The organism is Priestia sp. USM5, assembly GCF_058323215.1.
The window spans coordinates 4,159,064-4,216,734 of record NZ_JBSGKN010000001.1; the positions used below are offsets into that span (position 1 = coordinate 4,159,064).

48 protein-coding genes, 1 tRNA gene, 3 rRNA genes, 1 pseudogene and 2 riboswitches (2 of these 55 running past the window's edge) are annotated in these 57,671 nt (G+C 38.7%); of the genes and pseudogenes, 7 read left to right on the top strand and 46 right to left on the bottom strand.

Annotated features, from left to right (window positions below; translation table 11 throughout):
* The 7 genes from ACWATA_RS21890 to iolG all read right to left on the bottom strand — a co-directional run.
* A protein-coding gene (locus ACWATA_RS21890) for a 5-deoxy-glucuronate isomerase (protein WP_028414345.1) crosses the window boundary here: on the bottom strand, nt 1-561 show its 5' portion. The gene continues 228 nt to the left of window position 1, outside the view; only the first 561 of its 789 coding nucleotides appear in the window; its start codon is at nt 559-561; its stop codon lies beyond the left edge, outside the window.
* A gap of 134 nt (nt 562-695) precedes the next feature.
* Nucleotides 696-1,721 (bottom strand): LacI family DNA-binding transcriptional regulator, encoded by a 1,026-nt coding sequence (locus ACWATA_RS21895; RefSeq protein ID WP_033580685.1) that lies wholly within the window; start codon nt 1,719-1,721, stop codon nt 696-698.
* A gap of 60 nt (nt 1,722-1,781) precedes the next feature.
* On the bottom strand, nt 1,782-2,678 hold the full coding sequence (gene iolE, locus ACWATA_RS21900; protein WP_028414347.1) for a myo-inosose-2 dehydratase: 897 nt from the start codon (nt 2,676-2,678) through the stop codon (nt 1,782-1,784).
* An 84-nt stretch (nt 2,679-2,762) separates the two neighbouring features.
* Nucleotides 2,763-4,697, bottom strand: coding sequence for a 3D-(3,5/4)-trihydroxycyclohexane-1,2-dione acylhydrolase (decyclizing) (gene iolD, locus ACWATA_RS21905; protein ID WP_473050173.1), 1,935 nt, complete (start codon nt 4,695-4,697; stop codon nt 2,763-2,765).
* Nucleotides 4,698-4,809: 112 nt separating this feature from the next.
* Nucleotides 4,810-6,267 (bottom strand): CoA-acylating methylmalonate-semialdehyde dehydrogenase, encoded by a 1,458-nt coding sequence (locus tag ACWATA_RS21910; RefSeq protein ID WP_328172487.1) that lies wholly within the window; start codon nt 6,265-6,267, stop codon nt 4,810-4,812.
* A 73-nt stretch (nt 6,268-6,340) separates the two neighbouring features.
* Complete coding sequence (gene iolC / locus ACWATA_RS21915; protein ID WP_328172486.1) at nt 6,341-7,348, bottom strand: 5-dehydro-2-deoxygluconokinase; 1,008 nt, start codon at nt 7,346-7,348, stop codon at nt 6,341-6,343.
* Between the two features lie 79 nt (nt 7,349-7,427).
* Nucleotides 7,428-8,450 (bottom strand): inositol 2-dehydrogenase, encoded by a 1,023-nt coding sequence (iolG, locus tag ACWATA_RS21920; RefSeq protein WP_028414351.1) that lies wholly within the window; start codon nt 8,448-8,450, stop codon nt 7,428-7,430.
* A 424-nt stretch (nt 8,451-8,874) separates the two neighbouring features.
* Between iolG and ACWATA_RS21925 the strand changes: the two genes are divergently transcribed.
* Nucleotides 8,875-10,155, top strand: coding sequence for an MFS transporter (locus ACWATA_RS21925; protein ID WP_033580688.1), 1,281 nt, complete (start codon nt 8,875-8,877; stop codon nt 10,153-10,155).
* A gap of 61 nt (nt 10,156-10,216) precedes the next feature.
* Here the strand turns inward: ACWATA_RS21925 and ACWATA_RS21930 are convergent, their stop codons facing one another.
* Both ACWATA_RS21930 and ACWATA_RS21935 read right to left on the bottom strand, forming a co-directional pair.
* Complete coding sequence (locus ACWATA_RS21930) at nt 10,217-11,215, bottom strand: LacI family DNA-binding transcriptional regulator (protein ID WP_028414353.1); 999 nt, start codon at nt 11,213-11,215, stop codon at nt 10,217-10,219.
* A 137-nt stretch (nt 11,216-11,352) separates the two neighbouring features.
* Nucleotides 11,353-12,687 carry a prolyl oligopeptidase family serine peptidase gene (locus tag ACWATA_RS21935; RefSeq protein ID WP_473050174.1) on the bottom strand — a complete coding sequence of 445 codons (1,335 nt, stop codon included), beginning with the start codon at nt 12,685-12,687 and terminating at the stop codon, nt 11,353-11,355.
* 270 nt (nt 12,688-12,957) lie between these two features.
* Here ACWATA_RS21935 and ACWATA_RS21940 point away from each other — a divergent pair, with 270 nt between their 5' ends.
* Nucleotides 12,958-13,167, top strand: coding sequence for an alpha/beta-type small acid-soluble spore protein (locus ACWATA_RS21940; protein WP_016762907.1), 210 nt, complete (start codon nt 12,958-12,960; stop codon nt 13,165-13,167).
* 232 nt (nt 13,168-13,399) lie between these two features.
* On the opposite strand, the gene ACWATA_RS21945 is transcribed toward ACWATA_RS21940, so the two are convergent.
* The 4 genes from ACWATA_RS21945 to ACWATA_RS21960 form a co-directional block, all read right to left on the bottom strand.
* Nucleotides 13,400-13,627 carry a hypothetical protein gene (locus ACWATA_RS21945; RefSeq protein WP_028414355.1) on the bottom strand — a complete coding sequence of 76 codons (228 nt, stop codon included), beginning with the start codon at nt 13,625-13,627 and terminating at the stop codon, nt 13,400-13,402.
* 75 nt (nt 13,628-13,702) lie between these two features.
* Nucleotides 13,703-14,194, bottom strand: a complete 492-nt coding sequence (locus ACWATA_RS21950; RefSeq protein WP_047751706.1) for a YflT domain-containing protein — start codon at nt 14,192-14,194, stop codon at nt 13,703-13,705.
* Between the two features lie 174 nt (nt 14,195-14,368).
* A complete protein-coding gene (gene cls / locus ACWATA_RS21955; RefSeq protein ID WP_028414357.1) occupies nt 14,369-15,820 on the bottom strand; it encodes a cardiolipin synthase in 1,452 nt (483 codons plus the stop codon).
* A gap of 477 nt (nt 15,821-16,297) precedes the next feature.
* On the bottom strand, nt 16,298-17,128 hold the full coding sequence (locus ACWATA_RS21960) for a GNAT family N-acetyltransferase (RefSeq protein WP_367078752.1): 831 nt from the start codon (nt 17,126-17,128) through the stop codon (nt 16,298-16,300).
* Nucleotides 17,129-17,275: 147 nt separating this feature from the next.
* Between ACWATA_RS21960 and ACWATA_RS21965 the strand changes: the two genes are divergently transcribed.
* Both ACWATA_RS21965 and ACWATA_RS21970 read left to right on the top strand, forming a co-directional pair.
* Nucleotides 17,276-17,449 carry a hypothetical protein gene (locus ACWATA_RS21965; protein WP_196299074.1) on the top strand — a complete coding sequence of 58 codons (174 nt, stop codon included), beginning with the start codon at nt 17,276-17,278 and terminating at the stop codon, nt 17,447-17,449.
* 161 nt (nt 17,450-17,610) lie between these two features.
* Entirely contained in the window at nt 17,611-18,147 is a 537-nt protein-coding gene (locus tag ACWATA_RS21970) for an SH3 domain-containing protein (RefSeq protein ID WP_033580693.1), read from the top strand.
* Between the two features lie 53 nt (nt 18,148-18,200).
* On the opposite strand, the gene ACWATA_RS21975 is transcribed toward ACWATA_RS21970, so the two are convergent.
* From ACWATA_RS21975 to ACWATA_RS22085, 23 genes are all read right to left on the bottom strand, one after another.
* Nucleotides 18,201-18,323, bottom strand: coding sequence for a YjcZ family sporulation protein (locus ACWATA_RS21975; RefSeq protein WP_074682883.1), 123 nt, complete (start codon nt 18,321-18,323; stop codon nt 18,201-18,203).
* A gap of 229 nt (nt 18,324-18,552) precedes the next feature.
* Nucleotides 18,553-19,314, bottom strand: a complete 762-nt coding sequence (locus tag ACWATA_RS21980; protein WP_165635931.1) for a M15 family metallopeptidase — start codon at nt 19,312-19,314, stop codon at nt 18,553-18,555.
* Nucleotides 19,315-19,522: 208 nt separating this feature from the next.
* Complete coding sequence (locus ACWATA_RS21985; protein WP_473050175.1) at nt 19,523-20,803, bottom strand: 3D domain-containing protein; 1,281 nt, start codon at nt 20,801-20,803, stop codon at nt 19,523-19,525.
* A gap of 279 nt (nt 20,804-21,082) precedes the next feature.
* The gene (locus ACWATA_RS21990; RefSeq protein WP_473050176.1) at nt 21,083-22,855 is read right to left on the bottom strand and encodes an extracellular catalytic domain type 1 short-chain-length polyhydroxyalkanoate depolymerase; all 1,773 of its coding nucleotides are present in this window, start codon (nt 22,853-22,855) and stop codon (nt 21,083-21,085) included.
* Nucleotides 22,856-23,103: 248 nt separating this feature from the next.
* Nucleotides 23,104-23,601 (bottom strand): GNAT family N-acetyltransferase, encoded by a 498-nt coding sequence (locus tag ACWATA_RS21995; protein ID WP_013055206.1) that lies wholly within the window; start codon nt 23,599-23,601, stop codon nt 23,104-23,106.
* 585 nt (nt 23,602-24,186) lie between these two features.
* Nucleotides 24,187-24,792 carry a hypothetical protein gene (locus ACWATA_RS22000; RefSeq protein WP_033580913.1) on the bottom strand — a complete coding sequence of 202 codons (606 nt, stop codon included), beginning with the start codon at nt 24,790-24,792 and terminating at the stop codon, nt 24,187-24,189.
* Between the two features lie 138 nt (nt 24,793-24,930).
* Nucleotides 24,931-25,007, bottom strand: a tRNA-Met gene (locus ACWATA_RS22005).
* A gap of 11 nt (nt 25,008-25,018) precedes the next feature.
* Nucleotides 25,019-25,134, bottom strand: a 5S ribosomal RNA gene (gene rrf, locus ACWATA_RS22010).
* 62 nt (nt 25,135-25,196) lie between these two features.
* Nucleotides 25,197-28,132: ribosomal RNA gene (locus ACWATA_RS22015) — 23S ribosomal RNA — on the bottom strand.
* A gap of 225 nt (nt 28,133-28,357) precedes the next feature.
* Nucleotides 28,358-29,909: ribosomal RNA gene (locus ACWATA_RS22020) — 16S ribosomal RNA — on the bottom strand.
* Together the 16S, 23S and 5S rRNA genes with 1 tRNA gene alongside form the textbook arrangement of a ribosomal RNA operon.
* 374 nt (nt 29,910-30,283) lie before the next feature.
* Complete coding sequence (locus ACWATA_RS22025; protein ID WP_033580858.1) at nt 30,284-31,297, bottom strand: C40 family peptidase; 1,014 nt, start codon at nt 31,295-31,297, stop codon at nt 30,284-30,286.
* 32 nt (nt 31,298-31,329) lie between these two features.
* Nucleotides 31,330-32,403, bottom strand: a complete 1,074-nt coding sequence (locus ACWATA_RS22030; RefSeq protein WP_165636562.1) for a dipeptide epimerase — start codon at nt 32,401-32,403, stop codon at nt 31,330-31,332.
* 59 nt (nt 32,404-32,462) lie between these two features.
* Nucleotides 32,463-33,629: a DUF819 family protein gene (locus tag ACWATA_RS22035; RefSeq protein WP_367078855.1), complete on the bottom strand. Its 1,167-nt coding sequence runs from the start codon at nt 33,627-33,629 to the stop codon at nt 32,463-32,465.
* A 93-nt stretch (nt 33,630-33,722) separates the two neighbouring features.
* Nucleotides 33,723-34,046 (bottom strand): DUF3870 domain-containing protein, encoded by a 324-nt coding sequence (locus ACWATA_RS22040; RefSeq protein WP_098112428.1) that lies wholly within the window; start codon nt 34,044-34,046, stop codon nt 33,723-33,725.
* A 223-nt stretch (nt 34,047-34,269) separates the two neighbouring features.
* Nucleotides 34,270-35,007 carry a glycerophosphodiester phosphodiesterase gene (locus tag ACWATA_RS22045; protein WP_028412671.1) on the bottom strand — a complete coding sequence of 246 codons (738 nt, stop codon included), beginning with the start codon at nt 35,005-35,007 and terminating at the stop codon, nt 34,270-34,272.
* Nucleotides 35,008-35,093: 86 nt separating this feature from the next.
* Nucleotides 35,094-36,434, bottom strand: coding sequence for an ABC transporter substrate-binding protein (locus ACWATA_RS22050; protein ID WP_028412672.1), 1,341 nt, complete (start codon nt 36,432-36,434; stop codon nt 35,094-35,096).
* Between the two features lie 13 nt (nt 36,435-36,447).
* Nucleotides 36,448-37,260 (bottom strand): carbohydrate ABC transporter permease, encoded by an 813-nt coding sequence (locus ACWATA_RS22055; RefSeq protein WP_165636560.1) that lies wholly within the window; start codon nt 37,258-37,260, stop codon nt 36,448-36,450.
* Entirely contained in the window at nt 37,257-38,192 is a 936-nt protein-coding gene (locus tag ACWATA_RS22060) for a carbohydrate ABC transporter permease (protein ID WP_028412674.1), read from the bottom strand. The genes ACWATA_RS22055 and ACWATA_RS22060 overlap by 4 nt, the downstream gene beginning before the upstream one ends.
* Nucleotides 38,189-39,304, bottom strand: coding sequence for an ABC transporter ATP-binding protein (locus ACWATA_RS22065; protein ID WP_028412675.1), 1,116 nt, complete (start codon nt 39,302-39,304; stop codon nt 38,189-38,191). The genes ACWATA_RS22060 and ACWATA_RS22065 overlap by 4 nt, the downstream gene beginning before the upstream one ends.
* 20 nt (nt 39,305-39,324) lie before the next feature.
* Entirely contained in the window at nt 39,325-39,903 is a 579-nt protein-coding gene (locus tag ACWATA_RS22070; RefSeq protein ID WP_028412676.1) for a glycerol-3-phosphate responsive antiterminator, read from the bottom strand.
* Nucleotides 39,904-40,147: 244 nt separating this feature from the next.
* Nucleotides 40,148-41,143 (bottom strand): biotin synthase BioB, encoded by a 996-nt coding sequence (bioB, locus tag ACWATA_RS22075; protein ID WP_165636558.1) that lies wholly within the window; start codon nt 41,141-41,143, stop codon nt 40,148-40,150.
* A 413-nt stretch (nt 41,144-41,556) separates the two neighbouring features.
* A complete protein-coding gene (locus ACWATA_RS22080; RefSeq protein WP_473050178.1) occupies nt 41,557-43,782 on the bottom strand; it encodes an alpha-galactosidase in 2,226 nt (741 codons plus the stop codon).
* Nucleotides 43,783-43,801: 19 nt separating this feature from the next.
* Nucleotides 43,802-44,347, bottom strand: a complete 546-nt coding sequence (locus ACWATA_RS22085; RefSeq protein WP_223546639.1) for a hypothetical protein — start codon at nt 44,345-44,347, stop codon at nt 43,802-43,804.
* Between the two features lie 321 nt (nt 44,348-44,668).
* Here ACWATA_RS22085 and ACWATA_RS22090 point away from each other — a divergent pair.
* Nucleotides 44,669-45,982, top strand: a pseudogene (locus ACWATA_RS22090) (APC family permease).
* A 129-nt stretch (nt 45,983-46,111) separates the two neighbouring features.
* Here the strand turns inward: ACWATA_RS22090 and ACWATA_RS22095 are convergent.
* The 6 genes from ACWATA_RS22095 to ACWATA_RS22120 all read right to left on the bottom strand — a co-directional run bounded on the left by ACWATA_RS22095 (nt 46,112) and on the right by ACWATA_RS22120 (nt 51,814).
* Nucleotides 46,112-46,246: a hypothetical protein gene (locus tag ACWATA_RS22095; protein WP_255256646.1), complete on the bottom strand. Its 135-nt coding sequence runs from the start codon at nt 46,244-46,246 to the stop codon at nt 46,112-46,114.
* A gap of 136 nt (nt 46,247-46,382) precedes the next feature.
* Nucleotides 46,383-47,174, bottom strand: a complete 792-nt coding sequence (locus tag ACWATA_RS22100; RefSeq protein WP_155008806.1) for an EcsC family protein — start codon at nt 47,172-47,174, stop codon at nt 46,383-46,385.
* Between the two features lie 24 nt (nt 47,175-47,198).
* Nucleotides 47,199-47,804 carry a DedA family protein gene (locus tag ACWATA_RS22105; protein ID WP_013055189.1) on the bottom strand — a complete coding sequence of 202 codons (606 nt, stop codon included), beginning with the start codon at nt 47,802-47,804 and terminating at the stop codon, nt 47,199-47,201.
* Nucleotides 47,805-47,965: 161 nt separating this feature from the next.
* On the bottom strand, nt 47,966-48,997 hold the full coding sequence (ytvI, locus tag ACWATA_RS22110; protein WP_013055188.1) for a sporulation integral membrane protein YtvI: 1,032 nt from the start codon (nt 48,995-48,997) through the stop codon (nt 47,966-47,968).
* A 213-nt stretch (nt 48,998-49,210) separates the two neighbouring features.
* A complete protein-coding gene (gene gltT, locus ACWATA_RS22115) occupies nt 49,211-50,470 on the bottom strand; it encodes a glutamate/proton symporter GltT (RefSeq protein ID WP_028412682.1) in 1,260 nt (419 codons plus the stop codon).
* Between the two features lie 106 nt (nt 50,471-50,576).
* A riboswitch (cyclic di-AMP (ydaO/yuaA leader) is annotated at nt 50,577-50,716 on the bottom strand.
* A 273-nt stretch (nt 50,717-50,989) separates the two neighbouring features.
* Nucleotides 50,990-51,814, bottom strand: a complete 825-nt coding sequence (locus tag ACWATA_RS22120; RefSeq protein ID WP_028412683.1) for an undecaprenyl-diphosphate phosphatase — start codon at nt 51,812-51,814, stop codon at nt 50,990-50,992.
* A gap of 458 nt (nt 51,815-52,272) precedes the next feature.
* On the opposite strand from ACWATA_RS22120, the gene ACWATA_RS22125 reads away from it, so the two are divergent.
* On the top strand, nt 52,273-52,563 hold the full coding sequence (locus ACWATA_RS22125; RefSeq protein WP_014461804.1) for a hypothetical protein: 291 nt from the start codon (nt 52,273-52,275) through the stop codon (nt 52,561-52,563).
* A gap of 81 nt (nt 52,564-52,644) precedes the next feature.
* A riboswitch (TPP riboswitch) is annotated at nt 52,645-52,759 on the top strand.
* A 114-nt stretch (nt 52,760-52,873) separates the two neighbouring features.
* Nucleotides 52,874-54,643: a phosphomethylpyrimidine synthase ThiC gene (gene thiC / locus ACWATA_RS22130; protein ID WP_325076364.1), complete on the top strand. Its 1,770-nt coding sequence runs from the start codon at nt 52,874-52,876 to the stop codon at nt 54,641-54,643.
* Between the two features lie 167 nt (nt 54,644-54,810).
* On the opposite strand, the gene ACWATA_RS22135 is transcribed toward thiC, so the two are convergent.
* The 4 genes from ACWATA_RS22135 to ACWATA_RS22150 form a co-directional block, all read right to left on the bottom strand.
* Nucleotides 54,811-55,266, bottom strand: a complete 456-nt coding sequence (locus ACWATA_RS22135) for a VanZ family protein (RefSeq protein ID WP_223269067.1) — start codon at nt 55,264-55,266, stop codon at nt 54,811-54,813.
* A gap of 198 nt (nt 55,267-55,464) precedes the next feature.
* Nucleotides 55,465-56,574 (bottom strand): Ger(x)C family spore germination protein, encoded by a 1,110-nt coding sequence (locus ACWATA_RS22140; protein ID WP_473050179.1) that lies wholly within the window; start codon nt 56,572-56,574, stop codon nt 55,465-55,467.
* The gene (locus ACWATA_RS22145) at nt 56,564-57,655 is read right to left on the bottom strand and encodes a GerAB/ArcD/ProY family transporter (RefSeq protein ID WP_165636554.1); all 1,092 of its coding nucleotides are present in this window, start codon (nt 57,653-57,655) and stop codon (nt 56,564-56,566) included. Before ACWATA_RS22145 ends, ACWATA_RS22140 begins: the two co-directional genes overlap by 11 nt.
* On the bottom strand, nt 57,648-57,671 hold the 3' end of the coding sequence (locus tag ACWATA_RS22150) for a spore germination protein (RefSeq protein WP_473050180.1). Its footprint extends 1,503 nt past the window's final position; the window shows 24 of its 1,527 coding nt (coding positions 1,504-1,527); its start codon lies beyond the right edge, outside the window; its stop codon occupies nt 57,648-57,650. The genes ACWATA_RS22145 and ACWATA_RS22150 overlap by 8 nt, the downstream gene beginning before the upstream one ends.

A 57,671-nucleotide genomic window follows, 5' to 3' on the forward strand; every position in this document is an offset into this window, starting at 1 on the left:
TTGCGGCTTGTCAAAACGATAGTAATATACTTCAGGCTGATCATGATGATGAGGCGGATAGCTCGACCATCTTCCTGGATAAGAAATAACTTCTCCAATAACAAGGTTAGAATAAGGAGCGTTATTATAATCAAAGATTGTCCGAATGACACGCTGAGCGGTACCTTCCCATACTCCTTCACCAGCTACTGTATTTTGACAGTCTTCAGGCGTATATAATTTTGATGAAAATTCTTTTTCATTATCCGTTTTTTGAACTAGTACTTCACTATTGGCAAGCGCGGTAATTTTAACCTCCACATTTTTCGAAACGTGCAAACACCAAGGCTCTTCTTCAAAAAGAGACTCACGCTGAATTTCTTTCGAATGTCCTTCCCACTCTAGCTTTACCTTTCCTTCTAGTAAAAGAATAGCCGTTTCATTGTTGCTGTCTAGCAAGGTTTCCTCTTTTCCTTGAGACATATTATAAATCCCAATATCCATCAGCATATCTTTGTGCTGACCGGCCATTTCTGTAAGTACGTTGTATCCTTTATTTAATTCACCTAATTTACCTAGCATGTTTAACTTCCTCCTTTATGTAGTAGCACAATCAGAATTTACTAATCACTCATTTTTTCTTCATAGACTTTATACATTCTTTTGAATATGTGACTGTGAAGAGTTTTTATTAACAGCAATACTCTTGATTGTATTCAATTATTTGCAGATGCTGTGGCGTTTCTTCGTAACGGAGCCGTCGATTTCCGGACAATCAATTTCGGCTCAAGAAGTAAATGTTCTTTATGCATCGTTGAGTATTCCATTTCTCTAACCAGCAAATCCACTACGTTTACAGCCATTTCTTTTGTCGGTTGTGCTACCGTCGTCAACATGGGCGTGATGGTAGTAGAAAGGACGGTATTATCAAAGCCAATCACTGATAAGTCATTCGGCACATCAATGTTGAATTCTTTTGCCGCTTGTATGACGCCAATAGCCAGTAAATCGTTACAAGCAAAAATAGCCGTCACTTTCTCCTTCATTAAAAAAATTTGCTTAGCACTTTCATATCCTTTTTGAATACTTGCTTCGGTCGTAATAACGTGCTGAGGTAACACAGTGATTCCATTTTCTTGCATGGCATCTCGAAAAGCATCTAAACGGGCGTGATTACTTTTTGCATTTTCTGTAATAATCGCAATTTTTTTATGATGCAAAGATAGCAAATAATCAGTCGCCAAATAGCTTCCCTTATAGTCATCCACTGTCACTGTATTAACAGATATGTGAGGGATTTCTGAAGCAATAACGCTAATGGGTATATCTTGCTTCAGCATATTTTTTAAAAGATTAGCATTGCGAAAAGCAGATGCTACAATTAAACCGTCGATTCTCTGACGAATTAACAGCGATAGATATTTTTTCTCTTTTTCCGCATCGTTATCGGTATTACACATTACAACATGGAAACCTCGCTCATGACTTCGGTCTTCTATGCTTCTTGCCAAATCGGCAAAAAAAGGGTTGGAGATGTCGGGTACGAGAAGCCCAATCGTTTTAGTAGGCTTTCCTGTTAAAGCAGATGCTACGACGCTTGGATGGTAATTCAACTGCCCCATAACCTCAATTACTTTTTGTCTTGTTCTTTCACTAATGTGACCGGTTTGATTGATAACTTTTGATACGGTGGAAATTGATACACCTGCTTCTTCAGCCACACTATAGATGGTTGGCTTCATTTCATCTCCTCCTTTCCTTTCATAAACATATAAAAGGCGTAAAACCTTTTACAATAGAAATTAAAGACCGCTTTTTTCTTTAATAAAGTTTCTTGCTTTTAACGCATATTCAAAAGGATTAGCAAGCGCTGGATCCTGTTCTGCTTCTACGACAAACCAGCCGTTATAATCAGAAGCGGCAAGCGTAGTAAATACTTCATCAAATTCAATAACTCCGTCGCCTGGAACAGTAAAGGCTCCTTCTTTTACCGCTTGCAAGAAGCTCAGGTCTTGTTGTTTGACTCGATCAACTACTTCTTGGCGAATATCTTTTAAATGAACATGTTTAATACGATGAAGATATTTTTTTAAGATATAAAGAGGTTCTTCGCCTGAAAAAACAAGATGACCGGTATCAAATAGGAGCGAAACAAGCTCTGGATTGGTAAGCTCCATTAGCTGCTCAATTTCTTCTGTTGTTTGGACGCCTGTTCCCATGTGATGATGATAGACAATATGCATATCTTTCTCTCTTGCTAGTTTCCCAAGATAGTGCAGGCCTTCTATAAGGCTGCTCCACTCTGTTGGCGTGAACACGGGCTTTTCTTTGAATAAAGGTACATCCATCATCCCTTGAATGCTGTGTCCTTGTTCAGATACAACAATTACTTTTGCTCCCATTTCGTATAAAAAATCGCGATGTTCAATAAATGGCGTCACCGTTTCTTCCAGCGGCTTTGTCGTTAAAAATGTACTAAACCATGCGCTTGCAATTTCTAAATTCCGAAGTGATAATGCCTTCCTTAAGATCGAAACATTTCGCGGATATTTGTTTCCTACCTCACTTCCTTTAAAACCGGTTAAAGCCATCTCACTGATACACTGTTCAAATGTATTTTCAGCTCCTAGTTCAGGCATGTCATCATTTGTCCAAGCGATTGGAGCAATCCCCAGTTTGACCGTGTTTTCCTTGAACATGTCTTCCTCTCCCCTATATCAAATTGAAAACGCTATTATATTCACCGAATGTTTCCCCTCAACATCGGCCATTTCTCTTGCTTGTTAATAACCTCTGGCCATTTCAAGATTTTTCACTTTATCCTTATAGGCTTCTTGTACATGGTGATTTTCAGATACCTCTGCTACTCCTACATGCCACCACGATTCATAACCGTTTGTCATAGTTTTGGGTAGCACTTTAATATCAATTAATGTAGAAGTCTCTTGTTTTTGTGCATCTTCCATTGCCGTTTTTAGTTCTTCAAGAGAGCTTACACGATATGTTTTTACACCGTAGCCTGCGGCGCTGGCTGCAAAATCAATTTTCATCACGTTTCCGTTTAATTTTCCTGTTTCATCGTTTCGATAGCGAAACTCTGTTCCAAAACTCCCCATTCCATTTGACATTTGAAGATTATTAATACATCCAAATCCGGAGTTATCAAACAGTAAAATATTTATCTTTTTTCTTTCTTGAAGGCTTGTAATGAGCTCTGAATGCAGCATTTGATAGCTTCCATCTCCAACCATCGCATACACTTCTTTAGCTGGTTCAGCCAGCTTAACTCCAAGTGCACCTGATACTTCATATCCCATACATGAATATCCATATTCCATATGATAGGTATTGGGTTTATTAGACTTCCACATTCTCTGTAAGTCACCTGGAAGACTTCCAGCTGCACCAACAATGACGGAGTTGTCATCAAGGAGCTTATTAACCTCTCCAATTACTTCTGTTTGCGTTAATTGAGTACCAAGTGATTCTGCATATTCAGCTAAGCTTTCATCTAAATGACCTTTTATTTCTGGAATAAAATCTGCCCCTGTAAAACGTATGCTATGTAGACGCTCTAATTCTGCTTCCCATGCGTCTTTTGCACTTGCAATTTCTGTCGTGTAACCAGACTGATAGCCAATTGACATGAGCTCTTTCCTAAGAGCAAACAACCCTTCTTTTGCATCAGCTACAAGCTTCACGGCATCCAGTTTATTTGCATGAAATTCAGACGTGTTAATAGTAAGAAATTGCACGTCGGGATGTTGAAAAAGCTGTTTAGATGCTGTTGTAAAATCAGTAAATCGAGTGCCTACTCCAATTACTAAATCCGCATCTTTAGCGATTGTATTAGCAGCTGAGTTTCCTGTTACACCTATTCCGCCAAGATTATAACGATAGTCGCTTTCAACGGCACTTTTCCCAGCTTGAGTTTCTCCAAATGGAATATGGAACTCACTAGCAAATTGTTTTAACTCTTTTGCAGCTTCTGAATACCGAACGCCTCCTCCGCAAATGATGATTGGCTTTTTCTTTGTTTTTATTGCTTGAATTGCATCTGCTAGACTGTCTCTAGTCGGAAGGCGACGCTCAATGCGGTGAACGCGCTTTTGGAAGAAATAAGCTGGAAAGTCCCATGCTTCTCCCTGCACATCTTGAGGCAAACAAATAGTTACAGCTCCCGTATCTGCAGGATTCGTTAACACACGTATCGCATTAATCATAGCTGTCATCAATTGTTCAGGGCGGCTTACGCGATCCCAGTACTTACTCACTGGACGGAAAGCATCGTTTGTAGAAATAGATAAATCATATGACTGTTCAATTTGCTGCAAAACGGGATCAGGCTGTCTAGTTGCAAATACATCGCCGGGAAGCAACAAAACTGGAATGTTATTAGCTGAAGCTGTTGCTGCCGTTGTAACCATATTTGCCGAACCTGGTCCTACTGAAGATGTGCAAGCCATAATCTGCTTTCGATGTTTTTGTTTTGCAAAAGCCATCGCTGCATTGGCCATTCCTTGTTCATTACGTCCTTGATATACATCTAGATTTCCTGGGTCTTCTTCCAAAGCTTGCCCAAGACCTACTACATTTCCGTGCCCGAAAATTGTAAAAATCCCTTTAATAAACTGATGCTGCTTTCCATCAAATTCAACATACTGCTGATTTAAAAACTTCACTAATGCTTGTGCCGTCGTCATTCTAACTTTTTCCATGCTTCTTTCTCCCTTCTAATACTAGATTGCGATTTTAAAAAAGGAAGCATAAGGAATATCTTTAATTCCTGATACCTCCTTTTAAAATGGAATGCGATTTTTAATGAATCACTTACCAGCGCGTTGTTACCATTTTCTTTCTTGTATAAAACTCCACGCCGTCCGTACCATTTGCATGAAGATCACCGTAAAAAGAATCTTTCCAGCCAGAGAATGGGAAGAATGCCATAGGTGCCGGTACCCCTACATTTACTCCTAACATACCAGATTCAATATTTTCACGGAACTCACGTACGCTGGCGCCGCTATCTGTATAAATACAAGCACCGTTTGCAAATCGAGAGTTATTAGCTACTTCAATAGCTTCTTCTAATGTTTTCACACGTACAATAGACAGCACAGGTGCAAAAATTTCATCTTGCCAAATTTTCATTTCTTGCGTAACATGATCAAAAATCGTTGGTCCGACAAAGTAGCCCTTGCCATTTACTGCTGCATCTGTGCGACCGTCACGAATAAGCTCCGCTCCTTCTTGCACGCCTGATTCAATATAGCTGAGCGTACGCTCTTTATGATTTTCACGAATGACTGGTCCTAAGAAGACGTTTTCTTCTAAGCCGTCGCCAATTACAATATCATTTGCTTCCTCTACTAATCTTTCAATTAGCTGATCCGCAATTTCTTCTTGTACAGTAACAACAGATGCTGCCATACAGCGTTCACCTGCTGAACCAAAAGCGGCTCCGATAATTTGTTTTGTTGCTACGTTCAAATCTGCATCATTTAATACAATTGAATGGTTTTTAGCACCGGCTAAAGCTTGAACACGCTTTAAGTTTTCCGTACCTTTTTTGTACACGTACTCAGCTACAGGCTGGGAACCTACAAACGAAATAGCTTTCACTAATTTATGTTCAAGAAGACCGTTTACCACATCATGCGCGCCGTTTACAATATTTAATACACCTTTTGGCAAACCAGCTTCTTCAAACAGCTCAGCTAATCTTGCAGCTAACAGCGGCGTACGCTCAGAAGGCTTTAACACAAATGTATTGCCGCAAGCGATCGCAAGCGGGAACATCCAGCAAGGAACCATCATTGGAAAATTGAACGGTGTAATTCCTCCAATGACGCCAATTGGATAGCGGTACATGCCAGACTCAATATCTGTTGCAATATCAGGAAGCTGTTTCCCCATCATTAACGTAGGAGCTCCTGCCGCGAATTCTACGCATTCAATTCCACGCTGTACTTCACCTCGCGCTTCGTTAAAGCTTTTTCCGTTTTCAACTGTCACTAACTTTGCTAATTCATCCCAGTTATCTACTAATAGCTGCTGATACTTGAATAAAATTCGTGCACGTTTAGGCACAGCTGTTTTTGCCCACCCTTTGAACGCTTCATTTGCTGCTTGCACCGCTTGATCTACGTCTTCTTTTGTAGAAAGAGGTACCTGTGCGATTAATTCACCTGTTGCTGGGTTATACACAGGTTCCGTTTTTGATACAACTGATTCAATCCATTGTCCACCAATATAGTTTTTTACTGTTTTTACTGCTGTTTGCGTCATAGAATATCTCTCCCTTTATCTGATTTTAATAAGCTTCTATTCCTTTAATCTCTCAAGATTTTCCCTTTGTTTATTAGGCTTTCTGCAAAACTTCAGTTGCTGTCTCCATAAAGTTGAAGAGCTCAACGCTTGTCGGCATAGCATCTGAACAGCTGTGTCTTGAAATGACAATCGAAGCGGAGGCACCCCCCAATCGCATTGCCTGTGGAATTTCCAGTCCTTGCATCAATCCATAAATAAAGGCTGAAGCATAGGAATCACCAGCACCAAACGTTTTCAGAACTTTTGTTTTAAATATTCCTCCACGGTGAGACTTACCATCTCTTGTATAGGCAATAGAGCCTTCTCCACCATGCTTAATCACGACGATTTGAGCATGGTGAGAAAACCAGCGCTCTGCTGTTACTTGATCATTAGATTCTTCATAATTTAAAAGTTTTTCCATCATGTCAAACTCTTCTCGCGTACCAATAATCACATCTGATTTTTCAGCAGCTAAATTAAAATAGACTGCCGTTTCAGCTTCCGATTCCCATGTATATGGACGATAGTCAATATCAAAAAACACTACAACTTCATGCTTGCGTGCGTATTCTAATGCTAGAAATACAGCTTCACGAGAAGGACTTTGTGCAAGAGCGGTTCCAGATATTAAAAGAGCCTTTGACTTCTTAATATATTCTTCTGATACTTCTGTAGGATCTAGTTTTAAATCCGCTACGTTATCTCGATACATTAAGATGCTGCAATCTGTAGGGCTCTTGATTTCCGTAAAAGCAAGCCCCGTTACAGCCCCTGTTTTATCGACAGCAATACTATCTGTATTAATCTTATTTTTTTGAAGATACCCAGTAATGAAGCGGCCCATTTGATCATCTGATACTTTTCCGATAAAACCGGTTTTTAAGCCTAGCCTTGCTGCTCCAATCGCAATATTAGCTGGAGAGCCTCCTACATATTTAGTGAATGTTTTAGTCTCTTCCATTGGACGCTGTGTTTCATTTGCATTTAAATCAATACATAAGCGACCGATAGCGATAAAATCTAACTCACGATTTTCTTTAAAAACAAGCGGATTCATCTTTACTCCTCCTTAGTTAAGCGCTTTCCTAAAAAGGCGAAAAGAGCAAGATATTCTCTTTCAGCCCACATTTCTATCATTAATTCACTGCGTATTTTTTATGTTCAATCTTCACTGGCTGCCCTGATAGTAAAGATTTTTTTGCTGCTTTAGCAATTCGTTCTGCCTGTAATCCATCGTTACCTGTACAAATTACGCTTTGATTTTCCATAATTGCTCTTGCAAACTGTGTTACTTCATCTATATATGCTTGTGTATAGCGTTCAAGGAAGAAATATAGCGGCTTCTCTTTCACTACACTTTCGCCTGTTGATATTTCTACTGTAGTTGGACGGCAATTATCAGCAGTAGCGGAACCTTTTTCACCAAAAACTTCAAGGCGCTGGTCGTAACCGTAGACAGCTTGACGACTGTTATCAATCACGCCTAAAGCTCCGTTTGCAAATTTTAATGACACAATTGCCGTATCTATATCCCCTGCTTCTTCAATAGCAGGATCGATGAGCGTCGTCCCGTAAGCCGATACTTCAATTACTTCACTGTCCATTACATAACGAGCCATATCAAAATCATGAATCATCATATCCATGAACAATCCTCCTGAAGCGCGGACGTATTCTGGACTCGGAGGCTGAGGATCTCTGGAGGTGATTTTTAAAATGTGCGGCTGCCCTACTTCTCCCTGCTGTACAAGATCATGCACTTTTTTAAAGTTGGGATCAAATCGTCGGTTAAAGCCAACTTGAAGCTGTACGCCGTGTTCTTTTACTACTTCTAACGCTTGGATTGTTTCTTCTACTGAAAAACTAACGGGCTTTTCACAGAAAATATGCTTTTTCGCTCGAGCAGCTTCTTCAATAATCGATGCGTGCGTATTCGTTGGCGAACAAATGAAAACGGCATCAATTTCTGAATCTGCTAATAAATCTTGATAATTTGTTGTTAACGTTGAAATTCCTTTACTTGCAGCCCACTCGTGCAAATGATCTACGACTACGTCTGAAACCGCTTTAATTTTTATTTGCGGCATTAATTTTAAATTATCAACATGTAATTTACCTATTCGTCCAGCACCAATTATTCCAATTGTAAGAATCCCCATCTTATTTTCCCCTTTAATTAAAAGTTAAGAAAACATTCGCTCAAACCTATTTTTAGGTTAAGCGCTTTCCTATTCCCAATTATACATACTGTTTTTTGAAATGCAACATTTTTTATAGATTATTTAGAATATTTGTTTTTTATTTATCTGATTGTATAGTATGAAAAACCTTATTTTTATCTATTTATGCTTAAAATTAAGGGAATTCTCTATATTTAAGTATTCTTATAATAAGGGCAAGTTATTATAATCTTATCTACTATTATTTCCACTGTTGAAATCATTTAATTGAAAATTAGATATATCTAAAATTTTAATTGACGTTTAAAAAATGTAAGCGTATACTTTTTATCAAATAGATTAAGCGCTTAACCAAATTAGTTTGATGTTTTCAACAAAATAATCGATCTGGTGGTGTGGAAAAATGAATGAATTTATTTCCAGAAAAACAGCTCTTGACAGGATTGGAATCCCTTCTCATTTAACGTGGGGATACATAGGTATTATTGTTTTTATGATTGGCGATGGCTTAGAACAAGGATGGTTATCTCCTTATCTTGTAGAAAGAGGTTTAACCATTGAACATGCTGCTTTACTTTTTACCGTTTACGGTATTACGGTCTCTATTTCTTCCTGGTTCTCCGGCGTACTGGTTCAGCTGTGGGGTCCTAGAAAAGCAATGGCATTCGGCTTGATATCCTTTATTATTGGTTCAATTGGATTTATAGGTATAGGACTTCATATTATGAATTACACAATTATATTAATTTGTTATGCTCTTAGAGGATTTGGCTACCCTTTATTTGCTTACTCATTCTTGGTCTGGGTGTCTTACCGCACGCCCCAGGAAATGCTTTCAAAAGCAGTAGGCTGGTTTTGGTTTGTCTTCCAGCTTGGTTTAAGCGTAATCGGAGCTTTTTATTCCAGTTACATGGTTCCTAAAATCGGCGAAATTGCTACCTTGTGGAGTGGTTTACTTTTTGTTTTGATCGGCGGAATCTTTTCAATTATCATGAATAAAGACAGATTTACCGTTCAAAAAGTAAGCGATAACAAAACAAAAGAATTAATGAAAGGGATTACAATTGCATTTGAGAACCCTAAAGTAGGGATCGGTGGAGTTGTAAAGATTATTAACTCCGCTGCTCAATTTGGATTTGTTGTCTTCTTGCCAACCTATATGATGAAACACGATTTCACAATGAGCGAATGGCTTCAAATCTGGGGCACTCTGTTTTTTGTGAATATGGCTTTTAATATTATTTTTGGTATTGTTGGAGATAAATTTGGCTGGGTAAATACAATCAAATGGTTTGGTGGAGTAGGATGCGGAATTGTAACACTCGCTCTTTACTATGTACCTCAATTCGTAGGACATAATTATTGGGTAATGATGATTGTCGCATGCTGTTACGGTGCAACACTAGCAGGATATGTCCCTCTTACAGCGTTAGTGCCTTCCTTAGCTCCGGAGAATAAAGGAGCTGCGATGTCCGTATTGAATTTAGGATCTGGACTTTCTGCTTTTGTAGGCCCTTTAATTGTAACTATTTTCATAGGTCTTTTAGGCACGGGCGGCGTAATCTGGATATTTGCTTGCCTATATTTCTTTGGAGCTTTTTTAACGGGTTTCCTTACAATTCCAACAGAAACAACAGTCAAAGGCGAAACAATAAACGAAGTCAAAAATCCGGTCTCTCTATAAATATTATTAAGTAAAAAAGCTGCATGTGCCTGGGCACATGCAGCTTTTTCTTTTCTCTGTTTTATAGCTTTTTTACCGACGCACGTTCTACTAGTTCTGGAATAATTGTTATTCGCTGCTTTGCATGCTCTTCTTTTTTCATAGACTTTAACAGCTGTTCGAACGTACTAGTTGCCATCTGCGAAATAGGTTGTTCAATCGTTGTCAAACCAGGCTCAGCAATATCCGCATAAATTGTATTATCAAATCCAATTACCGACAGATCTCCTGGAATTGAAAGCCCCTGCTTTCTTGCCTCATTTATGAGGGATATTCCAATTAAGTCCGTACATGCAAAGACTGCTGTCGGCCTATTAGGCAAAGAAAGCAGCTGTTTACTTGCTCTTCTGCTATCTTCTACTGTTGAATAACAGCTGATAATGGACTGATTTTCTAGTGATAAATTTGCCTCTGTGAGCGCTTGTTTAAATCCTGCTAATCGCCCCTCACTGCTTTTTCTATCTTTTTCAGTGATAATCGTTACCGATTGATGACCTTTTTCTATTAAATACGTACCTGCGATATATCCTCCGCGAACGTTATCAATTGTCACTACATGCGTTGAGATAGAAGGATGATCAACTGAAAACAATACAAGTGGTACATCATGCTTCACAATTTTCTTTACTAGCTTCGTATCATTTAGTTCGGTTGCGATAATAATTCCATCTACTTGCTTTTTGAATAAAAGATCTATGTATTCATGCTCACGTTCTGTTTGATGATCCGTACTGCATAAAAAAAGCGTGTATCCCGCTGCTCTGGCACTATTCTCAAAAGCTCTTGCTACCTCTGCGAAAAAAGGATTAGAGATGTCAGGAACTAGCACGCCAATTGTGTATGTCTTTTTCCCAGTTAACGCAGCTGCAACACTGCTAGGCTGATAATCTAATTCCATCATTACTTCATTTACTTTTTTTATCGTTTTTTCACTAATACGGCCTGTCTGATTGATTACTTTGGATACAGTGGCTATCGATACCCCTGCTTTTTTCGCAACATCGTAAATGGTTGGTTTCACTTTCACTGTTCCTTTCTTCGTGATCTCTTTCCTTATTTTATCACGAAAGTATTCAATCGTTTATTTTAGATATATGCTTTAGCTTTAAAAGAGACATAAAAAAGCTGCTCTACTTGAAACAGCTTTTTTATAAATGATTAATTGTTGTTCAACGATTGCTTGCTCATCCATTTCATTATGGTTGTTGTAGCTCCATTTATTTTAGCGTTGGGTTCATTATTATACAGATATATCCAAGATGAATGCCCGTTATACTGATAGGGCGAACCATCATTATTTTTGTATAAACCCGTGGTGTCATGCACATCTTCAAATAGTGATAAATAAGCATTATTTGCATGGCTTTTCACCAAACGTTCATAAGTTGGAAGAGTGTTAATCGTTGGTGGAAGAACCGTATCATTTTTAGCGGCTACGAACCAAATAGGCGTTTCTTTCATCTTTTCAAGATCTTGATCCGTAATTAATCTATCATTTAGTCCTTCACATACTGGAAATGCTGCTGCAAAATAGTTTGGATAATCACGAATCATAAGCATAGTCATATATCCGCCGTTAGATGCTCCTCCGATATAGATTCTATTGGGATCAATATCAGGATTTTTAGCAACATATTCTTGAATTAGTGCCATCAGTGATTCTTTATAAATCGAAGTTCCATCCGCTTCACCTGTATAACCATCCATCCATTTCGTTGGCGCTTGAGGTACTAAAACGTAGGCGCCTTTAAAATAAGCCTGAGTTTCATTTGTGACAAAGCTAACAGCTTTATTGGCAGATAAGGGAATTGTTGCATCTGTTCCTCCCTCTCCTCCTCCATGCAGCCAAATAATTAACGAATTCTTTTTCTTATCTTTTTTCGGCGCGTAACTTGCGTATGCCAATTCCATATTATGATATATACCTTTTTGAATGGTAAAATCATCTACGAGCTCTCTTTTCTCTCCCTTAAACTGTTTCACTACAAGCCCTGACAACTTTCCTTTTTTTGTTACGATATCTTTTTGCTGGGTAATGGTATATTGACTGTCTATCCATGCATTTAACCCTGTACCATATTCATCATAATTTAGTGGTGCTCCTAATGAAACAGCTGGTCCAACTTCCATTTCTAAAACTGCATATTTTCCAGTATGTACGGCTTGTTGTCCATCTTTATCGGATACATAGGCTTTTTTTATTGTACGATCTCCTTGTTCCAATAAAGACGGTTTTAATCGACTATCACTTCGAGCCACATGCACCTTAAACGTTTCTTTTGTAAGTGAATTGGTTGGAACAGGTTCACCTAAGTCAATAATAATTTTTGTGATCACCGCTCCCCAGTCATATATCTCTGTCACTGTACGATAAGATGTAGCTTTTTCGTGCGCCTGTTTCGCAAGCGCTTCTTTCTCATAAGAGAGTACAATGCCAATTGCTAGACTCCATGTAACAGCCAATAGTACATATTTTTTTAATGTTTGATACATGATGGACTCCTCCTTTTAAATTAGAATAGGAATATTAACATTCTCATTCTATTTCGAATAATATGTAACCGCTTACTTACTTGTGTTCTATTTTACGTGACCTCTCTCTCTTTCTACACATAATTATTTTCCGTTACCTAGTGGAAAACTTTGTAACTATATTCCAATAAGCATATTCTATAAGTCCTTGAAAAAATTTTTTTATTTTATGTATAAAAACTATCTATTAATCAAATCATAATCTTAACCTTATAAAAGGAGTTGATTATGATGGCAAACAGCAGAAATAAGAGCAGCAACGAATTAGCAGTACACGGTGCTCAACAAGCAATCGATCAAATGAAGTATGAGATCGCTAGCGAATTTGGTGTAACTCTTGGTCCTGACACAACTGCACGCGCAAACGGCTCAGTAGGCGGAGAAATCACAAAACGCCTTGTGCAAATGGCTGAACAGCAACTTGGCGGCGGACGTTTCTAAATCACTATCATAAGCAATACGGCTGGAGGAAGAGCGAATGACCGTTCTTCCTTTTTCCCATTTTTATATAATGTCTTATCGCGTTCCTTCTCATCTATATGTATCTAAAACAAAATCACTACCCCCATAACGTTCACATCCGGTTATATAAGATTCTCTTTCTCTCACAATAGACTGTGTATAATAAAACATAAAAAGAAGTTCCTTTTATAGGAACTTCTTTTATCTCACTTTATAAATGTGCAAGCTCTTCAGATATCTTTTCGGTCTTTGCTTTGAGCTGTTCTTGCTGACCTTCTAAATCAGCGATTACAGCTAACACTTCTGTATTGGTCGGTTCTTCTTCATACTGTTTTAACGTAGCGACAAGAGACTGTGAAACTTTGATGAGCTCTTGATTAACTTCTTGCTGCTGTTTTAAATAGTCAAGTTCATATTCCGTTTTTTCTAGATTTCTCATCGGTCCCCTTCCTTTCGTTAACTAGCTTTTATTTAAGAACGCAGTCTTTTATTATCTTATTTAGTTCCTTCAACATTACCTTATTTTATTTTCGTGATTGCCGTATAACATTTTTTCATTCATTGGGTCAGCTGATTTTTCAGCAGGTGTCACGGTTTGTCCTAGAGCTGAATTGTGTTTATCATGCTCAACTGCGTCTACCATCAGCAAAACTTTTCCGTTTTTAAGATCAGATACATACGAGGAAGCTTCCGCAGCAGGTACACCATATTCGGTTAATTGATTTTCGATTCGATTAACATCTTGATCCATTTTTTCTTCAGACGAAGTAAAAGCATTTTTTATTTTCTCCATAAAGGATTGATGGTGCTTTGAGTGTTGATCTGTATCAACTGTTTGCACATCGATTCCTGCAGAACGCTCAATCACTTCTGTATTTTCATGATGCGGACCACTGTTTGTCAAAACAGAAAGTGCACTGTCCGGATATCCCTGTGTTTTTAAATTTCGAATCGCTGTAATAACGGCCTCTTCTGAATCATACGTACCTACTACATTTTTTGTCATTTTCTATTCCTCCTAGGTATTATCATTTTTTAGCTTGTTATAGTATTAATACCCTTGGATTTTTTGGTAAAACTTTTTAACTTTATCTCTAGCTCTCCTTACAAGGAGATACCAATAAAACAACAGACCTGAATCTAAAAATTCAAGTCTGTTTCATGATATCAATGATTTTTATTATAAAATTGGTGACAGTAAGCGAGATACCGCTTCTTTAAATTTTATAAGAAGAGAGCGCTCTTTATATCGTTCAAACGTTAATTTTGAACTGCATTGCACATCTTCAAGAAACAGGTTCTGCAACTTTTTGGAAATAGGCTGGTCATATACAACTGCATTCACTTCAAAATTAAGGCTGAAACTTCGCGGATCGATATTCGTCGTTCCTACAGAAGACACTTCATTATCTACTACAATCGTTTTAGCATGCAAAAAGCCTTTTTCATAGAGATAAATATTCGCACCGTATGCCAGCAGTTCCCCTACATGAGACCACGTAGCCCAATAAACAAAAGGATGATCAGGTTTGTTTGGAATCATAATATGAATCTCTACTCCAGATAATAAAGCAATTTTACAAGCATCCATAAAGCTTGCGTCAGGAATAAAGTAAGGCGTTTGAAGGTATACACTTTCTTTGGCCGACATAATCAATGAGATATACATGTTTTTCAGGTGCTGGGTAGTCGAATTGGGACCGCTTGCTACAATTTGTACAGGAACTGTTCCAGAATGAGTTTCTGTACGATGCAAAAATTGTTCCAGTTCAATTGGCTGCTTTGTTGCTTGATGCCAATCTAAAATGAATCGCCCTTGAATATCGTTCACTGACTCTCCTTTAATGCGAAAATGAGTGTCTCTCCAATAACCCATTTTTGGATCTAACCCTAAATATTCATCTCCTACGTTAAATCCTCCTATGTATGCTACTTCACCATCGATAATACAAAGCTTTCGATGATTTCGATTGTTAATCCGAAAATTAATTAAGCGAAGAATTGAAGGGAAAAATGCCTGTGCTTCGCCGCCATATGAAATAAGCTCCTTAAAGAATGATGGCGTCATTTTTCTAGATCCTACTTCATCATAAAGAACGCGAACCTTTATGCCTTCTTTTGCTTTTTTTGTTAGCTCATCTCTTAATTTTTTCCCAAGATTATCTCGTTGAATAATATAATATTGAATATTAATTTCTTTTTTAGCATTTCGAATATCCTCAAACAATGCCTCAAATTTTTGATTACCGTCACTGAAGATATCAATTTCGTTGTCGATGCGCACAAGTGACTTAGAAGAATTTAAATTAGTGAACAGCAGTTTATTATGTTGGATTAATAAATCATTTCGATATTCATGGGTCGCTTTAAGCTCTTTTAATTGCTCTTCCACTGAAGATCTTAAATATTCCCGCTCATCAGATGACAATTTATAAAAGTTTTTCTGTTTTAGCTGTCTTCCAAAGAATAGATATACAATAAAACCGACAATTGGTATAAAAAATAAAATAAGAAGCCACGCCCATGTAGATCCTATATCTCTTCGTTCAATGAAAATAAGAATACCGGCTAATAAAATATTAATAGCTGTTACAACAGATACACTTAGTGTAAAGATATGGGCAAATTCCATCCTTTTACTCCTTTCTTTCTATTATATCGCTTTATTAACTCATTCCCTTTTTTAACGTTCTCATTCACTTTACTATACATAACACAGATGGCTTCCTTTTTCATCTTTAGGATCCAAATTTTGTTGTTTTTTCTTTTTTGCTACACTAAACATGTGAAATATTTCTTTTTATTGTGTATTAAAAACAAGGGGGGAGATAATTTGTTTTTTTCGTTTATTTTTCTTAGCCTCATCAATGTATTTGTCAGTATTAGCCTAGGATATACGGCTTATCAATTATTTAGAAAAGCATTTATTGGAGGTATTCTTACGTGTATCCTTGCTTGCAGTGCTCCGATCTTATTTGTATGGCCTTCCCTGTTTTTATCAACGGGCATATCACTTTCTCTCTACTTTCTCATTATTTACTCAAAAAAGCACATATCATCTAATATGTAAATAAAAAACACGAAAATCTAAGATTTCCGTGTTTTTTATCTACAAGCTGTATACGTAATAATCCTGCACGTGATATGAATCGAAGCCGCATGTTTCGTAAAGTTGCAAAGCGCGTTTGTTTTTTGCTTCAACCTCAAGAAATACATCATACCCTAGCTGATGCTGCTGTAAAACGACTTGTTTTAAAGCAGCCTTTCCTATTCCTAATTTTTGATAGGAAGGTAAAATACCAAATCCATAAATCCATGCTTCGCTTTTATCATAAGATACCCTTAACTTTCCAACCGCTTGACTATTGTACTCTACGATAAAATGATTTTGCTGTTCTTCCGTTTTCGTTTGTTCATAATAAGCAGCTGCTTCTGTTAAAGACATACCAAAGCATTCCACATCAACTTGTATTTCCATTTTCATATTGGTATCTGACTGGGAAGAGCGAAGCGTAACAAAGGGATTATCATCTTCTAATTCTTTTTTTACCCACTTCATTTGATATTCTGAAAAAGTAAATGAACATGGAATCTTCTTTAAGAACTCCCTGCCTGAAATCGAATCGCCAGGAGCATTTAATAAAATCTCTGTATACTCACGCTTCTTACACATATGTAAAGCTTGAGAAAACAGCTTTGAAAAAATCTTTTTTCGGCGATAGCTAGGATCGACCATTCCGCATATTTCTACTGTATTCCCAAACCCATAAAGACCAATAAATCCAACAAGCTGATTATTTTCATAATAAAAAAAATCGTTAACTTCATTTTGTTTTCGACTTCGTAACATGTCAAAATTCAGCTTCAGCTCTATTTTTTCTTCTTGTTGGCAAATAGACTGTAGCTTTTGTATATCTTCTAGTACATGTTGTTTTAACATACGTATCCTCCTGCATCTCTCTTTTTATTATAAGTTCGGCTTTGTTTAACTTTTTCCTTTCATCTTTAGCGCAATGACCGAATAATTATAGGGTAAAGCACGATCAAAAAGCGTATAGAGTAATTAGACTAAATAGGCGGGGTGCTTATGAAAAAGACCATTTTAATAAGTTTTATTGCACTAGTTGCTTTAACCATTATTTATTGCCTGCAGAAAGAATTTATTTTTGCTTTAGCTTTGTGGAGCATTTATGGGACAGTATTATCAATTTTTGTATATTTTTCTTTTCATAAATCAACGGAAGATCGCGAGGATGAGTAACAATAGCGCTATTAAAAGGTCTGTGAAATAAACCTTTTTACAGACCTTTCGTAAATTTACAACTAGGATGCATGTTGGTAACAATTTAGAAACAAGTATTCTTTATTCTTAGTGTTATAGAAAAAGATATAACCTATTTCACTAAGGAGTTGGATATTCGCATGAAGACAATTACAAAATCTATATCGGTTTTTGCATTAGCAGCTGGCTTTACTTTTTCATCTCTATCTGGAACACTGCCATTCACTCACGAGCAAACAGCAAGTGCAGCAGAAAAAATAAACGCACCGTTCAGCGTATATGAAGTGACAGCAAACGTACTCAATATACGTTCAAAACCTAGCACTCAGGGAAAAATTCTTGATACGTTAAGAAAAAAAGATCAAATTGAAGTAGTCAAGTTTGTAAATGCAGACTGGGCTGCCATTAAAATAATTGGCGGCACTGGATATATCAGTACTTCCTATTTAATGAAAGTCCCTACTACTGTTCATACAGCTGCTAACCTTAATTTACGCACAGGGCCTAGCACAAGCAACAAAGTTGTAACAACTGTTCCTAAAGGAAAAAGCGTCAGCTTCTTAGCTTGGGGCTACTCAAAAGATAACAAGCTTTCATTTGATTGGGCTTTTGTAGAATACAACGGCTTTAAAGGATATGTAAGCACTTCGTACTTACAGTTACCTAGTTATAGATAAAAATAGATAACTCCCTTGAATTATTTCAAGGGAGTTTATTTATGGACACCTTATTAATAGTGCCCTGCCCATGAAGCACCGATGATGATTAGTAAAATAAATAGCACAACGATTAACGCAAAGCTACTTCCGTGACCTGCTCCGTATCCATAACCATAACCTCCATAAAAACTCATTTTCTTTCACCTCCCTTTTTTGTAGAATATGTGAAGGGAAATGAAAACGAACATGAGTATTCTTTATCACAAAATTCATTATAATTTATAAGCGTTAACTCTTTTACTAGCAAGGCATAGGATATAGCATCCCGTGGTTCATCTCTACATCTTTCCCTCGTTCCAACTTTTAAAGTAAGGGTATATTCCAGCAATACAAAAAAAGAAGAGTTTATATAACTCTTCTTTTTTATTGAACTGGATTATCAACTTGCATGTAGTCATTATAATATTCTTCTAACGTAATTCCTTTTTTATACACTTTAGAGGCGAGTTCTTTTCCGACAAATCGTATATGCCACGGCTCATATTTATAACCTGTAATCTGCTGCTTTCCCTCTGGATAGCGAACAATGTATCCATATTTATATGAATTTCTTTCAATCCATTTGGCTTCAGGAGTATCTTTAAAACAATCTTGAGCCGCACATTTACCTGTGCTGCTTGATACATCTATACTTAAACCAGTCTGATGCTCACTGCTGCCTGGATGGGCGCTATAATGACTGGCTGCCGCTTCTCCATCTTGCTTTATGTACGCTTGATAAAGAGATTCCTGGCGAATTTGAGAACGATAAGCGGAAACACCGGCTAGGTAAATCCCTTCTCGTTCAGCAGCTGAAAACATTCTTTCTAACGCTTTTGCTGCTTCTGTACGCATTTGTCGCTTTTCAATTTTTTCTTTAAATATAAACCGAACGTCCGGGTATACAAGGTCAGCGGGTTCATAGTGATCAGGAAGAAGATTTTGTTTATTTACTAGCACGGCAATGGATTCGGGGTTCCCAACAACTTCTATGCTATTTTGCTTCTGTTTAGAAGAAGATAAAGGATTATGATCAGACGTGTTCAAATGATCGTTGTGCCGAAATAATCCCTGATAGCCTAGATACGAGAATCCTGCGATCACACCCAGCACTATTAGTAATGCTATTTTTTTATAAAATTTCATATTTCTATACTCCTGACATAATTTAAGCTTTTTAAGACACTCAAACATTGTATATAAATTAAGAAATAATTACTAATATAACAAACTAATTCCTACTATAAATTTCAGTATGCCCCGACCTATTTTTTTCAAACGTTTATTTTAAGCATAAAAAAAGAGATGTCTTCTAAAAGACATCTCTTCTTACTTCTATTCTATAAGACTAGTATTAGTCGATAACTGTAATTTTAACTGATCTTCTGCCCCAGTCTTGTGCAGCACTATCTGAAGAAACGAATACGTCAATTCGATTTCCTTTAATTGCGCCACCCGTATCTGCCGCTACAGCTTGACCATAACCTTCAACGTATACTTTTGAACCTAATGGAATAACGCTAGGATCAACCGCAATTACTCGTTGATTTGGATTTGATTTTAAATTTACTCCAGTAGCTGTCGTACCACTGCATCCAGCACAGTTAGCTGTATAAGCTGTTGCTTCAACAGTCATAGACTTGCCGCTAGCTTGCTGTTGAGACTGTTGTTGCTGAGCTTGTTGTTGTTGCTGTTGAGCTGCTTGTTCTTTTTGTGCCTGCTCTTGGGCTGCTGCTTGAGCTTGCTCTTGTTCTTTTTGTGCCTGCTCTTGGGCTGCCTGTGCTTGTGCTGCTGCTTGAGCTTGCTCTTGTTCTTTTTGTGCTTGCTCTTGGGCTGCCTGTGCTTGTGCTGCTGCTTGAGCTTGCTCTTGTTCTTTTTGTGCTTGTTCTTGGGCTGCTACTTGAGCTTGCTCTTGTTCTTTTTGTGCTTGCTCTTGGGCTGCTACTTGAGCTTGCTCTTGTTCTTTTTGTGCTTGCTCTTGTGCTGCTGCTTGAGCTTGCTCTTGTTCTTTTTGTGCTTGCTCTTGTGCTGCTACTTGAGCTTGCTCTTGTTCTTTTTGTGTTTGTTCTTGGGCTGCTTGTTCTTGCTGAGCTTGCTCTTGTTCTTTTTGTGCTTGCTCTTGTGCTGCTACTTGAGCTTGCTCTTGTTCTTTTTGTGTTTGTTCTTGGGCTGCTTGTTCTTGCTGAGCTTGTGCCGTTTGAGACTGCTGCACTTGTGGAGCTGCCTTTGCTACTGGCGCACTAGCTGTTTGAGATTGAGCTGCTTGTGCCGCTTTAATTTTAAATTGTTCTCCAGGGAAAACTAAGTCTGATGTTAAACCGTTCCATTCTTTAATTTCTTCTACTGTTACGCCATAATGTTGACCGATTGACCACAAAGTGTCACCACGTTTTACAGTATGTACGATTTCTTTTATGCTAGATAAGTTTAGTGTCTGATTTGGATAAATTAGTGTTGATGTTAAGTTATTAGCATCTTTTAGCTCGTCTACGCTCACATTATGATTTTGAGCGATTTTCCATAAAGTGTCACCTTTTTGTACTTCATACGTTCCGCTTGTAGAGGCAGATGCTGCACCTACAAATCCTGCTGAAAGAATTGCCGTTGTCCCTAGAGTAAATACAAATTTCTTCATTTTCCGAATACCTCCTTATTTACTCAATGACTGAATGATACCACCTGTTCATTTCACTTCCATTACAGGAATATTTTACTTTTATTACGGATTTAATTAATTTTAAACATTTTCTTGTAATATTTCTGACAATTCATTTTTGAATAATGATTAAGTTTCATCAAAATCATGTCAAAATTTGAAGAAAACTCTATAAAAAGTTGGAGTTGTATTCGGTGATAAAAGTAACTTATCAGCAAAAAAAACCTTCTAAAAGCTAACTGCTTTTAGAAGGTTTTTTTACTTATATGAAACAGTTAAAGTTGGAGCATATGCAGGATTGTCGCCCCCATAAATTTCAACTACGTCACTTAAAAAGTCCGCTGAACCTGAGCTTGACAAGCGAAACTGAGTTTTGCCGTTCCTATTCATATATCCCAAAAGTGAGGAAGGAAGTTGAATAGTTGTATATCCATTATCGAGTGAAGGCACTGACATTTGGAAGGCCGCTGAAATAGATGGTGAGGCCTGGTAATCTATTTGTTCTAAAGCACTGCTAGTTCCAAATACACCGCTTTTAATATCGCCTTTCAAAGATGAAATATTACCAATTGAAGATTTGCGATAAATTTTCAAAGATACATCCGTAATACTTGCATCATCAGGTAAAGAGCTTGTATCAAAAGATAAAATGGTTCGGTATGTGTCGGTATTGCACATTCCCTTATCCCCAATTTTATGAATAGAACTACTCATACCGTCAGCTGATAAATTTCCGATAAATCCATCTTCAGCAGCAAGCGAAGAAAATACTGAGGATTTCTCTGAAGTTCCAGAAATTTTATAAACTTCCGTCTTTACTCCCTCTTGATTACCCGCAGCGTCTACACTAAAAAATTTTATTGTTTTGCTAGAGTTGATGCTAATAGGCTCAGAATACTTTAGAGAATTAACAGTTGGTGTACTTCCATCTAATGTATAGTAAGTGGTGGCAGGTTCATTGGGTGATAATGTGACGGAAACAGAACTTCCATACGTTCCTCCCGCTGGTGAAGCAGCTGTAACCGGCGGGGATATATCTCCTGGATTAGGAGCGTCACCATTCTTCGGATGATTTTTAAAAAAGTTCCAACTTAATTTAGTTGCATTTGGCCCTTTAGGATCTGTATAAGAACCGGATGTACTTCCCCCTGACCAAGCATGTCCCATTCCTTCTATCATGTACTTTTCCATTACTGTTTTTCCTGCTGTATCTTTGTAAATATATTGCGTATAGCTTCTTCCACCAGATACTGTACCTGGTAAAGTTTGATCTGCCGTATCATCAATATTGTTATTATCCAGTCCATCAGACGCTCTATCATTTGTTTGAGCCCATTGCGATAGTATTTGATGCGCATTTATAGGGGCAACAGTGTAGTCAGCTGTCCCATGAAACAAAATAACCGGAACCACTCGCTTATGCTCTCCCATGGCTGAATAGGCTAAATCTCCTTGTTGGATAGGATTAGGACCTCCACTGCTCATTGCTGTATAAGCACCTGTTACACTAGTGGCTGCTTTATATTCTAAGCCCGCCCCAACGCTGATAGCCGCAAATATGTCTGGATAAGTAGCTCCCATAATAACACTCATAGCTGCACCAGCAGATAGCCCTCCAACAAAGACTTGGTCGGCATCTATTGAATAACTGCTTTTTATTTGATTAACCATTCCAGCAATTAACGCTGGTTCACCGCTTCCCCTTGATTGATGAGCAGTATCAAACCAGTTCCAACACTTATTTGAATTAGCAGAAGAGGGCTGTTCTGGATAGAGGACAAAGAACTTCTCTGTTTCTGCCAGTGCATTCATTTGTGTTCCTGCTGCAAATTGATCAGGGTCTTGAGTACAGCCATGTAGCATAACTACTAGAGGTAAGGCAGCACCTCCCTGATAACTGCTAGGTACGTACAGTTTGTATGTTCTTCCGTTATATGTTTTAGAGGTAAAACTTCCTGCGGCTGAAGAAGATACAGCACCTAAAGATAAAAAAAGCATAAAAATCATCCCTGCTATAAATAATCGTTTCATCTTCCTGCTTCCTCCTTATATTGATATGGTTATACTTAGCAGCAAACGTACATATCGGTATGGTATGGAAATGAATAAGAGTTACTAGTAAGATGATAGCAAGGTTTTATGTAATAAAATTTATATTGACTGCACGATTTGCCTACAGTTATGAGGACAAATAAAATCATTCATCTCCAAATGAAGAAAACGCTTACATAAAATTGTAAACGATTGTGTCGATAAATACTATAAAAAAGACATACCTTTTAAAAATAGGCCGGTATGTCTTCTATGGATTGCTTACTTAAGTATTCATATTGTGACTCGCTGCAATTTACCATAGCAATGGATTGAGGATAACGCTGTAAATGAGAAGGGAGCTCCTTAAACCCAAACTGATGATAATATTCAGGAAGAATATCGCTATAAAGCATAAAAATAGCGCTGCGCTTCTCTATCTTCATCTTTTTAAAAAAGTCTTCAAGCATATCTCGGCCATACCCCATTCGTTGATAAAGCTGATGAACAACAACGGACCCAATACCATGCAAAGCAAACTTTAATCGAGGAGTTTGTAAAAGAAGCAAAATAAATGAACCAATAATTTGATTCTCTTCATTTACATATACATACCGAATTCCATATGTTTCTTCTTTTTGATTATCTCTAACATACTCTTTGTACGTCCTGCCTTTAGGCCATGCCGCATATCCCATTTGATAGACTTCTGCCAATTCTTCAGACTTTATTTTTCTTAATAACATGAACATCCCCTCTTTATTTATAATCCCATACGTCAGCAGACATTTTTTATAGAGTTAAAAATAGTTCCTGTATGTATATATTATACTTCATCCTACGGAAGCTTTCTTCCTCGGAGTCCTATTAACAGCTAATATGCAGGCTGCTTTCTCAAAAAACTAGAAAGATTCCTGATAGTTGTTCTTCACCCATATCAGTCATATATGTAAAGATACTCTTTATCATTCCATAAAAACATAGAGATGTAAATATATTTCCAGCTTCACTTAGCATTCATTATGTATCACCTATCAAAAAAAGAGATTGGGCCATAACGAAATGAATGCAATCTAAAGACGAACAACCCGGATAAATAACCTGGGATGCTTGTTCCGCCGCTGTTGCTTTACGTGCAAGGCTTCGCTTTCCGCGAGCGGGCGATGGAGCCTTGCCCTCCAACCAACAGCTAGAAGCACCTCCTACTGAAACCTACGTTCACCATGACCATTAAAAAACACGAACTATCTATTTTTGATAGATAGTTCGTGTTCAACGTTAACTAAACTGCTTTTGTCCCAGCATCTTTATAGTAAAAGTAATCATCATTTTTAAGCTTTTTCGTTCTCTACATACTCCACTAGATGAAAGAAAAAGCGATATGTAAGAACAAGAGCTTCACCTATTGACATTTTTTCATCAAACTCTTTTATAGCATCTAACTCAATATTCACATCCCATAATCCATCTTTATCATTAAATAAAAGCTGGACGCTTGTTGGGCCGTCATTAAGCTCTTTAGCAAAAAATTGTTTTAGTACAGAACCGAATTTTTTTTGCATATGTAACCCCGTTAATACTTTATATGTGCCAAACACATCATCCACTTCAAAAGAACATCCATCAAGCTTAATAAATTCAAACCATTTTGATTCTACATATAGAAATTCACTTCTGTGTTCTTTTAAGTAAGAAAGAGGAGTATCTAAAAACGAAAGAGGAGATTCTTCTGCGATCAGCTCGTCCGTTTCTTTATCTACTCTTTCGATATAAGAATCTTTAAAACGTGAAGATGCCTCTTTTTCTTCTATCATCAGGTTTTGCGGCACCAACTCTTTTTGCAACGCATATTCCTTTTCTTCTTGATATAGAGATAAAGATTGACCTTGAACGTTCATTTCTTTTTCAATATAAGTTTGAATATTACTTTGTAACATAAAAAACCTCCTGATTAATCTGCATCACTATCTTATATCATAACCTAAACAAGTGTTTATAAATATAGCCAAACAAAAAATCCTTAGGCTATGCCTAAGGATAGTAATAATATATTCAAGTATGTATAAAAGATAATTTGGTTGCGGGGACAGGATTTGAACCTGCGACCTTCGGGTTATGAGCCCGACGAGCTACCGAACTGCTCCACCCCGCGATAATAAAAATGCCTGGCAACGTCCTACTCTCACAGGGACAAAGTCCCAACTACCATTGGCGCTAAAGAGCTTAACTTCCGTGTTCGGTATGGGAACGGGTGTGACCTCTTCGCTATCGCCACCAGACAAGAGATTGCTCTCTCAAAACTAGGTAACAGGTTGCTGAGTAAAGCTTACGCTTTTAAAGTTTGGTTAAGTCCTCGATCGATTAGTATCAGTCAGCTACACATGTCGCCACGCTTCCACCTCTGACCTATCAACCTGATCATCTTTCAGGGATCTTACTAGCTTGCGCTATGGGAAATCTCATCTTGAGGGGGGCTTCATGCTTAGATGCTTTCAGCACTTATCCCGTCCACACATAGCTACCCAGCGATGCCTTTGGCAAGACAACTGGTACACCAGCGGTGTGTCCATCCCGGTCCTCTCGTACTAAGGACAGCTCCTCTCAAATTTCCTACGCCCACGACGGATAGGGACCGAACTGTCTCACGACGTTCTGAACCCAGCTCGCGTACCGCTTTAATGGGCGAACAGCCCAACCCTTGGGACCGACTACAGCCCCAGGATGCGATGAGCCGACATCGAGGTGCCAAACCTCCCCGTCGATGTGGACTCTTGGGGGAGATAAGCCTGTTATCCCCGGGGTAGCTTTTATCCGTTGAGCGATGGCCCTTCCATGCGGAACCACCGGATCACTAAGCCCGACTTTCGTCCCTGCTCGACTTGTAGGTCTCGCAGTCAAGCTCCCTTGTGCCTTTACACTCTACGAATGATTTCCAACCATTCTGAGGGAACCTTTGGGCGCCTCCGTTACATTTTAGGAGGCGACCGCCCCAGTCAAACTGCCCACCTGACACTGTCTCCCGGCCCGATCAGGGCCGCGGGTTAGAATTTCAATACAGCCAGGGTAGTATCCCACCGACGCCTCCACCGAAGCTAGCGCTCCGGCTTCTCAGGCTCCTACCTATCCTGTACAAGCTGTACCAAAATTCAATATCAGGCTACAGTAAAGCTCCACGGGGTCTTTCCGTCCTGTCGCGGGTAACCTGCATCTTCACAGGTACTATAATTTCACCGAGTCTCTCGTTGAGACAGTGCCCAGATCGTTACGCCTTTCGTGCGGGTCGGAACTTACCCGACAAGGAATTTCGCTACCTTAGGACCGTTATAGTTACGGCCGCCGTTTACTGGGGCTTCGATTCAGAGCTTCTCCCAAAGGATAACCCCTCCTCTTAACCTTCCAGCACCGGGCAGGCGTCAGCCCCTATACTTCGCCTTGCGGCTTCGCAGAGACCTGTGTTTTTGCTAAACAGTCGCCTGGGCCTATTCACTGCGGCTCTCTCGGGCTATACACCCTACCAGAGCACCCCTTCTCCCGAAGTTACGGGGTCATTTTGCCGAGTTCCTTAACGAGAGTTCTCTCGATCACCTTAGGATTCTCTCCTCGCCTACCTGTGTCGGTTTGCGGTACGGGCACCTCCCGCCTCGCTAGAGGCTTTTCTTGGCAGTGTGGAATCAGGAACTTCGGTACTATAGTTCCCTCGTCATCACAGCTTAGCCTTTATGATGAGCGGATTTGCCTACTCATCAGCCTAACTGCTTGAACGCGCATATCCAGCAGCGCGCTTACCCTATCCTACTGCGTCCCCCCATTACTCAAACGGCGGGGAGGTGGTACAGGAATATCAACCTGTTGGCCATCGCCTACGCTTTTCAGCCTCGGCTTAGGTCCCGACTAACCCTGAGCGGACGAGCCTTCCTCAGGAAACCTTAGGCATTCGGTGGACAAGATTCTCACTTGTCTTTCGCTACTCATACCGGCATTCTCACTTCTAAGCGCTCCACCAGTCCTTACGGTCTGACTTCGCTGCACTTAGAACGCTCTCCTACCACTGACATCAAAGATGTCAATCCACAGCTTCGGTGATACGTTTAGCCCCGGTACATTTTCGGCGCAGAGTCACTCGACCAGTGAGCTATTACGCACTCTTTAAATGGTGGCTGCTTCTAAGCCAACATCCTGGTTGTCTAAGCAACTCCACATCCTTTTCCACTTAACGTATACTTGGGGACCTTAGCTGGTGGTCTGGGCTGTTTCCCTTTTGACTACGGATCTTATCACTCGCAGTCTGACTCCCATGGATAAGTCTTTGGCATTCGGAGTTTGACTGAATTCGGTAACCCGTTGGGGGCCCCTAGTCCAATCAGTGCTCTACCTCCAAGACTCTCACAACATGAGGCTAGCCCTAAAGCTATTTCGGAGAGAACCAGCTATCTCCAGGTTCGATTGGAATTTCTCCGCTACCCACACCTCATCCCCGCACTTTTCAACGTGCGTGGGTTCGGGCCTCCATTCAGTGTTACCTGAACTTCACCCTGGACATGGGTAGATCACCTGGTTTCGGGTCTACAACCACATACTAAACGCCCTATTCAGACTCGCTTTCGCTACGGCTCCGCCTTATCAGCTTAACCTTGCATGGGATCGTAACTCGCCGGTTCATTCTACAAAAGGCACGCCATCACCCGTTAACGGGCTCTGACTACTTGTAGGCACACGGTTTCAGGATCTCTTTCACTCCCCTTCCGGGGTGCTTTTCACCTTTCCCTCACGGTACTGGTTCACTATCGGTCACTAGGTAGTATTTAGCCTTGGGAGATGGTCCTCCCAGCTTCCGACGGAATTTCACGTGTTCCGCCGTACTCAGGATCCACTCAAGAGGGAACGAAGTTTCAACTACAGGGTTGTTACCTTCTTCGACGGACCTTTCCAGGTCGCTTCATTTACTTCGTTCCTTTGTAACTCCGTATAGAGTGTCCTACAACCCCAAGAGGCAAGCCTCTTGGTTTGGGCTAATTCCGTTTCGCTCGCCGCTACTCAGGAAATCGCATTTGCTTTCTCTTCCTCCGGGTACTTAGATGTTTCAGTTCCCCGGGTCTGCCTTCAATATCCTATGTATTCAGATAAAGATACTGTTCCATTACGAACAGTGGGTTTCCCCATTCGGAAATCTCCGGATCAAAGCTCACTTACAGCTCCCCGAAGCATATCGGTGTTAGTCCCGTCCTTCATCGGCTCCTAGTGCCAAGGCATTCACCGTGCGCCCTTTCTAACTTAACCATTAGCGAATAAATGGTACAACATAAAGTTGTGTTATTTATTGGTTTGATTAAAGAAAAGTTTCACTTTTCCTCAGCAATTACTGTTATCTAGTTTTCAAAGAACAATCGCAACCAAAATTCTTCTTATCTAATAAGAAGAAAGTAGTGTGCTTTCTATAATTGAGAGATTGAACTCTCAAAACTGAACAAAGTGTCAAAACGTACGTCATGTAAAAATCCTTAGAAAGGAGGTGATCCAGCCGCACCTTCCGATACGGCTACCTTGTTACGACTTCACCCCAATCATCTGTCCCACCTTAGGCGGCTAGCTCCTTACGGTTACTCCACCGACTTCGGGTGTTACAAACTCTCGTGGTGTGACGGGCGGTGTGTACAAGGCCCGGGAACGTATTCACCGCGGCATGCTGATCCGCGATTACTAGCGATTCCAGCTTCATGTAGGCGAGTTGCAGCCTACAATCCGAACTGAGAATGGTTTTATGGGATTGGCTTGACCTCGCGGTCTTGCAGCCCTTTGTACCATCCATTGTAGCACGTGTGTAGCCCAGGTCATAAGGGGCATGATGATTTGACGTCATCCCCACCTTCCTCCGGTTTGTCACCGGCAGTCACCTTAGAGTGCCCAACTAAATGCTGGCAACTAAGATCAAGGGTTGCGCTCGTTGCGGGACTTAACCCAACATCTCACGACACGAGCTGACGACAACCATGCACCACCTGTCACTCTGTCCCCCGAAGGGGAACGCTCTATCTCTAGAGTTGTCAGAGGATGTCAAGACCTGGTAAGGTTCTTCGCGTTGCTTCGAATTAAACCACATGCTCCACCGCTTGTGCGGGCCCCCGTCAATTCCTTTGAGTTTCAGTCTTGCGACCGTACTCCCCAGGCGGAGTGCTTAATGCGTTAGCTGCAGCACTAAAGGGCGGAAACCCTCTAACACTTAGCACTCATCGTTTACGGCGTGGACTACCAGGGTATCTAATCCTGTTTGCTCCCCACGCTTTCGCGCCTCAGCGTCAGTTACAGACCAAAAAGCCGCCTTCGCCACTGGTGTTCCTCCACATCTCTACGCATTTCACCGCTACACGTGGAATTCCGCTTTTCTCTTCTGCACTCAAGTTCCCCAGTTTCCAATGACCCTCCACGGTTGAGCCGTGGGCTTTCACATCAGACTTAAGAAACCGCCTGCGCGCGCTTTACGCCCAATAATTCCGGATAACGCTTGCCACCTACGTATTACCGCGGCTGCTGGCACGTAGTTAGCCGTGGCTTTCTGGTTAGGTACCGTCAAGGTACGAGCAGTTACTCTCGTACTTGTTCTTCCCTAACAACAGAGTTTTACGACCCGAAAGCCTTCATCACTCACGCGGCGTTGCTCCGTCAGACTTTCGTCCATTGCGGAAGATTCCCTACTGCTGCCTCCCGTAGGAGTCTGGGCCGTGTCTCAGTCCCAGTGTGGCCGATCACCCTCTCAGGTCGGCTATGCATCGTTGCCTTGGTGAGCCGTTACCTCACCAACTAGCTAATGCACCGCGGGCCCATCTGTAAGTGATAGCCGAAACCATCTTTCAATCATCTCCCATGAAGGAGAAGATCCTATCCGGTATTAGCTTCGGTTTCCCGAAGTTATCCCAGTCTTACAGGCAGGTTGCCCACGTGTTACTCACCCGTCCGCCGCTAACGTCATAGAAGCAAGCTTCTAATCAGTTCGCTCGACTTGCATGTATTAGGCACGCCGCCAGCGTTCATCCTGAGCCAGGATCAAACTCTCCGAAGAAATGTTTGACTTGCTCATTTAAAAAATAAAAATTAACGTTGACGTTTGTCGCTTTGTTCAGTTTTCAAAGTTCAACCGCCGCTCTTAAGCGACTTTATTATTTTATCAAGTTACCGACGTAATGTCAACAACTTTTTAAAATTCTTTTTTCAGCTTCGTTGTTACTGTTATGTCTCAACGACGCTTTATAATAATATAACGCCCTGCACATAAAGTCAATATGTTTCGAGAAGAAAAATGTTTTTTTTCTTACTTTACCTCTTCCCCTACTGAGAAGTAGTTAAACGTAAATAATCTAAATTTTCTAATTTTTATTTATACCTATATTAAAAAAGAAGCCCTTCACAAAAAGAGCTTCTTTCTTATCTTACTAATTAAGGTAAATAACGACGTGCACCTGCATACTCTTCAATATACCCCTTCGTGTTTAAAGGAATAATCTCTACTGTCCGCTCGGAGTTCGGCGAATGAATCATCATACCATCTCCCGCATACATTGCTACATGGTGGACGCTTCCTTTCCCTTGGTTATAGGCAAAGAATAATAAGTCTCCGGGTTGAAGATTGTTCATCTCTACTGGTTTCCCTGCTCTAGACTGTGGGCCTGAGTCACGTGGAATTGTAATACCATGGGACTGGTACATCGTAAACGTAAATCCAGAGCAGTCAAATCCAAAACCACTCATGCCAGCCCATAAATATGGAAGATTTAAAAATGCCTTTCCGCTTTCAACAAGCTCCGTGCCAGTTGGTACAGGAATATCTTTTTGAGAAGCGTAGATTTTTCCTGCTTTTGCAGAAACCCATGCTGTCTTTCCATTTGGTTTTAATACTTTATATGCACTCTTTGATTTTACCAAAAGAGGTAAGCGCGTATTATAGCTAACTTCAATACCTTTCTTTTTCAAAGAAGGCGAATGATATAAATAAGTAGTCGGAGCCGTCACCATTACAAAAGGCTTCTTTGCATACTGTTCGTACCTTTTGCTATAGGTTAATTGTTTAGTAGGCATCCACCCGGGATATCCTAATTCATTTCGAGAAGTAGGCTGTCCGTCTACAGCTACTTTGACCCAATCTCCTTGTCTCTCTAAAACCGTTACTTTGTTTCCATATAACGCTTGTGTCTCAAGCATCCCGTCACTAGATAACTGCTGCTTCTGTTTCAAATTCATCGATGTGGTCCACTTCTTCATATCTACAGGATTAGTAGCTGACGGAGCGTCCACTTCACGCAAGATGTTTGGTGCTGTCCAAAGAGTAGCTGCTGCGACATCTATATAAGCAGTTTCTTTTTCTTCAGAAGCATGAACAGAAGGAACTGCACTGACTCCAAATGTAGCTAAAATAACTGTTGTTACCGTCAAAAGCCAACGTTTTATATTCATCGTCTCTCTCCTTCTACTATATTACTATCTTTTTATTTTGAGATAGGAACGGTGATTTCTCCTATTCCAGGAAGATCTGATAAGAAAACCTCTTGACCGCTGTACTTTAACACATCCAGTTCAGTTGAAAGCCAAAGAGGAGCATCTAAGTCAAAATACGTGATATTGGGATGAGCGGCTGCCAGATGAGCAGCTGCTCCCACGGAAAATGATGGTTCCATCATGCTTCCAATCATACACGCAACACCGTTCGCCTCAGCAATACTCGCGATTTTTCTTGCTTCATTAATGCCTCCGCACTTCATTAGCTTAATATTTAAAAGATCCACGTACCGCCCGCTTACAAGCTTTAATGCATCTTTCGCAGAAAATAGACTCTCGTCTGCCATAATGGGTACGTTTACTCGTTCAGTCACAAACTTTAACCCTTCCCAATCATGAGCAGCGACAGGCTGTTCTACCAGTTCAATACCGAAATTGAGAGCTTCCATTTCATTAATTAATTGCACTGCTTGTTTTGGAGTCCATCCTTGATTTGCATCCAACCGAAGTTTTACATGATCCGGAATGACAGATCGAATATGTTTAATACGCTCAAGGTCTAGCTCAGGAATTGAACCTACCTTCACTTTTAAAATGTCAAATCCGTCCGCTGCACTTTTGTGTGCGTCTTCAGCCATTTTTTCAGGTGTATCAACACTTATCGTCATACACGTAGAGATAGGCTGCTTATCGCCCAAGAAAGCATATAAAGGAATGTTGAGAAACTTTGTATAAGCATCATGCAAAGCGATATCAGCAGCCGCTTTAGCACTTGAATTGTGAATACAGCAGCTTTGAATTTTTTTTAAGAGTTTTTGAAACTGACGTATATCCTCCCCTATTAGCGCTAGTTTAATAGGTCCTTGAAGTGCAGCTTGAATGCCTTCTAAAGAATCGCCTGTAATAACATATGTTGGCGAAGCCGCTCCTTTTCCTTTTATTCCGTTTTCTAACTGAATCTCTACACTTATGCTGTCTATCTCTGTTGCTGTTCGAAGCGCTGTTTTAAACGGAACGAGCAGTGGAACGGTTTGATGCTTTACAGTTATGTCTTTAATTATCATTTCAATCGCTTCCTTTCGATTCAGCACACATATTCTTTTATACCTATTTTGGTTTATTCTTAGATCGCCCCTAAAATTTTGGCGATCATCATACCAAAATAAGTACCTAAGAAGGAACCCATCAGAGCCATAATGACTCCTACCGGAATCAGTGCACGGTTATAAGCAGCTGCAAGCATTGGAGCAGACGCCATTCCGCCAATATTAGCTAAACTGGCTACCCCGAGCGTAAATAAATCATATTTAAATAGTTTAGCTAGCAACAGCATGATCACTAAGTGGACGAACATAATGAGAAAACCAGATACTAAGTAAATAGGAGCCTGAACTAAATTTGAAAAATCTGATTGAGAAGCAATTAACGCTACAACGATGTATAACATAACGTTTGATACATCGAGCGTACCTGGAATTTTTGCCGCTGGAGTTACAGCAAGCACTAAACCAACGACAGAAGCAATCATAATCGTCCAGCTCGTTGCATTAATAACGGCTCCCACTTCAGGCAAACGCCCTCCGATAAATGTAGACAATGCCGAAACGAACAAACCTAGCCCAAGCAAATAAAGAAGATGCTGAAACTGAGGACCTTCTTTTTCGCTTTCAGATGTTGCTGCGACTTCATCTATACTATTCTCAATAAAGCTGACGTCTGCTTTTGTCCATTTATTAAATTTAGATGCAAATGGTACAAGCCAAAACATAAACATAACCCATACGGCATAGTTAATCGTATCCATCATAAGAGCGTAGCCAAATATATTTTCTGGAACATCCAAAATCCCTTGAAGGGCAACCATGTTAGCTGACCCACCGGTCCAACTTCCTGATAAAGCACCAAAAGCTTTCCACGTATTCTCTACATAGAAATTCTTAAAGATGGCATAGACGAGGATAAAGCCTATCATTATACTAAAAACCGCAACGATGAATCCTCCCAGCATTCTTGGACCAAGTTTAATTACACTTCGAACATCACACTTTAACAGCATAAGCATCAGCATAGCAGGAAGAAGTGCATTTTTAACGCCTGCATACATGGCGGCATTTGACTCGCTATCCCCAAATAATCCTGCCGTTTGCATAAGAGCCGCTCCTATATAAATAAGTACAATACCTGGAATAAACTTAAAAAATCCATTGGCTTTAAATCGTTTTTCAATCCCTACCATGAGCGCAGCAAAGGCAGTTAACACACTCACATACATAAATCCATCTTGAATCATTTATTCTTCCCCCTTCATCTCCCCGAAAATGTTTTTATGCAAAACAAAATCCAGCCCAACGTTTGAAAACGTCAGGCTGGATTTCGTCTAGGTCTATGTAGACAAAGCAGCTGTTATTTGCTGATATTTTTTCTGTGCATCATGCAACGCTACCACCAGCGCTTTTTGGGAAGACCCGAAGTAGCGGCTGTTAATGTCGTCTATAAGGGTGGGATCACTTATATGACGTCCAATAAAAATCGATTGAACAAATCGAACGGTTAACTCAATCGTCGCTGAGCATTCCACATCAATAATTTTTCCATTTGTTTTATCAACTACCAATCCTAAAAAATACTGATTGAACTTTTTAGTAATCGGATTGCTTTGAGGAGCTTTGGCATCTCCAATAATATAGATAGTATCTTGATCATACATGATTTTTTATTCCTCCTAAAAGAGATAACAGACGATGCTAGGGACCGGCAAATGAACGTTTGCGGAGCTACGCAACATGTATTCGCTTTCATAAGGAACATTATAATCTATTCTCAATATATCATCTATAAAACAATTTCACAATATAAATTTTATACTATTCAGAATAAAATAATATTTACCCTATAAAAAAGGCCGTACGAATACATACGGCCTTTCTGCGTCATCCTTTGAACATTGTAGAGGAAAAACGGTTAGGGTAATCTGTCATCACTACTTTTACTGAAGCCTGCTGGAGCTTCAAAAAGTCATTCAGTTCATTAATTGTATATACTCGTAAGTCTAATCCTTCTTGCTTTGCTTTTTTCCCGTACGAAGAAAGAGCAAACGACATATCACAGTGCAGGTGCGCACCTATCGATTTTGCTTTTCCAATCGCATCTTCACTCACCCCTTCAAATAAAAATCCTGTTGGGATATATGAATGGAGAGATCTCACTTTAGCCAAGCTATCATAGTTAAAAGATGACAAAATAACTTGATCTTCTAAATCAAACTCATCGATTAGACGAAGAACTTTTTCCTCAAGTTTTGGATAGTAAATTTGGTCATTTTTTAATTCAATGTTCACGGTCATTTCTGTCTTTTTGTCCATCATCCACTCAAACACTTCTATTAACGTGGGAATTGATTGTTTAGAAAAACGAGAATCATACCAGCTTCCAGCATCGAATAACCGCAGCTGTTTATATGAAAATTCTTGAACATATCCCATTCCATTCGTCGTTCTGTCAATTCGTTCATCGTGAATCACTACTATTTCTCCGTCTTTGGTTAGTTGTACATCCAATTCAATACCTGAAACTCGCATTTTTCTAGCTTCTTCAAATGCAATCATTGTATTTTCAGGATATCGTCCGCTAAAGCCGCGATGCGCATAAAGATCAATTGAATTATTCATTGTCCTCTATCTCCCCTAACTAGTCATTCACTAAACAAAAAGCTCGTCTTCAAAATAACTTGAAAGACGAGCTTCGTAATCATACGTTATTTTTGATTGGCTACTTCTAATGCTCTATTCGTTTCTTTTGCTGCTTGATCAAGTGCTTGTTTCGGCTTTACTCCCTGGTACAGGCTTTCCATTCCTGTTACTACCTTTTGGCGTGATTCCGGAAACACCGAAATTAAAGCGCCTTGTGTTGCCGGAGTTGATTTAGTTTTATGAAGCTGATCAACCGTCACTTTTAGTTGAGGATATTTTTTCCATTCTTTCTTTACGATTTCTTGATCATATGCTTTAGGATTAACCGCAAAATAGCCACTTTCCACGTGCCATTTTGCCTGAACTTCTGGTGTTGCTAAATATTTCATGAAGTCCCACGCCGCTTTAGATGTTTCATCACTAATTCCTTTAGACATCCATAAAGATGCTCCCCCGATAGCTACTCCTTGGCGATCCTCTTCTTTTGGCACAGGAAGATCTGATACACCCACATCAAATGGAGCATTGTCTACTAATGTTTTAATACCTGCTGATGAATCTAAAAACATTGCAATTTTTTTAGATTGAAATGCTGCGCGCATATCGTCCCAGTTTTGCCCTACATTGTAGAAGGTACCTTCTTTGTACATGTCATTGATTAAATTAAATGCGTTTTGTCCTTCTTTTCCATTAAATACTGCCTTCTCGGCATCCCCTTTACGACCGTTTTCGTGATCTACATACAAACCGCCTTGAGAAGCAACTAGCTCTTCAAAGAACCATCCGTAATTTAGAATTGAAAAACCGTATTGTGATGTTTTATTTCCTTGTTTCTCTGTTAGTTTCTTTGCAGCTGCCTTTAATTCATCATACGTTTTTGGTGGATTTTCAGGATCTAACCCTGCTTTTTTAAAGGCATCTTTGTTGTAAACTAACACAGGTGTTGAAGAGTTAAACGGCATTGAATATTGCTTTCCATCTACTTGGTAATAGCTTGAAATATTTTTCTCCCACTGTGAAGTATCGTAGTGGTCTTCATCAATAAATTTTTGAACAGGCTGAACCTTACCACTGTCTATCATGAATTTCGTTCCTACTTCGAACGTTTGCATGATAGCAGGTGCATCTTTAGTTCCTGCTACCGTATTAAATTTTGTTTGTGCTTCCTCATACGTTCCTTGGAAAACGGGCTTTACTTCAACTTTATCCTGAGATTTATTGTACTCATCGACTATTTTATTGAGTGATTTTTCAAGGTCACCGCTCATGGCGTGCCAAAAAACGACTTCTGTTTTACCTGATGCTGTTTTTTTAGTTTCTTGCGCTTCCGAAGAACCAGTTGAGTTTGAGCAAGCGCCTAGAATGACTAGCAAGCATGCCGTTACGATAGCCAATATCTTTTTCATCACATTCACTCTCCTATTTAATTGCACCTTGTGTTAATCCTTTTTGAAGACGTTTTTGACCTAGGAATAATAGTAATAATGTCGGTATAATAACAACTACGACAGCGGCCATAACCACTCCCCAATCAGTTGAAATCTCCTGCGTTTGCATTTGTTTTAAACCAATCTGAACGGTACGAACATCCTCTGTATTTGTAACTAACAGTGGCCATAAATACATATTCCATGTTGTTAAAAAGCTATATACGCCAAGCGTAACTAGACTTGTTTTAGAAACAGGAAGCACAACATTCCAAAAGAAACGAAAGCGGCTGATCCCTGCGACTTGAGAAGCTTCATACAGCTCGCCCGGAATGGTTTTAAACTGTTGACGCAATAAAAATGTTCCAAATGCTAAGGCGAAAAAAGGAATTGTTAATCCCAAATAGTTATTAATCCAGCCTAGCTTTTGTGCTGTTAAAAAGTTAGGAACCATCGTTGCTTCCCATGGAATCATCATCGTAGAAATAAAGAGAAAGAAAATAGCATCTCTTCCTTTAAATTTAATAAATACAAATGCAAAAGCAGCCAAACTTGAAACTAACAGCTGCCCGGCCATGACAAAAATAGATACAGCAAGACTATTAATTAAATAATGAAGCAGCGGAACTTTTTCAAAAGCATCCCGATAGTTTTCAAATGAAAAAGATGATGGCCAAATCTTCCCTTCCAACACTTCCGCTCCACTCATAAAACTAATGGAAAAAGCGTATAGAATAGGAAACATCAATACTAAAGTAGCTGCAATGAGTAACAAATAAGTTGTCCATTTTCTCGTGATGCTCATTGATAATGTACCTTCCTTTCTCCAAGCTTAAATTGAAGAGCCGTAACCAGTAGAATACAGAAAAACAAAATTGTAGCTTGAGCACTTGCAGAGCCAACATTATAGTTTACAAATGCATCTTTGTAGATTGAATAAACAATGACATTTGTGGAATCTGTAGGCCCGCCTTTTGTTAAAATGTCAATTTGTCCAAACGTTTGAAACGCGTTAATAAACGAAACGGTGATAATAAAAAACAGCGTTGGCGAAAGCATAGGAAGCGTAATTTTACGGAGCTGATACCAATAGCTAACTCCAGCAATACGCGCGTTTTCATACAGCTTTTCATCAATATTTTGTAACCCGCCAAGTAAAATTAAAAAGGTAAACCCAATGTTCATCCAAATCGTAGAGATGGACACAGCAATCAGCGCATACTTAGGATCTAATAACCACTGCACATCATGAATGCCTACAAGATTTAATACTTTATTAATAACACCGATTGTCGGGTTATACATAAACATCCAAATTACAGAAGAAGCCGCTACGCTCATTCCCATCGTAGATGAAAACATTGTTCTGAAAAAACCAATTCCTTTTAGCTTTTCATTTGCGATTAGCGCTAGGAATAATGCAATAATTAAGCCAATAGGCACCGTGTATAGTACAAATAAAAAAGTGGCTTTCATACTTTGTAAAAAGTTTGGATCTGTAAATAGATAAAAGAAATTTTGTAATCCTACAAATTTCAAGGGATTTCCCTGTGTGTCTGTAATAAAAAGACTTAAATATAAGGTCTTAATCATTGGGTAGAAAAGAAATACACCAAATAACAATAATGATGGCAGCAAGTAAGATAATCCTACCAATAGGTTAGGCATTGACTTCTTTTCTTGTGGATTTGATGAAACAGAAACAGGCGAGTTTGCTGTTTTGGTAACAGCACTCATACAAATGCCCCCTTTACAGTTAAATCTTCCGTGGATGGTTCATAGTGCAAGCATGAACCTGTATCACTATCAAATAAAAACAGGTGTTTTGGATCGATAAAAATAGGGACGCGCTCTCCCACTTTTATATTCCATTGACCGTTCCACTTAGCCATCCACTGTTTGTCTCCCATTTGAAATGTAAGCAGTGTTTCCGTTCCTAGAATTTCGACATTATCTACCTCTACGATAAAGCTGGTGTTGTCGTTTGTCGCAAGCTGAACGTGCTCAGGTCTTACTCCAACCACAACTTCCTTTTTACCGCTAAGGTTGTTGTATGATGCACTCATAGAAATAGCTCTTCTATCTTCAAAAACGAGTAAGTTATTTTCTATAGAAACGTTTGATAAGTTCATAGGGGGCGAACCTATAAACGACGCTACGAACGTGTTTGCCGGTGCATTGTAAATATCGAGCGGACGCCCAACCTGCTGAATATTACCTCCATTTAAAATCATCATTCGATCCGCCATCGTCATCGCTTCCGTTTGATCATGCGTGACATAAATCATCGTAATACCTAACTTACGCTGAATCTGGCGAATTTCTGATCTCATCTTTGCTCGCAGCTTCGCATCCAAGTTGGATAACGGCTCATCCATCAGGCAAATAGGTGAATGAGTAACTATAGCACGTGCGAGTGCTACACGCTGACGCTGTCCTCCCGAAAGCTGTCTAGGCTTTCGTTTTAAATATTCACTTAAACCAAGCATTTCTGCTGCTTCCCTGCAGCGCTTGTGCTGTTCTTGCTTTGAAATCTTCTTTGTATGCAGACCAAAAAGAATATTTTGTTCTACTGTCAAATGCGGATATAAAGCATAGTTTTGAAACACCATGGACAAATCGCGCTGACTTGGAAGCAGTTTATTTGCTTTTACATCCCCGATTAGCAACTCTCCCTGTGTGACTTCTTCTAATCCGGCAATCATTCGCAGCATTGTACTTTTCCCGCACCCTGAAGGACCTACTAATACGAAGAATTCTCCAGGTTCAATTGTGACATTAATATCTTGAATGACATTTGTTTTTTGATCGTATGACTTTCCAACGTTAACTAACTCTACTTTTTTCATTAAAAACGCTCCTTTCTCGCTCATTCATATTTTTTCCACAGCCATGATTTTCCTGTAGAAACTGCCGTAGCCCCTGCTTTTAAAGCAGCTTGGATATGGCTTTCATTTTGAATGAGTCCACCTGTAATAATAGGGATACTTGTTTTTTTAACGATTTTCTCTATCATCTCCGGAATCAATCCTGGCATTAGTTCTAATGCATCCGGTTTAATATCTTGAACGGTTTTTAACCCTTGTGCTACTGCGTCTGTATCCACTAAAAACAGCCGCTGAATAGCAACCAGCCCTTCCTGTTTTGCGTAATTAATGAGTGAACTTTTAGTGGTTACGATACCTGTGGGCTTTACAAACTTAGCGAGAAATTTAAGCCCTTCCCGGTCATAGCTAATTCCCGGAATTTTTTCAATGTGTAAGAAAACCGTTCGATTATGCTGTTTGAGTAAATCTACATAGCGTTTAATTACACTGATGTTTCCCGTTAATAAAAAGGCGGCCTGGATCTCTGTTTCTAAAAATTGCTCTAAATTTTTCGGACTTTTAATGGATGCAATTAAACGATCTTGTCCAAGCTGTTGTAAGAAATCTGCTTCCTTATTCAAAACGATTCCTTCCTTTCATTTATAAAAAAACCACAAAAAACGCATAGGATGTTTATATAGACCTATTGTTTTTTGTGGTTTCTCAATTTCATAACCTTAGTAACTATTCACTTATCGTTCACATGTTTTATAATAATGGTTATTTGTGAAGGCAATATAAAGAAGCTGTTGAGTTTTGTAAAGTAAACGTATAGTTCCTGTAAATCTGCTGAAGATAAAAAAAGCCGTTGATTTCTCAACGGCTTCACAGTGCACATTCTTCGATTTCAAATCCTAAATCTTCAATTAATCCCCAGTCAGCTGTAGGTTCTTGACCTTGAGTCGTTAAATAATCGCCTACAAAAATTGAGTTTGCAGCAAACAAACCAAGCGGCTGAAGTGATCTGAGGTTAACTTCTCTGCCTCCTGAAATTCGAATTTCTTTGGTTGGATTTACAAAACGCATCATCGCTAACAGCTTTAAGCATTGCATTGGCTTTAACGCCTTTTTGTCTTCTAGAGGCGTTCCTGGAACAGCAACAAGAAAATTGCATGGAATAGAATCTGCATCTAACTTTTTAATTTGAAAAGCTAATTCAACGGCTTGTTCATTTGTCTCGCCCATTCCAAAAATTGCACCGGAACAAGGTGACAAACCTGCTTTTTTAGATGTAGTAACCGTATCGACTCGATCTTCATAGCCATGCGTAGAACAAATATTGTCATAGTTATCAGCGTGAGTATTTAAATTATGATTATAGCGATGAACACCCGCCTCGACTAGTTCGTGTGCTTGATCATCTGTTAAAAATCCTAGACAGGCACAGATTTTCAAGTCTGTCTTTTGACGAATTTCTTTTACCGCTCCCACTACGTGCGCTACTTCTTTATCAGTAGGGCGGCGGCCTGACGCTACGATACAATATGTACCTGCTTTTCTTTTTTGAGCTTCAAAAGCACCTTCTACAATTTTCTCTTTTGTTAACCACGCATACTTATCAATCGGCGCTTCTGATACAATCGACTGCGAACAATATCCACAGTCTTCTGGGCATAAACCCGATTTAGTATTAATAATCATATTAAGCTTTACTTTTTTCCCATAATGATGATGACGAATTAAGTACGCGGCATTCATGACCTCTAACACTTCTTCATCCGGTACATGAAGAAGTTGAAGCGCTTCTTTATATGTAATTTCTTTCCCTTTAATAATAGACTGAGCAAGTGCTTTCCAATCTCTTAAACTTGTGGTTTCCATCGATTCCCCTCCACTTTAGTAAACTAAAAAAATATAAAGTTAACAATTATAACTAAAAGTTACCATTATCACGCCTTTTATGTCAACACTTCATAAATAATAGTTAACTTAAAGAGGCTGGGACAAAAGTAGTTGAGCCCAAGTAAAAAACGAACCATTCATCAACCTCTTTGATGAGTGGTTCGTTTTTTTTTGGATGATGCATATCGTTTTATTTGTTTCGTTCCTTCTAGCAGTTGATTGGAGGGCAAGGCGAAGACTCCTGCGGGAAAAGCGGAACAGGTGAGACCCCGCAGGAGCAAAAGCGAAGCCTTGCACGGAAATCAATTGCGGTGTCATAAGCAGTCCAGCTCATGTATCTCATTTGTTCATCTTTCGATTGGATTTATTTCGTTATGTCCCAGCCTCTTTGCTTATTGCGCTTGCAGTGTGTAAATAACCGATACAAAGTCTCCAGATTTTTTATCGTATGCTTCAACACCCGGATATTCATGAGTTAGAGCAATTCCTGCGTACATGAGCTCATCTCCATAAGCTGTTTGGTCTGTTTCCATCACTGTATATTCATAATCAGGATGAAGCCCTTTTAGCTCAATGCGTTCATAAGAAGGATTTGATCTAGCTAATACTTGATAATAACCGATGATTGCCTGCTTTTGATCGGATGAAACAACCATCCAGCTCGTCACATTTCCATCTTGTTCAAACGGACTTTTTAATCGATAGAATCTTCCATTTTGAATAAGAGATCGGTATTTTTTATAATACTGAATTTGTTTTTTTACCGTTTCTTTTTCATCTTCTGTCATCAGCGTAACATCTAACTCATAACCGAATGCGCCAAAATACGCAACGTCTCCTCTTGTTTCTAGACTTGTTACTCTGCGTACTTGATGATTTGGTACGGCTGATACGTGTGCTCCCATTGAACTGATTGGATAAACAAAAGACGTGCCGTACTGAATTTTCAGACGTTCAATCGCGTCCGTGTTATCGCTCGTCCAAGCTTGAGGAGCATAATAAAGCATTCCCGGATCAAATCTAGCGCCCCCGCTTGCACACGATTCAAATAAAATATCCGGAAACTTCTTTGTTAGTCGCTCATACAAATCATATACTCCTAAAATGTAGCGATGTACTACTTCAAACTGGCGATTCGCGGGTAGCCCAACAGATCCAATCTCCGTTATATTTCGGTTCATATCCCATTTTATATACGAGATAGGTGCTTCACTTAAAATAGCTTCCATTCGTTCATAAATATAATTCACTACTTCTTCTCGTGAAAAATCAAGCACATATTGATTTCGTCCATGAGACTGATGACGATTTGGCACATGAATCAACCAATCTGGATGCTTTTCATACAAGTTGCTTTGCTTTGAAATCATTTCAGGTTCAAACCATAATCCAAAGTCCATACCTAAATCCGTTACTTTTTGAGCCAATGATTTCATACCGCCCGGAAGCTTATTTTCATCTACAAACCAGTCTCCAAGAGAAGTTGTATCATCATTACGTTTACCAAACCAGCCGTCATCCAATACAAAAAGTTCAACGCCCAGCTTTTGTGCTTCTTTGGCAATGTGTACAATTTTCTCTTCGTTAAAATCAAAATACGTCGCTTCCCAGTTATTAATTAAAACCGGTCGCTCTAAATCCCGCCATTTTCCTCTAGCGAGACGCTTGCGATAAAGCTCATGATACTCTTGGCTAAGACCGTTTAGCCCGTTATTTGAATAAGCCAGTACTAGTTCTGGTGATTGAAAAGTTTGTCCACTTTCTAGTCGCCACTGAAAATCAAAAGGATGAATACCCATCGTTATTCTTGATACATTATAGTGATCTACTTCCACTTGTCCAAGAAAGTTTCCGCTGTATACAAGACTAAAACCATACGCTTCTCCACTGTGTTCAGTTGCATCTGGATTCTTTAAAATTAAAAACGGGTTTTGCTGACTGCTGCTTGTACCTCTCGCACTAGAAATACTTTGAATACCCGGCTGAAGCATTCTTGTTTTCACGTGTCTCTCTCGAATCCAAGCACCGGAAAGCTGAACCATTTCATAGTTTGATGTGGGCAAATCAATGCTGCCGCTCATGATACGCAAAATATCGACTGGTTCTTCTCCTCTATGTTCAAATCGTGCGTGACGCGTAATAATATTTCGGTCTTCGTAAACGGTATACGTTAAAATAAGTGATGTATTGAGCAATTTATCAATCAGTTCAACTTCTACACTCGTGGCTTCACTCTCTTCTTCTACGTATGTAGCAGGTAAGCCGTTTAATGGCTTCTTGCCCTTGTAAATTTTATGGTTATCGTATTCAAAATTGGTGACTCGGCTTCCGTTTTGCTGAAGAAGTTGGTAGGCTGGCTCTCTGAAGTCTGTTGTCCCATAAGAAGGATACTCTTGTTTGATTGTTTCAAGAGAAAATACTAGTTCTCCTTCATAGACCGAAGCGCTAGCTCCTCTTGTTTCCACACGTAAAAAATGCTGAAAAGACGGACGGTGCTTAAGCTTTTTTCCATAGTATAAGTGACCAAGCTGCTCGTTTCTCAACACTGAAAAGATATAACTTACATCGCGGCCCTGCAGGTGAAACTCCTTTGTACGTTCATTAAATAAGATCCCCACTTTATCTCTCTCCTCACCATCAAATATCTAACGAGACATTTCCTTTTTCATCTATTGCCGTTGCATGCTCAACAGCAGATGCTAGATTAATCTCTTTTCTTTCATACCATTTCGCTAAATCTTTGAATAACTCTTCTGTTTCAATCATTCTTGTATCTACTCGCAGTTCAGTTTCGTAGCTATGAAGAGACCAAGTGCTTTCACTAAATAAGTTCATCTCCACATCTAGACACATTTCCTTCCAATTGGGGGCACACCGAATAGGGTGAAGTATGTCTGAACATGCAATAGTGTAGCGGTTAGAGCCATTTTTATTCATAAAACAATGAACAGAAGAGGTACTCACATCTCCCTGACTAGTTTGTATAGATTTATATAGCTGGATATCTAACAACGGAACGCTCCATTTTAACGCCATTTTTGGAAGACTTCTTTTTTTAATCGACTTGACCGTTAATTTAATAAAATAAACACCATCTTTTTTTGTTTCATCCAATACAACATGCACACCTGGTCCCTTGTTTATCTCCAAGTTTATATAGGGTGTAGCAATCACTTCCTTCATCTCCTTTATCATCATTATAAGTTTATACACCCGCAAAAATGTAACCGCATTCAAAAGTTTGTTTTCGTATTTATTACAAGTAGATCATACTAATCGAAAGCTTTTTTACTTTCTTTCATTTTATGTAAAATGCTTTCTAGACTCAATGGTAAAAATCAAAGTGAAAAAAAGCATTTTTTTGCTTTATCTAGTAATTAACTAAACGCTCTTTATCTCTTAGCGCGCAATTTTCTCTTCTTTTTCAAAAAAAGATGACAAATCTAACAATATAGTATAATAATAAATATTGCAGAATGATTATACACAGAAAGGATGACAAATATGAATCATGGACCTTCTCTTCTTAAACAACTAAAATTATGGCATATCGTCGTGATAGGATTAGGCTACATGGCACCCATGGCCGTTTTCGATACATTTGGCATTGTAACTGAATCCACAGATGGCCATGTTTCAGGTGCTTATGCATTCACGTTGATTGCTATTTTATTCACAGCCATTAGTTATGGAAAAATGGTAAAAGCTTTTCCTGGAGCTGGTTCTTCTTATACATACGCACAGCAAGTAATGAATCCAAGCATTGGTTTTTTGGTAGGATAGACGGCTCTTCTTGATTATCTATTTCTACCGATGATTAATGCACTTTTGACAAATATTTACCTAAGCTCTCTGTTTCCAGGTGTTCCAAAAGCCGTATGGATTATCAGCTTTGTGGTCATCATGACCATAATGAATATTTTTAGCGTTCATTTAACCGTTTCTTTTGGTACGCTATTAGTTGCTTTTCAAATTTTAGTAGCTATCATCTTTATTATTTTAAGTGCTACAACTCAAGGGCAAGAGCTATCATTTAAACCGTTTATAAGTGAATCGGCTTCTATATCTCTTTTATTAAACGGAGCAGCTATTTTATGCTTTTCTTTTTTAGGGTTTGATGCTGTAACCACCATGGCTGAAGAAACACTTAAGCCTGAGAAAACCATTCCCAAAGGGATTCTCATTATTGCATGTACGGGAGGCGCCTTATTTATTACGGTTTCTTACTTTGCTCAGCTTCTTTTCCCTTCAGCCTCTTTGTTTCATGATTTAGAAGGTGCATCGGCTGAAATCGCTTATAAAATTGGCGGCCAGCTGTTTCAATCTATTTTTGTAGCAGCAGCCTTAACATCAACTATTGCTTCTGGACTTGTCTCACATATGAGTGCATCAAGACTTCTCTACGCAATTGGGAAAGATGGTTATCTGCCACGGAGAATTTTTGGCTATATTCACCCTAAAACAAAGACGCCTGTTTGGAACGTAGTCATTATTGGTGGTCTCTCTTTAATTTCACTAAGTCTGTCTCTTGAAAAAGCTACCTCTTTAATTAATTTTGGTGCTTTAATTGCGTTCAGTTCAGTTAACATAGCGGTTTTTATCCATTATTTTATTCAACAAAACAAACGATCTCTCAGTGGATATATTTCATATGTACTTATGCCTTTACTCGGCAGTTTATTTTTATTTTTTATGTGGCTTAACTTAGAAAAAACATCCTTATTTATCGGTATTGTATGGAATATAATTGGAATTATTTATTTACTGATTGCCAGACGAAAAAATACTATTACCATTCCTACTTTTCATTTTGATTAAGGAAATAGGCTTAACACACCTCGACATATTTCCCCAGAAATAATGTCGAAAAAAAGTAATTAAGACATAAACAAATCAATCCCATCTACACACGAACAAAAAGGTAAACGATCTAATATGAATCGCTCGTTACACCGCTGTTGATTTCCGTGCAAGGCTTCGCTTTCCGCGGGCGGCCGTTGAGCCTCCTCGTCGCTTGCGCTCCTGCGGGGTCTCATCTGTTCCGCTTTTTCCGCAGGAGTCTTCGCCTTGCCCTCCAATCAACACCTAGAGGCAACTAAATACATGAAAGCTACATTTACTATATCAATAAAAAAATCCGAACGTATTTGATTCTCAACTAAGAATCAAACTCGTTCGGATTTTTCTTCAACTAAAATACTTTCATACCAGCCTATTTTTATTTTTTAGATTGTGAGACTTTTTCTAAAATGCGTCTTTTACGGTAAAGCATCATTCCAACTTCTCCTATATCGCTAATCGCTTGTTTGTTAATATACGCCCCAAACACCATCCCTGCTATAGGAATCATTTGAAATAGCTTTTTCCATCCCAAGTTGTCTCTATAGGTTAGAAACACTTCTCTCCAACCTTGGAGCTGCTGCAAGCTCCGCGTTCGATTGCCGCTTGCTAATTCTTCTAAAATCGCACGCTTTCCTACAATATCAGAGGATGAAAACTGCATGCATTTGACCATAAAAATGCGTTCCTCTTGCTCAGTGGGATCGTAACCATAAGAAACAGCCACTTCTTGCAGTGTCTTAAGCGTAAGTCCCAATACAAAAGGAATATCAATCGCCAGTGTGAAAATTCCACCTACTCCGGTTGTAGCTCCTTGCAGCTGCGCATTCTTTTTTCGGACTTCAATAAAATACTCCGCCAACTCATCCATTTCCTGCAGAGATAAATGCTGAACATCCTCTATTGACAGCTGCTTATTTTCTTGTAATTGGGCTGATGCTTTCTCTAGCGTGGCAGACGTATTAGCTAAATACTGGCCTCCATTATCAACATACTTAGCAATTTCATCTAATAATTTTTCTATTTTTTGATGAATGAACTTTGGCGTTACTTTATCTAAAGCTGAAAAAGGCAAGCGAGCCAGCCGCTCCCAGAAAAAAAGTCCTTTTTGGTCTTTCTCCCACTTTTCAATTTTTCGCAATTCTATTCTCAATTGTTCATGCTCTGACATATCCTCACTCTTTTCCTCGATTTATCAGCTCTGTCCTACTTGTTTATTCCGCACATATTTAATGATGAAAAACAACGCAATTAAAACAACAATTCCGATTCCAATAGGCTGCATGTATTGAGATACAATCGGACCCACCTCTTTCCACTTAGGTCCTAACTTATATCCTAAATATACGTAAATAGCCGTTACTGGAAGCATCGCAACAAATGTGTAAATAGAAAACAGCCATACATTCATTTTTGCCATCCCGCATGGAAAAGAGATAGCCGTACGCACTCCTGGAATAAACCGTCCAAAAAAAGCGACCCCGCTGCCGTACTTATTAAAAAAGCGATCGGCAGCGTCAATTTCTTTTTCTTTCACCAAAAAATATTTTCCATATTTTAAAACTAGCGGTCGTCCACCGTAACGTCCCAGTGCATAAAGAGTCAACGGTCCACACACACCGCCTACTGTACCTGCAAGGATAGCCAGATACAAGTTCATATCACCTTGGTACACCCAATACCCTACTAAAGGTAAAACAAGCTCTGCGGGGACAAACTCAAACGTTAATGCTAAAATTACGCCAAAATAAGAGAGCTGTTTTAGCGCTTCAATTAAAGAAAGTAAAACCGACTCTAACAAAAATTCTCCTCCTCATGTCATTAAATCTAAGACTGCAAAACTATAATTTAGCCGATTGATAGATAAAAACCAACGCGACATAGTTTTTTCCTTTCCCTCTTTACGTATGACGTACTACAAAAGTTTCAATAAAAAAAAAGCGCTAGTTTTATCCAGCGCTTTTATAGTTTAAAGTTAATTTGAATAATACCTACTTTACGAAGAGCATCGTATAAAATAACTAAAGCCGGTCCTAAAAACAACCCGACAAAACCTAAAAGTTTAAATCCAATGTACAAACTAACTAATGCAGCCAAAGGTGAAATACCCATATTTGTAGAAAATACTTTTGGTTCTACTACACGTCTTACTACCGTAATGACTCCAAATAGAATAAATAAGCCGATTGCTAATGAGTCATGTCCTTGCGTAAGAGCAAAAATCCCCCATGGAACGAGCACCGAGCCTGTCCCAAGGATTGGTAAGATATCGACAATTACAATTAATAAACTAAGCAGCGCGGTATACGGAACATCTAATAGCCAAAGCCCTACATAAGCCATTACAAACGTCATGACACTTAAAATAATTTGTGCCTTAATAAAACCAACCCCCGCTTGGATAAGCTGAGTGATGACAACTTGTAGCTTATATTTCGTTTCTTCTGTTAAAAATGACTTAATTTTATTTTTAATAGCAGGCAGCTCAAGGCTGATAAATACAAGCGCTACTAAATAAATAAGAAACTCTAGTAGAAACCCAGGAACAGTAGCAGCAAAGCTAATGATGATTTCCACGGTACTTTTTAATAGAGAATCTAATGAATTTACGGTTTTTTCAAGCGTGCGCTCGATAGAAGAAATCACTTCTGTAGGAAGAGCGTTTGAATAGTATTTCCACTTGATAATAGTTGGATAAATCGCGGTTTCATAGATTTCTTTTACAAATGAAGGCGCTATCTTTGAAAGAGCAACCACTTGCGTAACGATTGTCCGAACAATAAAAAATCCAATAAGTATGAGCGAAACAACATATAAAATGAAGGTCATAAGCACTGCGTAGACTCTCTTCATTTTAAAAGATTGATGCAATTTTTGAACAATACCCTCAAGCGCTAATGCTGTTAATAAAGCAAACACAATCGGTAAACTGTAAGGGATTAACAAACATACGATTACTATCGAGGCGATGACCCATATTCGCTTTTTCCACATACTCTACTATCCCCCAACTAGCTAAGCTATCTCTATATTTATTGATAAAGAAAGGAACCAGTGACTGCTTTTATGTAAGAATAAAATTTGGATATATTTATACCTGATGTTACATATTATAGGGTCAATTTCCATAATAATAAAGGAATTATTATGAAAAAAGCTACTTATTCTAATTTTTTGAATAGAATAAGTAGCTTTTTAATTTATAAATTAGCCGGCTCTCATGACCTCTGTACCTTTTTTAGGGTCAAATTTGCCTTCAGATTTAGACATCACAATTGCTGCTAGTGTGTTTCCTACTAAGTTAACAACCGTACGTGCCATATCCATGATTCTGTCTACTCCCGCAATGAAGGCTAATCCTTCTGCCGGAACGCCGATTGTTCCAAGAGTAGCCAGTAATACAACAAATGATGTTCCTGGCACCGCAGCCATTCCTTTAGATGTAACCATCAATACCAGAATGAGCGTCAGCTGTTGAACGATCGTTAAATCAATACCATACACCTGCGCTAAGAATAACGCTGCAATCGCTTGATAGAGAACAGAACCATCTAGGTTAAATGTATAACCAATTGGTACAACGAACGATACGATAGCTTTTGGACAGCCCATCTTTTCAAGTTTTTCCATAATTCGCGGAAGAACTGTCTCAGAACTAGATGTACTGTATGCTAACAACAGTTCATCTTTCATATAGCGGAATAAGTGGAAAATGTTAATTCCTGCCCATTTCGCAATTCCTCCTAATACAACAAGTAGGAAGAAAATTAACGCTAAGTAAACTAAGATAACAAGCTTTCCTAATGAAAGGAGTGACTCTAAACCGAATTTCGAAACTGTTACACCAATTAAAGCAAATACTCCAATCGGAGCCACTTTCATTACTAGGTTTACCACGTGAAACATTGCGTGAGAAACGCCGTCAAAGAATTGAACAACAGGCTTTCCTCTTTCTCCAATTGCCGCTACTCCAAGTGCGAACAATACTGTAAAGAAGATAATTGCTAGCATGTCCCCTTCAACAATTGACTGGAAAAAGTTTGTCGGAACAATGTGTAAGAACGTTTCAGCCACTGACTTTCCTTCTTGCTGTTCGGATGTTTCAACGTATTGTGAAATATCACTCTTCTGTGCTGAATGAATGTCTACACCTTGTCCAGGGTGAAAAATATTAGCAATCAATACACCGATTACAATTGCGAAAGTTGTAATAATTTCAAAATAGAGAATGGTTTTAACGCCAAGCTTTCCGACCTGTTTACCGCTACCTGCTCCTGCAACTCCAACGACTAAACTTGAGATAACAATTGGAATAACAATCATCTTAATCAATCTTAAGAACAAGTCTCCCAGCGGCTGCAGGTATGTTACTACACGCGGATCGTTAAACCAAATTACTCCTACAAGAACACCGAGGATTAAACCGGTAAAAATCTGCGTAGCCAAACCAAAACGAATTTTTTTCATAGATGTACCTCCCCAAAGATGTATGACATTTGTATATACTTTTCTGAAAAAACAAAAAAAGACTATTCTTAAGAAAGAACAGCCTTTTACTTACGCTATTTTGGGCTCTTTCTCTCAATAAAGCAAACGAGGTTAACTGTCGGATTCGGAATTGAGAGTTTCCTACCTTTTGTAAGGATTCACCCCAAGGCAGCTTTACTGCCGATAATGATTCCCCCGCTCTATACGATTAAGCTTATTATTCAATTTTTATAAAATTAAAACGATCTATACGTTGTCATACGTTTTTTACAGTCAATAAAACTAAACAGAAGTCTTACTTTTACTTAACTTTATACTGCACAAATATTAATTTACTATTTTTCGACACGTTTTGTCAATACCCATGTTTATAAAACGCTTTCAAAAGACAATAATATATATTTATGCAAAAAAGCTATTGCAATGTTGCAATAGCTTTTTCTTGCTTTTTAAGTCTTTATCAGAAGTTTAAATGGCTATAAAATACGCTTATTTATTTTATAAAAATACAAAATATAGAATAGCCGCTAAGACAATTCGATAAATGGCAAACGGAACTAATTTAATGCGGTTGATTAATTTTAAGAAAAAGCGAATCGATATAAGCGCAAAAATAAAGGCGCTGATAAAACCAGCAATAAAAAACGGTAGTGCATCTGATGTGAAATACTGCCAGTTTTTAACCAATGAAAGTCCACTTGCTCCTGCCATAATTGGCACTGCCATAATAAATGTAAAATCTGCGGCTGCCTTATGGCTCATTCCAAGAAGAACCCCTCCTGAAATCGTTGAGCCTGAACGAGAAAAACCTGGCCAAAGAGCAATACATTGAAACAGTCCTATACCTAGTGCTTGTCCATAAGACATTTGGTCCACCGTCTCTACACGCGGACGTTTAGGTCCAAACAAATCTGCTAGAATCATTAATACAGCTCCGACCACTAAGCCAATTAGCACCGTATTTAAAGAAAACAAATGTTCATCAATGTAATCATCAAACAAAAGTCCTAACACTCCTGCGGGTAACAAACCAACAATTACTTGCATTAAATTTAAGCGATTTGTCGGTCCAATTGCAGCAGCTGGTTTTTTTCCCAATCCTAATAAATTAATAAAACGATCTTTAAAAATAACAACTACTGCTAAGATCGAGCCTAGCTGAATAACAATCTTAAATGTATTAGCTACTGGAGATGAAAATAATTCTTTTGAATTTAACCACAGGTCATCCACAATAATCATATGCCCAGTTGACGAAACGGGAGCAAACTCTGTTAAACCTTCTACAATCCCTAAAATGATTGCTACAATAATTTCCCACATAAAGCTATGTACCTTGCCTTTCTTTCAAATTAATAAGCTTATCGCTTCGTTTTACATGCTCAACTATTTTCCTATTTTGACACTTGCTTTTTTATCATAATTGTTAAAACTATGAAATACAATGTGTATTTGCAAAAAGATAAGAATCTTTAATAATTTGTAATAAAAAGCTTACATGCTACAACCAAAAAACACGATATCAGCTTTTATTTATTTTAAAAAGCAGTCACTATGTTCAGTATAAATTCTGGTCCCTTAGCTAAAAATGAATCATCTAGACTATTTTTCTTTAGTGTGAAAAAATGACTAAATTATTATGTTTTTTCCATCCCCCTTTACTGTCATCTATCATTTTATTCCAATAGGGCTGACTTATACGACATATCCCCTAAGTAATTTGAAACTTTTTTCTCTCTTTTCTCGTATATAGTAGTATCTTTTTTAGGAGGCTTTTTACTATGAATGGAAATGTACGTACAATGAAATGGGTCACTGCTGGGTATGAAGCCTTGCTGGGAATTCCTTTAATTGGCGCGGGGATTGTTATGGGCTTTAGCTATACTCCTCTTTTTATTGGATTTATTCTTCATGCTATCACACTCATTTTAGCTAATAGACGAGGGTTATCTGCTTATGGAAACATACTAGGACTTGTTACCTCACTGGTTGCTTGGATTCCATTTTTGGGATTTATCATGCATATTATTACAGCTATTGTGATTGCAATCGATGCTGCTAGACAACGCTAATTGTCTAGCTTTTTTTATTTAAGGGTTGATTTTTTACCGAATGATGGTAAACTTAAGCCGTAAATTGAATAATTTGAATGTTATTTCTACTAGGGGTGTCTGATAGCTCAGACTGAGAGAAGAGTGCAATAAAACTCTTTAACCCTTTGAACCTGATTTGGGTTATACCAGCGGAGGGAAGTAGTCTTGAAAAGAATAGTATAGTTTTATTCTTTTTTTGCCTATTCCATCGGGTTCTGTCTATCACAGAACCCGATTTTTTTTATGGTTCGGTATAGCTACACTTTATGCGAAACCGGAGGAATATGTAATGTCAAAACAAAATGTATCAGTTTCTATGAAAAAGCCTTTTCCAAACAGTCACAAAGTATATGTCCAAGGATCCAGACAAGACCTTAAAGTACCTATGCGTGAAATTCATCAGTCTCCTACTACAGGGTCTTTTGGTGAAGAAGAAAATAGTCCCGTACGTGTATACGACACGAGCGGTGTTTATACAGATCCCTCTTATGAAATTAATTTACAAAAAGGATTACCGGCTCTGCGCGAAAAGTGGATTGCAGAACGAAACGATGTAGAAACATATCAAGGCCGTACGGTTCAGCCACAGGATAACGGTTATTATGACGGTGATCCAAGAGATCAGTACGAGCGCTTTATCACTAAACGTTTACCTTTGCGCGCGAAAAAAAATCAAAATGTAACGCAAATGCACTATGCGAAAAAAGGAATCATCACGCCCGAAATGGAATTTATCGCTATTCGTGAACAGATGAATCCTGAAGTTGTGCGTGAAGAAGTAGCAAGAGGACGTGCAATTATCCCTAATAATATCAATCACCCTGAGAGCGAACCGATGATTATCGGCCGCAAATTCCATGTGAAAATTAATGCTAATATCGGAAATTCAGCTATTCGTTCAGCTATTGAAGATGAAGTAGAAAAAATGACATGGGCAACGCGTTGGGGAGCCGATACAATTATGGATCTATCAACTGGAAAGGATATTCACACAACACGCGAATGGATTATCCGCAACTCGCCTGTTCCTGTAGGGACCGTTCCTATTTACCAAGCGCTTGAAAAAGTAAAAGGCGTAGCAGAAGATCTAACGTGGGAAGCATACCGCGATACATTAATTGAACAAGCAGAACAAGGTGTTGATTACTTTACTATTCACGCAGGTGTTCTTTTACGTTATATTCCTCTGACAGCGAAACGTACGACAGGTATTGTTTCACGCGGAGGATCCATCTTGGCGCAGTGGTGTTTAGCTCATCATGAAGAGAACTTTTTATATACTCGCTTTGAAGAAATCTGTGAAATCTGTAAAGCATACGATATTGCTATTTCGCTTGGCGATGGGCTACGTCCTGGTTCCATTGCAGATGCTAATGATGAGGCACAGTTCGGTGAATTAGAAACGCTTGGTGAATTAACTAAAATTGCTTGGAAACACGATGTTCAAGTTATGATTGAAGGTCCTGGACATGTTCCAATGCATCTCATCAAAGAAAACGTAGATAAACAAATGGAAATATGCCAGGAAGCTCCCTTCTATACTCTTGGACCGCTTACAACCGACATCGCTCCAGGCTATGACCATATTACATCAGGTATTGGTGCTGCAATGATTGGCTGGTTTGGGACAGCTATGCTTTGCTACGTAACGCCAAAAGAACATTTAGGACTCCCGAATAAAGAAGACGTTCGCGAAGGCGTTATCACCTATAAAATTGCTGCGCATGCTGCTGACCTAGCAAAAGGCCATCCAGGAGCACAAAAACGCGATAATGCTCTGTCTAAAGCAAGATTTGAATTTAGATGGAATGATCAATTTAACCTGTCACTAGATCCAGAGCGCGCAAAAGAATATCACGATGAAACACTTCCCGCTGAAGGTGCTAAAACAGCCCATTTCTGTTCAATGTGTGGACCTAAATTCTGTTCGATGCGTATTTCTCAAGATATTCGTAACATGACTCAAGAAAATGAAAAAGATGTAAACGAAGTAAGAAAAGAAGGAATGAAAGAAAAAGCTAAAGAGTTTGTTAACAGTGGTTCAAATATCTATCAATAATGAAGTAGAACAGCTAAAAAAACAAATTAAGCAGCTTGAAGAAAAGTTATTATTTGTTCAGCAAAATTGTCAGCACATTATCGTTGAATCCTCACATTCTTCCGTAAGACGCTGCATTAAGTGTTTCTATCAACAAGATGCAAAAAGGACTTCGTAAAGAAGTCCTTTCATCTTTTTTTGAAACGTGCTTTCAGCATGTTCTTGATCCAATATAGTATTTTAATAATAACCCAGCCTATAAATGTACCTAGCGTATTCAAAAAGATATCATCAATATCAAATACTCGTTCCGTTAGCTTGTACTGTAAAATTTCAATCAGAAAACTGATTAAGAAACCAGTCGTAAAGACTTGAATAAAACCGTCAAACCACTTCATAAACAACGGAATAAACATTCCAAGCGGCGCAAACATCACGATATTTCCCAGTATATTTGTCAGAGTGAGCATTATATTACCGCTGTCCCACATCAGACGGATTGTACTAAATAAATCCAAGTTCATTGCTTTTCCGTAAACATGTTCGTTTTCGCGTATGAGAGTAGCATAAATGACCACTGCCGTATACGCAATAAATAGAATGAACATGACTTTTTTAACGATTGACCTGATGCTTACATTCACTTCAACATCACCTTCTTTGACTCCCCAAACCATTTATTATTATCTATATGTATATGTCCACTGCTTTCATTCGTAGTGAATGCATTTATATGCTTTTTTATCCTATCACATCAATAAATAAATACAATTCCCTTTTTATTATTTTGTAAACTAACATTTTTCCACTTAAAAAAAGCCATGCGTTTCGCATGACTTTTTTTAATTAATAATTCCACGATGGATAATTTCCACTTGTACTTTCGGATTAATCGAGATGTTTTTATAGTCCTGTCTCCATTTAAGCCTTTTCCATATACTCGGATGATAAGCAGCTGCTTCTCTTCCTATTTCCAGAAAATCACAGTTAGCTTTTTGTAGCTTTCCAACTACTTTTTCAGCTTTTTTTTGTAGAATCTTTTCAATTTCTTCCTGCACCTTTTTTGTCAATGCAGGAGATGACATTTCATTTTTGGTAAATTCATTAATGCTTACTTTTACATGTAGCGGTATGGTTACTTTCGCTCCGTACATCGCATCCGGTGTAAGGTGCATTTTTGCTTTAGCGCCTGACACATCATACGATACTACATACTGTTGATCATGTATGGTAATTTTGTGACTCATAATCATATATTTACCTTTTTGATTTCCTAATAAAAGAAGCACCTTGGATTCCTCAGGATTTAATGTAATGCCTGAAAATTTATCTTCATTAAATAAAGCTGTACCGATTACATCAACGGTCTTATTTTCAGTATTTAATTTCACATAAGGGAGTGCTAGTCCTTTTCCTTCATCAAATAAAACGGTACAAAGTGACTGAAGAGTTTCAACAGGCACTAAAGAATTGACTTCAGCCGTATGAACAACTCCGTCTAAATACTCTCCAATTAGCTCTTCTCCTACTTGCTGTAATTCAACTATGGTACTCGGCTTTCCTTCTACAATGACATACTTAGCTGTCAAAGGACTTTCTGATGTGCGATATAAAACGTCGGATAATTCTAATACACCCTCCTTAGCTAATTGATTTTCAAATAAAACAATTCTTTTTTTAGCAGACATAACAATTCCAGAAACCTGCTGGTTAATTTTTGTACGATCGTCTCGAGGTGAATCCCCTGCTACATGATAGGTTTTATTCACTAATGTCCCTTCTTTAGACGTATAGGAACGGATCGCAATAGTAGAAATCACCTTATCTTTCTTTTTTTCATAAGCCACTGTAGACAAAAACATCGTATCTTTTAACAATTTTTGATCCCAGCATCCTGTTAGAAAACTTAAAATTAAACATATGCTCAATACCTTGATAAGTTTATACTTCATTTTTTACTGTTCCTTTTCTTATCCATGATAGAATTAACAAACAAATAGGAATACAGAAAATGAATACGTAAATTAAGTAGTTAGTTGCCTGTGACAAAGCTGCCACAAGATTATCCGTTCTTGAAAAATAAATAGAAAGACCTGTTACGAATATCAATACAATTGGAACAAACGGACGGTGAGTTTTCTTTTTGAATATTTCCTGCATGCCTACACTTGAAATATACACGTACATAATAAGGGACGTAATAACAGAAATAATCCAAAAAGTAATAAAAACCAAATCGATTCGTTCAATCACTGAGTTTTGTGTCGCCTTCAAAATATATAAAACCGGTTCTGGTACAATTAAAATTTCATCTGGGCTAAAAAACATATAACAAGCAATGATAATATACACATATAAAATCGTAACGATACAATTACTAAGCATGACCATTTTCAATGTCATAGTGGATTTTGCCTTTACAAACGGTGCTAAAATCAAAATGGCTTCAAAGCCTAGCATTGAGATACTTCCTTCTTTTGACGCTAGCAAGATATTTTGAATACCGCTGTGCCCAATCGGAAATAGATACCGGACATCAGCCTCTTTATAAGCATTTGACACCAGTAAGACTAAAATGATTAAAAATACAGATACAATTGTAAAAAAACGCCCTATGTTTCGAACATTCTCTTTTGCAAAATATAGAGCAATAACAACTAATAAAAAGACAAGAACATAAGCTGGCGTCAAGTGGTACAGCCAGCGCTTTAACACGTTTACATACAAAACAGTAATAACACTTGAAACAATGATGTAATAAAATACATATCCTACATTTAGAAAATTTCCTATCCACTTACCAAGCAGCTTGCTGGTCATTTGATATAAAGTTAGACCTGGCAACCGATGCGTTAGTCCCCAGTGGAACAATGTAATGACTTGAATTATACACCCGCTAATTAACATGGAAATCCAGCCGTCCGTATGCGCCGTCTTAAATAAGTTATAAGGTAACCCTAAAACACCAATACCAATTTGAGTTTGCAAAATGATAAAGAACAGCTGGCTGGCTGAAATACTATTTTTATTCATTTGAATCCCAATTCCT

What these genes read in the sequence shown, in the direction of transcription:
- gltT (WP_028412682.1), bottom strand. Translation starts at nt 50,470, where the DNA reads ATGAAAAAAATTCGTTTTGGTTTGGCTACGCAGATTTTTACCGGTTTA.
- ACWATA_RS21970 (WP_033580693.1), top strand. Translation starts at nt 17,611, where the DNA reads ATGAAGACAATTACAAAATCTATATCGGTTTTTGCATTAGCAGCTGGC.
- ACWATA_RS21910 (WP_328172487.1), bottom strand. Translation starts at nt 6,267, where the DNA reads ATGACGCAAACAGCAGTAAAAACAGTAAAAAACTATATTGGTGGACAA.
- ACWATA_RS21995 (WP_013055206.1), bottom strand. Translation starts at nt 23,601, where the DNA reads ATGTTATTAAGAAAAATAAAGTCTGAAGAATTGGCAGAAGTCTATCAA.
- cls (WP_028414357.1), bottom strand. Translation starts at nt 15,820, where the DNA reads ATGGAATTTGCCCATATCTTTACACTAAGTGTATCTGTTGTAACAGCT.
- ACWATA_RS22055 (WP_165636560.1), bottom strand. Translation starts at nt 37,260, where the DNA reads ATGAGCATCACGAGAAAATGGACAACTTATTTGTTACTCATTGCAGCT.
- ACWATA_RS22065 (WP_028412675.1), bottom strand. Translation starts at nt 39,304, where the DNA reads ATGAAAAAAGTAGAGTTAGTTAACGTTGGAAAGTCATACGATCAAAAA.
- ACWATA_RS22145 (WP_165636554.1), bottom strand. Translation starts at nt 57,655, where the DNA reads ATGAATAAAAATAGTATTTCAGCCAGCCAGCTGTTCTTTATCATTTTG.
- ACWATA_RS22035 (WP_367078855.1), bottom strand. Translation starts at nt 33,629, where the DNA reads ATGATTCAAGATGGATTTATGTATGTGAGTGTGTTAACTGCCTTTGCT.
- ACWATA_RS21925 (WP_033580688.1), top strand. Translation starts at nt 8,875, where the DNA reads ATGAATGAATTTATTTCCAGAAAAACAGCTCTTGACAGGATTGGAATC.
- ACWATA_RS21990 (WP_473050176.1), bottom strand. Translation starts at nt 22,855, where the DNA reads ATGAAACGATTATTTATAGCAGGGATGATTTTTATGCTTTTTTTATCT.
- iolC (WP_328172486.1), bottom strand. Translation starts at nt 7,348, where the DNA reads ATGAATCCGCTTGTTTTTAAAGAAAATCGTGAGTTAGATTTTATCGCT.
- thiC (WP_325076364.1), top strand. Translation starts at nt 52,874, where the DNA reads ATGTCAAAACAAAATGTATCAGTTTCTATGAAAAAGCCTTTTCCAAAC.
- ACWATA_RS21965 (WP_196299074.1), top strand. Translation starts at nt 17,276, where the DNA reads ATGAAAAAGACCATTTTAATAAGTTTTATTGCACTAGTTGCTTTAACC.
- ACWATA_RS21960 (WP_367078752.1), bottom strand. Translation starts at nt 17,128, where the DNA reads ATGTTAAAACAACATGTACTAGAAGATATACAAAAGCTACAGTCTATT.
- ACWATA_RS21895 (WP_033580685.1), bottom strand. Translation starts at nt 1,721, where the DNA reads ATGAAGCCAACCATCTATAGTGTGGCTGAAGAAGCAGGTGTATCAATT.
- iolG (WP_028414351.1), bottom strand. Translation starts at nt 8,450, where the DNA reads ATGGGGATTCTTACAATTGGAATAATTGGTGCTGGACGAATAGGTAAA.
- ACWATA_RS22045 (WP_028412671.1), bottom strand. Translation starts at nt 35,007, where the DNA reads ATGAATAATTCAATTGATCTTTATGCGCATCGCGGCTTTAGCGGACGA.
- ACWATA_RS22100 (WP_155008806.1), bottom strand. Translation starts at nt 47,174, where the DNA reads ATGTCAGAGCATGAACAATTGAGAATAGAATTGCGAAAAATTGAAAAG.
- ACWATA_RS21980 (WP_165635931.1), bottom strand. Translation starts at nt 19,314, where the DNA reads ATGAAATTTTATAAAAAAATAGCATTACTAATAGTGCTGGGTGTGATC.
- ACWATA_RS22050 (WP_028412672.1), bottom strand. Translation starts at nt 36,434, where the DNA reads ATGAAAAAGATATTGGCTATCGTAACGGCATGCTTGCTAGTCATTCTA.
- ACWATA_RS22030 (WP_165636562.1), bottom strand. Translation starts at nt 32,403, where the DNA reads ATGATAATTAAAGACATAACTGTAAAGCATCAAACCGTTCCACTGCTC.
- ACWATA_RS22040 (WP_098112428.1), bottom strand. Translation starts at nt 34,046, where the DNA reads ATGTATGATCAAGATACTATCTATATTATTGGAGATGCCAAAGCTCCT.
- ACWATA_RS22025 (WP_033580858.1), bottom strand. Translation starts at nt 31,297, where the DNA reads ATGAATATAAAACGTTGGCTTTTGACGGTAACAACAGTTATTTTAGCT.
- ACWATA_RS22085 (WP_223546639.1), bottom strand. Translation starts at nt 44,347, where the DNA reads ATGAAGGAAGTGATTGCTACACCCTATATAAACTTGGAGATAAACAAG.
- ACWATA_RS21950 (WP_047751706.1), bottom strand. Translation starts at nt 14,194, where the DNA reads ATGACAAAAAATGTAGTAGGTACGTATGATTCAGAAGAGGCCGTTATT.
- ACWATA_RS22000 (WP_033580913.1), bottom strand. Translation starts at nt 24,792, where the DNA reads ATGTTACAAAGTAATATTCAAACTTATATTGAAAAAGAAATGAACGTT.
- iolE (WP_028414347.1), bottom strand. Translation starts at nt 2,678, where the DNA reads ATGTTCAAGGAAAACACGGTCAAACTGGGGATTGCTCCAATCGCTTGG.
- ACWATA_RS22120 (WP_028412683.1), bottom strand. Translation starts at nt 51,814, where the DNA reads ATGTGGGAAATTATTGTAGCAATCATTTTAGGGATTGTAGAAGGTTTA.
- iolD (WP_473050173.1), bottom strand. Translation starts at nt 4,697, where the DNA reads ATGGAAAAAGTTAGAATGACGACGGCACAAGCATTAGTGAAGTTTTTA.
- ACWATA_RS21945 (WP_028414355.1), bottom strand. Translation starts at nt 13,627, where the DNA reads ATGAGAAATCTAGAAAAAACGGAATATGAACTTGACTATTTAAAACAG.
- ACWATA_RS21940 (WP_016762907.1), top strand. Translation starts at nt 12,958, where the DNA reads ATGGCAAACAGCAGAAATAAGAGCAGCAACGAATTAGCAGTACACGGT.
- ACWATA_RS21975 (WP_074682883.1), bottom strand. Translation starts at nt 18,323, where the DNA reads ATGAGTTTTTATGGAGGTTATGGTTATGGATACGGAGCAGGTCACGGA.
- ACWATA_RS21985 (WP_473050175.1), bottom strand. Translation starts at nt 20,803, where the DNA reads ATGAAGAAATTTGTATTTACTCTAGGGACAACGGCAATTCTTTCAGCA.
- ACWATA_RS22125 (WP_014461804.1), top strand. Translation starts at nt 52,273, where the DNA reads ATGAATGGAAATGTACGTACAATGAAATGGGTCACTGCTGGGTATGAA.
- bioB (WP_165636558.1), bottom strand. Translation starts at nt 41,143, where the DNA reads ATGGAAACCACAAGTTTAAGAGATTGGAAAGCACTTGCTCAGTCTATT.
- ytvI (WP_013055188.1), bottom strand. Translation starts at nt 48,997, where the DNA reads ATGTGGAAAAAGCGAATATGGGTCATCGCCTCGATAGTAATCGTATGT.
- ACWATA_RS22060 (WP_028412674.1), bottom strand. Translation starts at nt 38,192, where the DNA reads ATGAGTGCTGTTACCAAAACAGCAAACTCGCCTGTTTCTGTTTCATCA.
- ACWATA_RS22140 (WP_473050179.1), bottom strand. Translation starts at nt 56,574, where the DNA reads ATGAAGTATAAACTTATCAAGGTATTGAGCATATGTTTAATTTTAAGT.
- ACWATA_RS21935 (WP_473050174.1), bottom strand. Translation starts at nt 12,687, where the DNA reads ATGTATCAAACATTAAAAAAATATGTACTATTGGCTGTTACATGGAGT.